General features: G+C 71.3%; 45 protein-coding genes (2 of these 45 running past the window's edge). 23 read left to right on the top strand and 22 right to left on the bottom strand.

The window, feature by feature from the left end; genetic code table 11:
- Positions 1 to 340, top strand: the 3' portion of a protein-coding gene (locus tag B0I28_RS15565) for an RNA polymerase sigma factor (protein WP_219926782.1). The gene continues 197 nt to the left of window position 1, outside the view; 340 of the gene's 537 nt are visible here — the last part of the coding sequence; its start codon lies beyond the left edge, outside the window; the stop codon is at positions 338 to 340.
- Complete coding sequence (locus B0I28_RS15560) at positions 333 to 1,034, top strand: zf-HC2 domain-containing protein (protein WP_106364745.1); 702 nt, start codon at positions 333 to 335, stop codon at positions 1,032 to 1,034. Before B0I28_RS15565 ends, B0I28_RS15560 begins: the two co-directional genes overlap by 8 nt.
- Positions 1,035 to 1,049: 15 nt before the next feature.
- Here B0I28_RS15560 and B0I28_RS15555 read toward each other — a convergent pair whose 3' ends face one another.
- Both B0I28_RS15555 and B0I28_RS15550 read right to left on the bottom strand, forming a co-directional pair.
- Positions 1,050 to 1,259 carry a hypothetical protein gene (locus B0I28_RS15555; protein ID WP_106364744.1) on the bottom strand — a complete coding sequence of 70 codons (210 nt, stop codon included), beginning with the start codon at positions 1,257 to 1,259 and terminating at the stop codon, positions 1,050 to 1,052.
- A gap of 72 nt (positions 1,260 to 1,331) precedes the next feature.
- On the bottom strand, positions 1,332 to 2,378 hold the full coding sequence (locus tag B0I28_RS15550) for a zinc-binding dehydrogenase (protein WP_106364743.1): 1,047 nt from the start codon (positions 2,376 to 2,378) through the stop codon (positions 1,332 to 1,334).
- A gap of 67 nt (positions 2,379 to 2,445) precedes the next feature.
- On the opposite strand from B0I28_RS15550, the gene B0I28_RS15545 reads away from it, so the two are divergent.
- The 5 genes from B0I28_RS15545 (at position 2,446) to B0I28_RS15525 (ending at position 6,135) form a co-directional block, all read left to right on the top strand.
- Positions 2,446 to 3,009 carry a TetR/AcrR family transcriptional regulator gene (locus B0I28_RS15545; RefSeq protein WP_106364742.1) on the top strand — a complete coding sequence of 188 codons (564 nt, stop codon included), beginning with the start codon at positions 2,446 to 2,448 and terminating at the stop codon, positions 3,007 to 3,009.
- A 218-nt stretch (positions 3,010 to 3,227) separates the two neighbouring features.
- Positions 3,228 to 3,590 carry a hypothetical protein gene (locus tag B0I28_RS15540; RefSeq protein WP_106364741.1) on the top strand — a complete coding sequence of 121 codons (363 nt, stop codon included), beginning with the start codon at positions 3,228 to 3,230 and terminating at the stop codon, positions 3,588 to 3,590.
- A gap of 75 nt (positions 3,591 to 3,665) precedes the next feature.
- On the top strand, positions 3,666 to 4,313 hold the full coding sequence (locus B0I28_RS15535; RefSeq protein ID WP_106364740.1) for an FMN-dependent NADH-azoreductase: 648 nt from the start codon (positions 3,666 to 3,668) through the stop codon (positions 4,311 to 4,313).
- A gap of 91 nt (positions 4,314 to 4,404) precedes the next feature.
- The gene (locus tag B0I28_RS15530; RefSeq protein ID WP_106364739.1) at positions 4,405 to 5,595 is read left to right on the top strand and encodes a M20 metallopeptidase family protein; all 1,191 of its coding nucleotides are present in this window, start codon (positions 4,405 to 4,407) and stop codon (positions 5,593 to 5,595) included.
- A gap of 87 nt (positions 5,596 to 5,682) precedes the next feature.
- A complete protein-coding gene (locus B0I28_RS15525) occupies positions 5,683 to 6,135 on the top strand; it encodes an iron chaperone (RefSeq protein ID WP_106364738.1) in 453 nt (150 codons plus the stop codon).
- Positions 6,136 to 6,189: 54 nt separating this feature from the next.
- Here the strand turns inward: B0I28_RS15525 and folE are convergent, their stop codons facing one another.
- The gene (folE, locus tag B0I28_RS15520) at positions 6,190 to 6,792 is read right to left on the bottom strand and encodes a GTP cyclohydrolase I (protein ID WP_106364737.1); all 603 of its coding nucleotides are present in this window, start codon (positions 6,790 to 6,792) and stop codon (positions 6,190 to 6,192) included.
- Between the two features lie 92 nt (positions 6,793 to 6,884).
- On the opposite strand from folE, the gene B0I28_RS15515 reads away from it, so the two are divergent.
- The 3 genes from B0I28_RS15515 to B0I28_RS15505 all read left to right on the top strand — a co-directional run bounded on the left by B0I28_RS15515 (position 6,885) and on the right by B0I28_RS15505 (position 10,160).
- A complete protein-coding gene (locus B0I28_RS15515) occupies positions 6,885 to 7,532 on the top strand; it encodes a helix-turn-helix transcriptional regulator (protein WP_106364736.1) in 648 nt (215 codons plus the stop codon).
- Positions 7,533 to 7,593: 61 nt separating this feature from the next.
- Complete coding sequence (locus B0I28_RS15510; protein WP_106364735.1) at positions 7,594 to 7,926, top strand: YnfA family protein; 333 nt, start codon at positions 7,594 to 7,596, stop codon at positions 7,924 to 7,926.
- 176 nt (positions 7,927 to 8,102) lie between these two features.
- Positions 8,103 to 10,160 (top strand): cellulase family glycosylhydrolase, encoded by a 2,058-nt coding sequence (locus tag B0I28_RS15505; protein WP_106364734.1) that lies wholly within the window; start codon positions 8,103 to 8,105, stop codon positions 10,158 to 10,160.
- 78 nt (positions 10,161 to 10,238) lie between these two features.
- Here the strand turns inward: B0I28_RS15505 and B0I28_RS15500 are convergent, their stop codons facing one another.
- The 4 genes from B0I28_RS15500 to B0I28_RS15485 all read right to left on the bottom strand — a co-directional run bounded on the left by B0I28_RS15500 (position 10,239) and on the right by B0I28_RS15485 (position 20,145).
- Complete coding sequence (locus B0I28_RS15500) at positions 10,239 to 12,278, bottom strand: right-handed parallel beta-helix repeat-containing protein (protein WP_181245805.1); 2,040 nt, start codon at positions 12,276 to 12,278, stop codon at positions 10,239 to 10,241.
- A gap of 78 nt (positions 12,279 to 12,356) precedes the next feature.
- On the bottom strand, positions 12,357 to 14,246 hold the full coding sequence (locus B0I28_RS15495; protein WP_106364732.1) for a glycoside hydrolase family 127 protein: 1,890 nt from the start codon (positions 14,244 to 14,246) through the stop codon (positions 12,357 to 12,359).
- Positions 14,247 to 14,393: 147 nt separating this feature from the next.
- Complete coding sequence (gene lacZ, locus B0I28_RS15490) at positions 14,394 to 18,143, bottom strand: beta-galactosidase, LacZ type (RefSeq protein ID WP_106364798.1); 3,750 nt, start codon at positions 18,141 to 18,143, stop codon at positions 14,394 to 14,396.
- Between the two features lie 205 nt (positions 18,144 to 18,348).
- Positions 18,349 to 20,145, bottom strand: a complete 1,797-nt coding sequence (locus B0I28_RS15485; RefSeq protein WP_106364731.1) for an RICIN domain-containing protein — start codon at positions 20,143 to 20,145, stop codon at positions 18,349 to 18,351.
- Between the two features lie 238 nt (positions 20,146 to 20,383).
- Between B0I28_RS15485 and B0I28_RS15480 the strand changes: the two genes are divergently transcribed.
- The 6 genes from B0I28_RS15480 (at position 20,384) to B0I28_RS15455 (ending at position 27,834) form a co-directional block, all read left to right on the top strand.
- Entirely contained in the window at positions 20,384 to 21,310 is a 927-nt protein-coding gene (locus B0I28_RS15480) for a carbohydrate ABC transporter permease (protein WP_219926780.1), read from the top strand.
- A gap of 11 nt (positions 21,311 to 21,321) precedes the next feature.
- Positions 21,322 to 22,137 (top strand): carbohydrate ABC transporter permease, encoded by an 816-nt coding sequence (locus tag B0I28_RS15475; protein ID WP_106364729.1) that lies wholly within the window; start codon positions 21,322 to 21,324, stop codon positions 22,135 to 22,137.
- 25 nt (positions 22,138 to 22,162) lie between these two features.
- Positions 22,163 to 23,476 (top strand): ABC transporter substrate-binding protein, encoded by a 1,314-nt coding sequence (locus tag B0I28_RS15470; protein WP_106364728.1) that lies wholly within the window; start codon positions 22,163 to 22,165, stop codon positions 23,474 to 23,476.
- 27 nt (positions 23,477 to 23,503) lie between these two features.
- Entirely contained in the window at positions 23,504 to 24,532 is a 1,029-nt protein-coding gene (locus B0I28_RS15465) for a LacI family DNA-binding transcriptional regulator (RefSeq protein WP_106364727.1), read from the top strand.
- Between the two features lie 100 nt (positions 24,533 to 24,632).
- Positions 24,633 to 26,711, top strand: coding sequence for an alpha-galactosidase (locus B0I28_RS15460; protein ID WP_106364726.1), 2,079 nt, complete (start codon positions 24,633 to 24,635; stop codon positions 26,709 to 26,711).
- 103 nt (positions 26,712 to 26,814) lie between these two features.
- The gene (locus B0I28_RS15455; protein ID WP_106364725.1) at positions 26,815 to 27,834 is read left to right on the top strand and encodes a hypothetical protein; all 1,020 of its coding nucleotides are present in this window, start codon (positions 26,815 to 26,817) and stop codon (positions 27,832 to 27,834) included.
- A gap of 37 nt (positions 27,835 to 27,871) precedes the next feature.
- On the opposite strand, the gene B0I28_RS15450 is transcribed toward B0I28_RS15455, so the two are convergent.
- From B0I28_RS15450 to B0I28_RS15425, 6 genes are all read right to left on the bottom strand, one after another.
- Positions 27,872 to 28,906: a DUF2332 domain-containing protein gene (locus tag B0I28_RS15450; RefSeq protein ID WP_106364797.1), complete on the bottom strand. Its 1,035-nt coding sequence runs from the start codon at positions 28,904 to 28,906 to the stop codon at positions 27,872 to 27,874.
- 31 nt (positions 28,907 to 28,937) lie between these two features.
- A complete protein-coding gene (locus B0I28_RS15445) occupies positions 28,938 to 29,585 on the bottom strand; it encodes a DUF6518 family protein (RefSeq protein ID WP_106364724.1) in 648 nt (215 codons plus the stop codon).
- 73 nt (positions 29,586 to 29,658) lie between these two features.
- The gene (locus B0I28_RS15440) at positions 29,659 to 30,909 is read right to left on the bottom strand and encodes a serine hydrolase domain-containing protein (protein ID WP_106364723.1); all 1,251 of its coding nucleotides are present in this window, start codon (positions 30,907 to 30,909) and stop codon (positions 29,659 to 29,661) included.
- Positions 30,910 to 31,033: 124 nt separating this feature from the next.
- A complete protein-coding gene (locus B0I28_RS15435) occupies positions 31,034 to 31,858 on the bottom strand; it encodes a carbohydrate ABC transporter permease (RefSeq protein WP_106364722.1) in 825 nt (274 codons plus the stop codon).
- Positions 31,855 to 32,817 carry a carbohydrate ABC transporter permease gene (locus B0I28_RS15430; RefSeq protein WP_106364721.1) on the bottom strand — a complete coding sequence of 321 codons (963 nt, stop codon included), beginning with the start codon at positions 32,815 to 32,817 and terminating at the stop codon, positions 31,855 to 31,857. Before B0I28_RS15430 ends, B0I28_RS15435 begins: the two co-directional genes overlap by 4 nt.
- Positions 32,818 to 34,173, bottom strand: coding sequence for an ABC transporter substrate-binding protein (locus B0I28_RS15425; protein WP_106364720.1), 1,356 nt, complete (start codon positions 34,171 to 34,173; stop codon positions 32,818 to 32,820).
- A gap of 136 nt (positions 34,174 to 34,309) precedes the next feature.
- On the opposite strand from B0I28_RS15425, the gene B0I28_RS15420 reads away from it, so the two are divergent.
- Together B0I28_RS15420 and B0I28_RS15415 are read left to right on the top strand one after the other, a co-directional pair.
- Complete coding sequence (locus B0I28_RS15420; protein ID WP_219926779.1) at positions 34,310 to 35,362, top strand: LacI family DNA-binding transcriptional regulator; 1,053 nt, start codon at positions 34,310 to 34,312, stop codon at positions 35,360 to 35,362.
- Between the two features lie 104 nt (positions 35,363 to 35,466).
- Positions 35,467 to 36,603 (top strand): epoxide hydrolase family protein, encoded by a 1,137-nt coding sequence (locus B0I28_RS15415; protein WP_106364719.1) that lies wholly within the window; start codon positions 35,467 to 35,469, stop codon positions 36,601 to 36,603.
- 76 nt (positions 36,604 to 36,679) lie between these two features.
- Here the strand turns inward: B0I28_RS15415 and fxsT are convergent, their stop codons facing one another.
- Together fxsT and B0I28_RS15405 are read right to left on the bottom strand one after the other, a co-directional pair.
- The gene (gene fxsT / locus B0I28_RS15410) at positions 36,680 to 38,908 is read right to left on the bottom strand and encodes an FxSxx-COOH system tetratricopeptide repeat protein (protein WP_181245804.1); all 2,229 of its coding nucleotides are present in this window, start codon (positions 38,906 to 38,908) and stop codon (positions 36,680 to 36,682) included.
- 229 nt (positions 38,909 to 39,137) lie between these two features.
- On the bottom strand, positions 39,138 to 40,343 hold the full coding sequence (locus B0I28_RS15405) for a glycosyltransferase family 4 protein (RefSeq protein WP_181245803.1): 1,206 nt from the start codon (positions 40,341 to 40,343) through the stop codon (positions 39,138 to 39,140).
- Between the two features lie 199 nt (positions 40,344 to 40,542).
- Here B0I28_RS15405 and B0I28_RS15400 point away from each other — a divergent pair, with 199 nt between their 5' ends.
- The 3 genes from B0I28_RS15400 (at position 40,543) to B0I28_RS15390 (ending at position 45,522) form a co-directional block, all read left to right on the top strand.
- Positions 40,543 to 44,166 carry an NACHT domain-containing protein gene (locus B0I28_RS15400; protein WP_181245802.1) on the top strand — a complete coding sequence of 1,208 codons (3,624 nt, stop codon included), beginning with the start codon at positions 40,543 to 40,545 and terminating at the stop codon, positions 44,164 to 44,166.
- A 405-nt stretch (positions 44,167 to 44,571) separates the two neighbouring features.
- Complete coding sequence (locus B0I28_RS15395; protein WP_106364716.1) at positions 44,572 to 44,901, top strand: hypothetical protein; 330 nt, start codon at positions 44,572 to 44,574, stop codon at positions 44,899 to 44,901.
- Between the two features lie 81 nt (positions 44,902 to 44,982).
- Positions 44,983 to 45,522 carry a dihydrofolate reductase family protein gene (locus tag B0I28_RS15390; RefSeq protein ID WP_181245801.1) on the top strand — a complete coding sequence of 180 codons (540 nt, stop codon included), beginning with the start codon at positions 44,983 to 44,985 and terminating at the stop codon, positions 45,520 to 45,522.
- Between the two features lie 88 nt (positions 45,523 to 45,610).
- Here the strand turns inward: B0I28_RS15390 and B0I28_RS15385 are convergent, their stop codons facing one another.
- The 5 genes from B0I28_RS15385 to B0I28_RS15365 are packed head-to-tail and all read right to left on the bottom strand — an operon-like array spanning position 45,611 to position 51,552.
- A complete protein-coding gene (locus tag B0I28_RS15385; protein ID WP_106364714.1) occupies positions 45,611 to 46,780 on the bottom strand; it encodes a glycoside hydrolase family 1 protein in 1,170 nt (389 codons plus the stop codon).
- Positions 46,777 to 47,658 carry a carbohydrate ABC transporter permease gene (locus B0I28_RS15380; protein WP_106364713.1) on the bottom strand — a complete coding sequence of 294 codons (882 nt, stop codon included), beginning with the start codon at positions 47,656 to 47,658 and terminating at the stop codon, positions 46,777 to 46,779. The genes B0I28_RS15385 and B0I28_RS15380 overlap by 4 nt, the downstream gene beginning before the upstream one ends.
- The gene (locus B0I28_RS15375; protein ID WP_146148120.1) at positions 47,655 to 48,578 is read right to left on the bottom strand and encodes a carbohydrate ABC transporter permease; all 924 of its coding nucleotides are present in this window, start codon (positions 48,576 to 48,578) and stop codon (positions 47,655 to 47,657) included. The genes B0I28_RS15380 and B0I28_RS15375 overlap by 4 nt, the downstream gene beginning before the upstream one ends.
- Positions 48,575 to 49,894, bottom strand: a complete 1,320-nt coding sequence (locus B0I28_RS15370; RefSeq protein ID WP_106364711.1) for an ABC transporter substrate-binding protein — start codon at positions 49,892 to 49,894, stop codon at positions 48,575 to 48,577. The genes B0I28_RS15375 and B0I28_RS15370 overlap by 4 nt, the downstream gene beginning before the upstream one ends.
- Positions 49,895 to 49,923: 29 nt before the next feature.
- Complete coding sequence (locus B0I28_RS15365) at positions 49,924 to 51,552, bottom strand: FAD-dependent oxidoreductase (protein WP_106364710.1); 1,629 nt, start codon at positions 51,550 to 51,552, stop codon at positions 49,924 to 49,926.
- A gap of 213 nt (positions 51,553 to 51,765) precedes the next feature.
- On the opposite strand from B0I28_RS15365, the gene B0I28_RS15360 reads away from it, so the two are divergent.
- On the top strand, positions 51,766 to 52,836 hold the full coding sequence (locus B0I28_RS15360) for a LacI family DNA-binding transcriptional regulator (RefSeq protein ID WP_106364709.1): 1,071 nt from the start codon (positions 51,766 to 51,768) through the stop codon (positions 52,834 to 52,836).
- 86 nt (positions 52,837 to 52,922) lie between these two features.
- On the opposite strand, the gene B0I28_RS15355 is transcribed toward B0I28_RS15360, so the two are convergent.
- Both B0I28_RS15355 and B0I28_RS15350 read right to left on the bottom strand, forming a co-directional pair.
- Positions 52,923 to 55,406 carry a right-handed parallel beta-helix repeat-containing protein gene (locus B0I28_RS15355; protein ID WP_146148119.1) on the bottom strand — a complete coding sequence of 828 codons (2,484 nt, stop codon included), beginning with the start codon at positions 55,404 to 55,406 and terminating at the stop codon, positions 52,923 to 52,925.
- Between the two features lie 33 nt (positions 55,407 to 55,439).
- Positions 55,440 to 56,474, bottom strand: a complete 1,035-nt coding sequence (locus B0I28_RS15350; protein ID WP_106364707.1) for a peptidyl-prolyl cis-trans isomerase — start codon at positions 56,472 to 56,474, stop codon at positions 55,440 to 55,442.
- Positions 56,475 to 56,737: 263 nt separating this feature from the next.
- On the opposite strand from B0I28_RS15350, the gene B0I28_RS15345 reads away from it, so the two are divergent.
- Positions 56,738 to 57,671, top strand: the 5' portion of a protein-coding gene (locus B0I28_RS15345; RefSeq protein ID WP_106364706.1) for a sulfotransferase family protein. 269 nt of this gene lie beyond the right edge of the window; the window shows 934 of its 1,203 coding nt (coding positions 1-934); its start codon is at positions 56,738 to 56,740; the stop codon falls past the right edge of the window.

The raw sequence follows: 57,671 nt of genomic DNA, 5'->3' as shown, positions 1-57,671 counted from the left end.
CCGGTCGGCCGCGTCGACGTGGCTGCTGACGATCACGCGGAACGTCGCGATCGACGTACTCCGGGTCCGCCGCGACCTGGCGACCGATCCGGTCGCCATGGCGCAGTGGCTGATCGCCCCCGGCAACGACGGCGACCGGGTCGACGACAGCCTCGGCGTCACCGACGCGCTCAGGGAGCTGCCGTCCGAGCAGGCCGTCGCCGTGCTCCTGTCCGTGCATTTCGGACTGACGGCCCGCGAGATCGGCGAGCACCAGGGCGTCCCGCTCGGGACGGCGAAGACCCGCATCCGGACCGGACTCCTGCGCCTGCGCGCACTGCTGGAGGTGCATCGTGACTGACCATGACGCCGCATGCGGCGAGCTGTCGGACGCGCTGGCGGAGTTCGCCACCGGTGCCGCCGGCGGCGCCGACCGCGCGCGGGTGCTGCGGCACACGGCCGGTTGCGGCGAGTGCCGCGAGACCTTGGCCGCGCTGTCGGCCGCCGCGGACGAGGTGCTGCTGATCGCGCCGGAGCGGCAGCCGCCCGCCGGGTTCGAGACCGCCGTGCTGGACCGCATCGCGGCACTGGACGCCGCGCCCGCGCCCGCGCGCCCGCACCGCAGGCTCGTGCGGGTGCTCGCCGCCGCGGCGGCGGCGCTGCTCGTCGGTGCCGCTGCGGCCCTGGGCGTCTGGCTGGCGACCGCGCCCGACCGCGAGCTCGCCGACTCCTACAGGGACACGCTCGACGTCGCCGACGGCCGCTACTTCACGGCCGCCCCGGTGCTCGACGCCGGCGGCGCGCAGGTCGGGCACGTCTTCGCCTACCAGGGCGACCCGTCATGGGTCTTCGCCGTCCTCGACGGCGCCCCCGAGGACGGCGCCTGGCAGGTCGTCGCGGCCACCGAGGACTGGACCGGCACCATCGCGACCTGCGACGCCGCAGATGGCTCCTGCGGCGCAGGGGCAACGATCGACGCCGACGTCTACCAGCTCCGCGAGGTCGAGCTGATCGCCCCGAACGGAACGGTCCTGACCGCGACCTTCGACCGTTGAGGGCCGCATTGCCCGTCAAGCCGAAGACGGGTCCGTCGGCGGTGCGGCGGCGCGGTTCGCCTCGCGCAGGAACGCCACCGCATCGGCGAGCGCTTCGTCGAAGGCCGCCAACTCGTCCCGTGCGGCCCAGACCTTGCGACCGCCCGCCTCCGAGGCGCTGAGGTACGCCCGCCAGGTGCGGGCCGCGGCGAGCACGTGCCGCTCGACGCCGAAGAGCTCCGACACGGGCTCCCGCGGGCTGCGAGGCGCCGGTTTCGGCCCGGCCGCGCCTCCAGATGCTCAGCGGCCGTTCGGCGCTCAGGGGTGGAGGACGATCTTGCCCACGTGGGTCCGCCGGGCGAGGGCCTCCTGGGCGGCCGCGGCCTGGTCCAGGGGGTAGGCGGCGGCGATGACCGGGCGGATGTCGCCGTTCGCGGCCATGTCCATGAGGAGGCGGAAATGCGCGGGCGTGTGCATGGACGAGCCGATCAGGCTGATGTTGTGGAGGTAGAGGCGGCGCACGTCGAAGTCGATGCCGTAGCCGCCGAGCGCGCCCGCCAGGACCCACCGGCCGCCCTCGCGCACCAGCGGCAGGCCGGTGCGCACGAGGTCCCCGGCGACGACGTCGAGGACGACGTCCACGCCGCCGGGCGCGGCGGCGCGGACCTGTTCGGGGAGGTCCGCGGCGCGGTCGAGGACGGCGTGCGCGCCCGCGTCGCGCACGGCGTCGAGCTTGGCGCCGCTGCTGATCGCCACCACCGTCGCACCGCGGGCGCGGGCGATCTGGACCAGCGCGATGCCGACCCCGCCGGACGCACCCGAGACGAGGGCGGTCTCGCCGCGTTTCAGGCCCGCCCGCTCGACCATGCCCAGCGCGGTGCCGTACGCCGTCGGGAGCGCGGCGAGCTGGTCGTCCGAGAGCGGGGACGACGTCATGTCGTGGACGCGGGCCGCGGGCGCGGTGACGAACTCGGCGTACCCGCCGTCGCGCTCGCTCCCCATGAGCCCCACGGGGTTCGCGTCGGGCCCGTCGCCGTCGTAGACCGCAGGGTCGACCACGACCCGGCGGCCGACGAGGTCCGGTGCCGCGCCCGGGCCGACCGCCGCGACCCGGCCCGCGACGTCGGCGCCCTGGATTCGCGGGAAGTCGACCGGCCCGCGCCAGCCCGACAGCGCGCCGGGGTCCCCCGGGCGGCCGTACGAGCCTTCTCGGGTCCACAGGTCGGTGTTGTTCAGCGCCACGGCGCCCACCCGCACCAGGACCTCGCCCGGCTGCGGGACCGGTACCGGGACCGCCGCGGGTTCGAGCACCTCCGGCCCGCCGTGGCCCGTGATCCGCACGGCCCGCATCGTCGGCTCCGCCATGTCCGCCTCCTAGGTATACTGATCGGTGAACCAGCCACGGTACACCGATCTGTGAAGGACGCGTCGGATGCCAGCTCAGCAGGCCGCGAGCCCCGCGCGCAGCCGCATCCTCGCGGCCGCCGAGACGCTGTTCTACGACCGCGGGATCACCGCGGTCGGCGTGGACCTCATCGCCGAGCACTCCGGCGTCACCAAGCGCACCCTGTACAACCAGTTCGGGTCGAAGGCCCGGCTCGTGGCGGCCTACCTCGCCGAACGCGACCGGCGCTGGCGCGACCTCGTGCGCGAGGCCGTCGACCGGTGCGAGGACCCCGCCGACGCGGTCACGGCCCCGTTCGACGCCTTGCGCACCTGGAACGCGGCCAGCCCCCGCGGCTGCGCCTTCATCAACGCCCTCGCCGAACTCCCCGACCCGGCCCACCCCGCCCACCGGGTCGCCGAGGACCAGAAGCGCTGGCTCCTCGGCCTGTTCCGCGACCTCGCCGCCGCGGCCGGATGCGCCGAGCCGGATGCGCTGGCGACGCGGCTGCTCGTCCTCCACGAAGGGACCCTCGCCACCGGGCCGCTGCCGTTCGACACGCTGCCCGACACCGTGGACCTGGCGCGGAGGCTGGTCCGAGCGGACGTGTGAGCCCGCGTCAGCGCTGCTGCTCGTACGCCGCGGCGACGGTCCCGCAGCGGACGGCGGCTGACCGCGTCCGTGATCAGCAAGTGCGCCGACGGCATCGACAGCTTGCGGATGTTGCCGCGGCATTGCCGTTCTCGCTGACGCCCGCGCAACGGGCGGTGCGGTGGACTTGAGCCGTCGGGCTGCATCCCTCCCCGACCGGAGCGACAGGACGGAACGTCATGCACACCTTCAAGAAGACCGCAATGTGGACGGGCATCGTGCTCACCGGCTTGTGCGGCATCGTGCTGCTCGGCGGCGGCAAGATCACCTCGGGCGCGCTGCTGATCGTCACCGCGTTCACCATGGCGCTGCTGGTCGGCCGCTCCCCAGTCCCCGCCTGGCTTCGCGTCGTCCTGATCTGCGCCGTCTTCGCCCTGGTCATCGCGAACATCTCCACCACCGAGATCCCCGATCCCTCGGACCCCATCGCGATGGGGTGCGGCGAGGAACTCGCCTTCGACTACGAGCCGAGCGGCTTCAAGTTCCTGGACCAGGTGGTCCGCATCTTCAACTCCTTCCTCGCCGAAGCCGCGCCGTCCTGACGACGGGCCGAGCAGGAGCCGGAGTCTTCGAGCGACGGCATCGGCCCCGGTCGGCCCCACGGCTACGCTGTCCCGATGCCCCGGCTCCTGCGCATCGACTCGTCCTATGAAGCGGACGGGTCCGTCTCACGCGACCTCACCGGCGTCTTCGCGGACGCCTGGCGCAGCCGCGGCGAGGCGTACGACGTCGTCGAACGCGACCTGCGGACCGACCCGGTGCCGCACCTCGCGCACGCCGGTCTGCACTGGTCCCCAGCACTTCGCGAGGAACCCGCGGAGGAGGAGTCGTACCGCGAGGCGGCCCGGACGCAGCAGGCGCTCGTCGACGAGCTGCTGAGCGCGGACGCGCTGCTGATCGGCGCGCCCATGTACAACTACGCGATGCCCTCGACGCTGAAGGCCTGGATCGACCAGGTCCACGTGCGGGGCCTCACGTCCGCGGACGACCGGGACACCCGGCCGCTGCGCGGCCGCAGCGCCGTCATCGTGGCCACGCGGGGCACCGTCCACGGGTCCGGGACCGTGAACGAGCACCGCGACCACGCGGTCCCGCCGCTCCGGCTGATCCTCGGCGAGGAGTTCGGCATGGAGGTCGCCGTCGTGACGGTCGACCGGACCCTCTCGACTTCCGTTGCGGCGCTGTCGCACGAGCGGCCGGCCTTCGCGGCCGATCGGCGCGCCGCCGCGGCTCGCCTGGCCGCGCTCGCGCGTTCGATCGGCTGAGCGGCCGGTCCGGCTCCTGTGCGGCCGTGGCAGTATTGCGTCTGCCATGAGCACTAGCCGACCGGCCAGTGGAGAGCGTTCAGGAGCGGACATGGATTTCCGGAGTCAGGCTGCCGCCATCGAGGACGAGCTCGTCGCGCTGCGCCGCGAGCTGCACCGGTACCCGGAGGTCGGGCTCGACCTGCCCGGGACGCAGGCGGCGGTGATCGCCGCGCTCGACGGGCTGCCGCTGGAGATCACCCTCGGCAAGGCCGCGACCTCGGTGACCGCGGTCCTGCGCGGCGGCGGGCCGGGCCCGGTCGTGCTGCTGCGCGGCGACATGGACGCGCTCCCCGTCGTCGAGGAGAACGACGCCGACTACATCTCCCAGCTCGTCGGCACCATGCACGCCTGCGGCCACGACCTCCACACCGCGGGCCTCGTCGGCGCCGCGAAACTGCTTGCGGCGCACCGGGACGAGCTGCACGGCGACGTCGTCTTCATGTTCCAGCCGGGCGAGGAGAGCGGCGACGGCGCCGGGCACATGATCGCCGAAGGCGTGCTCGACGCCGCGGGCCGCAGAGCGGACGCGGCGTACGGCCTCCACGTGATGTCGGACCGGCTGCCGCGCGGCGTGTTCACCACGAAGCCCGGACCGATGATGGCGGCGATCTCGGCGCTCACGGTGAAGGTGGTCGGCGCCGGCGGGCACGGCTCCCGCCCGCACACCGCGCTCGACCCGATCCCGGCCGCGGCCGAGATCGTGACGGCGCTCCAGACGCTCGTCACCCGCCGGTTCTCGGTGTTCGACCCGGTCGTGCTCACCGTGGGCACGTTCCACGCCGGGACCCGGCACAACATCATCCCCGACAGCGCGGTGTTCGAGGCCAGCGTCCGCACGTTCTCGGAGGAGGCGCTCGCGCGGGTGGAGCACGAGTCGGTGCGGCTCGCGGAGGGCATCGCCGCCGCGCACGGCCTCACCGCCGAAGTGCGGTTCGTGCGCGAGGACCCGGCCACGGTCAACGACCCCGCCGAGGCCGCGTTCGTCGCCGAGACGGTGCGCGACCTGTTCGGCGCGGAACGGTACGTCGAGATGACCGATCCCGTCACCGGTTCCGAGGACTTCTCGCGGGTGCTGGAGCAGGTGCCCGGCAGCTACCTGTTCCTCGGCGCGACCGTGAAGGACGACTTCCGCGAGGCCGCCTCGAACCACTCGCCCCGCGCCGCGTTCGACGACGCCGTCCTCGCCGACGGCGCCGCGCTCCTCGCCGAGCTCGCCTTCCGCAGGCTGGCGCGCGGCTGAACCGATCGATCAGGAATCGAGAAGCACGGCTCAGCTGGGAAAACTAGCATCGAGGGCGTCAGGGAAACGACATCGAAGGAGCCCGTGATGACCGCGAAGCAGACCGCCAAGACCTCCGTCGCCTTCACCGACGAGGAGCGTTCGGCGATGAAGGAGCACGCCGAGGAGCTGAAGAGGGAGCAGCGCCGCGGCAAGCGCGCGACGAAGGCCGACGGCACGGCCGACGTCCTCGCGAAGATCGCCGAGATGGAGGGCCCCGACCGCGTCCTCGCCGAGCGGATCCACGAGATCGTCACCGCCAACGCGCCCGATCTCACCCCCAAGACCTGGTACGGCATGCCCGCGTACGCCAGGGACGGCAAGGTCGTGTGCTTCTTCCAGAGCGCCCAGAAGTTCAAGGCCCGCTACGCCACCCTCGGCTTCAACGACTCTGCCGCCCTCGACGACGGCGACATGTGGCCGACCGCCTTCGCCCTCACCGACATCACCCCCGCCGTCGAGAAGCGGATCGCGGCCCTGGTCGCCCAGGCCGCAGGCTGACGGGCCGCTCGACTTCAGGCCGCGCGGCCCGGCCGCGCCCCGACGGACGCGCGGTCAGAAACCGGCGAGCGCCAGGAACTCCTGACGGGAGCTGGGATCGGTGCGGAGCGTGCCGAGCAGGGTCGAGGTCACCGTGCTCGAACCGGTCGCCAGCGCGCCGCGCAGCGTCATGCACGAGTGCTCGGCCTTGAGGACGACGCCGACCGCCTTGGCGCCCAACTGCGCCTGGAGCCAGTCCGCGGTCTGCTTCGTCAGACGCTCCTGCGTCTGCGGCCGGCACGCGAAGTGCTCCACGACGCGGGCGAGCTTGGAGAGGCCGAGGACCCGCTCACCGGGCAGGTAGCCCACGCAGGCGTGGCCGGTGAACGGCAGCAGGTGGTGCTCGCAGATCGACCGGAACGGGATGCCGCGGGCGAGCACGAGCTCGTCGTAGCCCTCCTCGTTGGGGAACGTGGTGAGGTTGAACGGGCGCGGCGTCAGCATCTCGGCCCAGGCCCGGGCCATCCGCCCGGGCGTGGCCCGCAGGTGCTCGGAGTCGTGGTCCATGCCGAGCGCCTTGAGGAAGGCGGCCGCGGCGGCCTCCGCCGCGACCAGGTCGGGCTCGACGGCCCCTTCCCGGTCGCGGAACTCCGGGCGGGGCGCTGCGGTCGTCGACATGCGGGTCTCCTTCTAAAGACAATCAGAATTGTTTTTAGTGTCGGCAGCCGACGCCTGTTTGTCAAGATTCATTGGTGGTAGAGTCCCGCCATATGAACCAGGCCCCCGACCAGGCGTGGCATCCCGAGGCGCTCGCGAACCCGGTGCGGCGCCGGGTCTTCGACTACGTCGCGGCGCAGACCGCCCCGGTCCGCCGGGACGAGGTGGCCGCCGCGGCCTCGATCAGCCGCACGCTCGCCGCGTACCACCTCGACCGGCTCGTCGACGCGGGCCTGCTCGCGGTCGGCTACGCCCGCCCCGAAGGCCGCGGGGGCCCCGGCGCCGGGCGGCCCGCCAAGCAGTACCGCCCCGCGCGGGAGGAAGTCTCGGTCTCGATCCCGCCCCGCGACTACGCGCTGCTCGCCGAGATCCTCGCCGACGCCGTCACCGCCTCTGATACCGAAGCCCTGCAACAGGTCCTGCACGCCGCCGCCGAACGCCGCGGCCGCGCCGTCGACGGTTCCGCCGGGCTCCTCGCGGCCCTGGCGGACTGCGGGTACGAGCCGCGGACCACCCAGGAGGAGGACATCGAGCTGGCCAACTGCCCGTTCCACCGGCTGGCCCGGCAGGAGGCCGCGCTGGTCTGCGGCCTGAACGTGCCCTATCTGCGCGGCGTCCTCGCCGCGGCCGCCGCCGATCCCGACCGCGTCGAACTCGCCCCGGGCCCCGGCCGCTGCTGCGTCCGCATCCGGCAGGGGTAGCACCGGCCCGACGGCGCGACGTACGCGTCCGCGGCGCGTCGGCCCTGGTAGGTTCGCGCGCATGGACACCGCCCGCTCGATCAGTCTGTTCCTGCTCGCCGCGCTCGCCGAGATCGGCGGCGCCTGGCTCGTCTGGCAGGGGCTGCGCGAGCACAAGGGGGTCCTGTGGATCGCCGCGGGCGTGGTCGCCCTGGGCGCCTACGGGTTCGTGGCCGCCTTCCAGCCCGACCCGAACTTCGGGCGCGTCCTCGCCGCGTACGGCGGGGTCTTCGTCGCCGGGTCCCTCGCCTGGGGCATGGTCGCCGACGGCTTCCGCCCCGACCGGTGGGACGTCATCGGCGCCGCCGTCTGCCTCGTCGGCGTCGCCGTCATCATGTACGCCCCGCGTACTTAATGAGCCCCGGCAACAAACTTGTGCACAGGTCCCGGGACATCGCTTTCCTTAGTTTCACTGGTTGACAAAGTCGACGGAATCCGCGTACGGTGCTTCGGCGGGCCTACATCTGCATATCTCGATGCCACCGACCCCTGGCCCCACACGATTTCCCCCTCCCGGCAAGGAGTCTCGACATGAGTCCAACCACTGTCCACCGGCGGCGACGGCGCCTCGGCGCGATCGCCACCGCCGCCGTCGCCGCGATGACCGCCGGCCTCTTCGGCGCGGTCAGCGCCCAGGCCGCCCAAGGCTGCGAAGTCGACTACGAGGTCACCGGCGAGTGGCCGGGCGGCTTCATCGCCGACGTCCAGGTCACCAACCTCGGCGACCCGGTCGACGGCTGGAGCCTCGAATGGGACTGGCCCGACGGCCAGCGCGTCACGAGCATGTGGAACGCGAAGCACACCGCCTCGGGCGAGACCGCCGAGGCCGAGAGCTACGGCTACAACGCGAAGATCGCCACCGGCGACTCCGCCTCGTTCGGGTTCACCGGCTCCTGGTCCGGCGAGAACACCGACCCGACCGGGTTCCGCCTCAACGGCCGCCTCTGCGACGGCACCACCGGCGAGCCCACCGAGACGCCCACCGGCGGCCCGCAGGAGTGGGACAACGCCACCGAGCAGGTCGCGGCCATGGAGCCGAGCACGAACATCGGCAACACGCTCGACGCGCTGGGCGGCGAGACCGCCTGGGGCAACCCGATGATCACCGAGGAACTGCTCCAGACGTACAAGGCCGAGGGCTACAACTCGATCCGCCTGCCCGTCACCTGGGACGAGTTCACCGGCCCCGCACCGGATTACACGATCGCGCCCGAGCGCATGGAGCGGGTCGCGCAGGTCGTGGACTGGGCCTTGGAGAACGACCTCCAGGTCATGATCAACCTCCACCACGACTCGTGGATGTGGCTCGACGAGCTGCCGAACGACCACGACAACGTGATGGCGAAGTTCGAGGCGATGTGGACGCAGATCGCCGAGCGCTTCAAGGACTACCCCGACGGGCTCTCGTTCGAGAGCAACAACGAACCGCAGTTCGTCGGCAAGGAGGGCGACGCGGGCGACCCGTACAACGAGGAGCTCAACCGCGCCTTCTACGACATCGTGCGGGGCTCGGGCGGGAACAACGCCGATCGCCTCCTGGTCCTGCCGACGCTGAACACCAACGCCGCGCAGGAGCGGCTCGACCCGGTCAAGGCCATGATCGACAGCCTGGACGACGACATGGTCGCCGCGACGATCCACTACTACGGGTTCTGGCCGTTCTCGGTGAACGTCGCCGGGTTCCCGACCTACGAGGCGCAGTCCCAGGCGGACCTCGCGGGCTCCTTCCAGCGGACGCACGACACCTTCACGGCGAACGGCATCCCGGTCATCGTGGGCGAGTGGGCGATCCTGAACTACGGCTACACCGGCCCCGAGGTGGTCGAGTACGGGGAGATGCTGAAGTTCTTCGAGGACTTGCAGTTCCAGGCCCGTCAGTACCACTTCACGACGATGATCTGGGACGCCGGGCAGTTCCTCAACCGCAACACCCTCCAGTGGCGCGACCAGTACCTCTTCGACCGGATCTCGTCCAGCTGGACGACCCGTTCGGGTTCGACCTCGTTCGACCGGATCTACCTGGAGAAGGCCGGGACCATCGGCGACGTGTCGCAGACGCTGAACCGCAACGGCCTCGAATTCGAGGGCCTGTGGGACGGGGACGCGCAGCTCGTCGAGGGCACCGACTACACGCTCTCGGGCGACACGCTCACCGTCAAGGCCGCGACGCTCACCCGCCTCGCCGGGGACCGCGCCTACGGCACGAACGCGACGATCGAGGCCCGCTTCTCCGCGGGCGTCCCGTGGCGCATCAACATCGTCTCCTTCGACCAGCCCGTCCTCTCGGACGCGACCGGGACGACCTCGCTCGTCATCCCGACCCAGTTCAAGGGCGACCACATCGAGCAGATGGAGGCTCACTACGCGGACGGCTCCAACGCCGGCCCCGCCTCCTGGACGCCGTACCAGGAGTCCAACGTGAGCTGGCTGCCGAACTACAGCGGCGGCACGATCACCGTTCCGGAGGCGTTCGTGAACGCGATCAGGGACGGCGAACCCGTCACGATCACCTACCACTTCTGGGGAGGCGACTCGGTCGACTACACCGTCGTCAAGAACGGCGGCACGGTGACCGGGACGGCCTCGTAGCGGCCGCACCGCTTCCTCTCCATCAGGACGCCCGCCGGGCCGGAGCCGCCGCTCCGGCCCGGCGGGCGCGGTTCGCGTTCAGCTCCGGCGGTCCGGGCCCGGCGCGGTGAGGATCAGGGTGCCGGGAGCCGACGCCGCGAACGGGCCGGGCACGGCCTCGTCGCGCGGGCGGCCGGTGAAGTCCTCACTCAGGTCCAGATCGGATCCGTCGGGGTGGGTGTAGCCCATTTCGGCCTGGTAGCTGATCCCGAGGCGCTCGGTCGTCACGGCGGCCACGGCGGCGAGGGCCGCGGGCTCGATGATCTCGATGCGGACGGTGCCCGCGGCGGCGTCGTGGACTTCCACGCGCACCGGCGCGGTCTTGACCACGAGCGGGGAGGGCTCCGCGCGGAACGGCTCGGCGCCGTCCGCGTACAGGTTGCCCTCGATCCGGACCGGGAGGCGCGGACCGGCCAGCGCGCTCCCGCGCTCGTTCGGGTACTCCCCCGGCGTCGGGTACGCGTCGTACTGCGAGGTCCCCACCGGGGTCGGCACGAAGGCGGCCTGGCCGGGCACGCCGTCGATGTCGATCGCGCCGGACCAGAAGCTCGCGAGGACCGGTTCGGACCCGGTCTCCGGCTCGGCGCGGCCGCCGCCGTCGCCGTCGCCGTCGCCGTCGCCGACGAAGACGTTGTTGAAGAACCGGTCGTCGCCGCCGAGGATGTTCGAGACGCCGTAGACGGCCGTGGAGTGCGGGAGGTGGTACGGGGTGTACCGCTGGTGCTCGGTGCAGTTCGCGATGCGGCCCGCGAAGTAGTTGTGCACGTAGGCGCCGCCGGTGGCCATGTCCTTGACCGACCACGGCGAGAGGAACAGGTTCGAGTCCACGAGGTACGGGCCGTGGCAGACCTCGACCATGAAGTCCTCGGCGGTGGAGGCGTAGAAGGTGTTGCGCCGCACCAGGGTCCCCTGGGCCTGCCAGTCGAGCCACAGGGCCCGGTGCGTGTGGTGGATGGTGTTGCCGCTGATCACGGTGTCGATGGCGGCGTGCAGCTTGATCCCGGCCACCTCGGCGCCGTGCCACTGCCGTTTCACGTGGATGCGGGAGATGTGGTTGTCGGCGATGGTCGAGAACGCCGCGCCGAGGTGCCCGACGACGCCCGCCTGCTCGCAGTCGCGGATCGTGTTGCGGCGCACCGTGTGCGAGCCGACGTGGTCCCGGTGCCACGGCTGCGGCTCCCCGGCGTCGGGGCCGCGCAGGGCGAGCGCCCGCTGGATCACCTCGCGTTCGCGCTGCGTGCCGCCTTTGTCGCCCCGCTCTCCCGCCGTCCACTCGTTCTGCCCCGTGCTCGCCTCCTTGCCGAGGGAGACGCCGACGTTCTTCGAGTCGGTGATCGTGTTGTCCTCGATCACCCAGCCCTTGGACCAGTGCGGGCCGATGAGGCCCTCCTGCAGCGCGGTCGGCGGCGCCCACTGCGTGGCGGCCTTGGTCAGGGTGAGGCCGCGCACCGTGATGTAGTCGATTCCCGTTGCGGCGGGCCAGAAGACGAACTTGCGGGCGTTGATCTCGATCTCGTGCGCGGCCGGGTCGGCGCCGCCGAAGTTCGCCCAGATCGTCGTGGTGTCCTCGCCCGCCTCGCAGTACCACGTGAGCAGGGAGCCCGCCTGGTCGAACGAATCCTCGGTCGCCGCGGGGCGCTCCACGCCGGCCAGGGTGAGCGACTCGTACATGGACTTGCCGTCGAGGTACACCTCGCCGGTGTGCCAGGTGTTGACCTGGTCGAAGAACCAGTCGCCGCCGATGCGCTCGACGTACGGGTGGTGCTCCCCGAACAGGGTGTTCGGCACCGTCGTCACCCAGGCCGAGCCGGCGTGCGGGCGCCAGTCGGCGACCACCTCGGCGCCGGAGATCGTGACCGGCTCGTAGCGGCCGTCGGCGCCGAGCGCGGCCTGGTAGGTGATCGGCGCGGCGGCCGTTCCGCCGCGCGGCGGATTCACCCACTCCCGGTACACGCCTTCGTGAACGATGACCGTGTCCCCGGGTTGCGCCAGCGCTGCGGCCGCGCCGATGGTGAGCAGGGGCGCCGCGGCGGTGCCTTCGGCGGTATCGGACCCGGACTTCGCAACATGCAGTTCCACGCCGCACACCTTAGCCGCCGCCCTCAGCCGAGCCCCCACCCAGCCCATCGACCGCGCTCGATCACTGACGCCGACTGGTCATGCGATCGGATTCCAGACCCTCATGGCGGCCGGTCCTCTCGTGTCGCGGAGTCGGAAAGGCACCAGTGCTATCTCGGCGGGCCCACCGCTCCCCGCATCGGCGTCCGGACCGTACGGCCACTCGCCGGGGCGGTCGCCGAGGAGCCCTTGGACGACGATTCGGCCGACGCGCTCGGACAGGGGCGCTCGGTCGTCGACGGCGAGGTCCGCCAGGTCGGCGCCGTCTGGGAGGTCGATGCTCTCGACGCACCACACTTCGGGCCCGCGTTCGACCGCGGCGCAGCCGTGCAGGCCGTCGATGCGCCGATGCGGATAGGTCCAGCGCGGTTCGATCGGCAAGTGGAGGCGGATCTCGTCGCCGGGCGCGAAGTCTGCGGTGACGCCGGCGAACGAACCGGGCACGGCGGAGCGGGCGATGCCGTCGGGACCGGTGATCGTGGCGCCTTCGGCCCAATGCGGCACCCGGAGCGACACGGTCCGCGCGCCGCCGTCGTTGGCGTCGATTCGCGCCGCGATCGCGCCATTGTCGGGGTAGTTCGTCTCGACGGTGAGCGCGAGGCGGGCACCGTCGACATCGGTGTCGATGGTGCAGGGCGTGAACTGGTGGATCTGCACGCCGTGCTCGCTGGTGGTGGCGACGTACGCGGCGAACTGGGCGAACGTGCGGGCGAGGTTGGTCGGGCAGCAGGAGACCTCGAACCAGTGGCCCCGTCGGCCTCCGGCGCTCAGGTGCGGGAGCGCCCCTTCGGTCGGCGGTTCGGGGTCGGCGGTGCGCTGGTGGAGCGGGTTGGCGTAGAAGAACGACTTCCCGTCGGGGGCGACCGCGCCGGAGAGCACGTTCCAGGCGATCCGCTCGATCATGTCCCCGTGATGCGGCTCCCCGGTGGCGAGGGTCAGGCGCCAGGCGGTCATGATCGCCGCGATCGCGGCGCACGACTCCGAGTACGCCTCATCCGGGTTGAGCGCGAAGTCGCGGCCGAACGCCTCGTCGGCGTACTGCGAGCCCATGCCTCCGGTCAGGTGCGTGCGGCGCGCGACCGTCCGGTCCCACTGGCGGCGCAGCGATTCGAGCAGCTCGGCGTCGCCGGTCTCGACGGCCACGTCGATCGCGCCGCAGGTGAGATAGAGCGCGCGAACCGCATGACCGCGCAGCACCTCGGCGTCGCGGACCGTGACATCGTCCTGATAGTAGAAGCCGTTCTCCTTCAACGTCTTCTGGCCGTGGCGCTCGATGAACAGCCGCGCCTGCTCCAGATAACGCGCCTCGCCGGTGGCGCGGGAGAACTCGGCCAAGGCCACTTCGATCTCGGCGTGCCCGCAGATCCGCTCGATCCCCCCGGGCCCGAACGTGTCGCACACATGGTCGGCGGCCCGCCGCGCGATCCGAGTGAACTCGTCCTCGCCGTGGTTGCGAAAGCGCGCGACGGCGGCCTGGATCAGGTGGCCGAAGCAGTACAGCTCGTGGCCCCATTCCAGGTCCGAGTACCGGGGCCCCTGACCCGGGCTGCCGAACGCGGTGTTCAGGTAGCCGTCCTCATGCTGGGCCGCGCCGATGCGGGCGGTCAGCTTCTGGAACTCCTCCTCCAAACCGGGGTCGCCGGTCCGGCCGATCTCCCACGCCATCGCCTCGGCCAGCTTGTAGACCTCCGAGTCGGAGAACTGGAAGCCGGTCCGCTTGAACTCCTTCCCCTCTGCGGCGCGGTCGAAGTTGGCGGTCCATTCGAGTGCTTCGAGCCAGTGCAGGCAGTGGCGGATCGTCGCCGCCGCGTTCACCGCCTGCCGCTCGAACCAGTGGCCGCCGGTGATGCGCACTTCGTCCGTCCCCAGGGGTCGGAGGGCTCCGGTGGAAGGTACGACGGGTGTGCTCAAGCGGTGCGTTCCAGTCATGGCCGGGCTTCCTTTCGAGGAGTCACGCCGACGGCGCCGGCGGTGATCAGGCTGATCGTCGCCGTGTCGAGGCTAGGCGCGGACCACGGGGCTCGGAAGGTCCAGGTTCACCGTCTGCTGGTCGTTTTTCACTGTCGGACGAGCGGATCAGGTGCGTTGGAGGTTGAAGCGCTGGTTGGCGGCGCCGGTGTAGGTCCATTGGGAGATGCGGGCGCCGTCGGCGGTGGACTGGCTCCAGACGTCCATGGCAAGGCCGCTGGCGCGGTTGACGAGGCTGACGGTGCCGCCGCCGTGGTCGGTCACCTGCCACTGCTGGGTGGTCGCGCTGGAGGAGGGCTGCTGGGTGATGTCCGCTCCGGTGCCGGTCCCCGCGACTTGGAGGACCAGGCCGGAGTGGCGGGCGCGGATGCGCCAGTAGCCGCTTCCGGCGTCGACGAAGTCGAACTGCTGGTTGGCGCCGTTGTTGGGCGTCCACTGCACGAGTGCGGCCCCGGCGGCGGCGGAGGCGCCGGTGATGTCGGCGGCCTTGCCGCTGTGCTGTGGCGACAGGCGGTAGTACACGCCAGGCTGCACCGGCCCGCTGACGCCGCCGGTCTCGGTGGGGCGGCGGGAGAGCGCCGTCGCCTGGTCGACGGCGGGCAGCGGCCTGAGCCGGTAGGTGTAGGTGTAGTCGCGGTTGGCGAACAGCTTGTACTGGTCGAGCGGCTGCGCGCCCCAGCTGTTGTCGCCGCCGACGCCCGTCTGCCGGTGGTTCAGGCGCAGCACCACTTCCTGGCGCGGGGTGAGCTGGTAGTCGTGGCGGGCGCTCCCGGAGAGGTCTTCCGGCGTGAAGTGGGAGGCGTTGACTTCGAGCAGCGGTTCGCCGGCGGCGAGGAGGCCGCGGCCGCTGCCGTCGACGAGGGCGACCCAGCGGACGTCGGTCTTGTTGCCGTTCTCCTGCGGGCGGATGTAGCCCGTCCACTGCTCTGCCACGGTGGAGGAGTAGACGCCGACGTCGGTCCCGGTGTGCCGGTCCCAGTGGTTCTCCTCCGGCCCGCGGCCGTAGTAGTGCATCCGCTCCAGCGAAGCGGGCAGGAACAGCATCGTGCCGACCTCGGGGATGTAGGGCAGGCTCGACGCTCCGGGATGGAGCGTGAAGTCCACTTTGATCTCACCGTTGCCGTAGACGGTGTACGTCGTCGTGTACGTGGACTGCGTGCTCGTCGGCAGGGTGCCCCGCACGGTGATCTGGCGGGATCGGTCGGAGGGCCGGGCGACGGTGACGCCGGTGACCGTCCTGTTGCGTCCCGCGGTCCGCCAGGTGCCGTTGCGGCTCGGGTGGCCGTTGCCGCGGTCGTTGTCGGTGGGCGCGCGCCAGAAGTTCGGGACGGGGCCGGAGTCGACCAGCCGCATGCCCATCGCCTCGTACGCGGTGATCTCCCCGGTGGTCTTGGAGACGGTGACGCTGAAGCCGTCGCCGGCGACGGTGATCCGGTCGCTCGCTTCGGTGTCCGCGAGCGTCGGCACCTCCGTGATCGGGACGGGGACGACGGGCGGGCTGTCGAAGTCGACCGCGAGCTGCTGGGCTGCCACTTCGTGTCCGGCGTCGGCCCAGGCGGTCGCGGCCTTGAGGGTGAACGAGAGTTCGAGGAAGTACTCCGCGCCGGGCGCGGGTGAGGCGGGGCGCTGGACCGGCACGCGGATCGCCTTGCTCGTGAGCGGGGCGATGTCGAGCTGCGCGGCGGTGAGGCTGCCGCTCTGCACCGTCTCGCCGTCGGCGACCAGCGCCCATTTGCCGTCGAACTCGTTCGCGTTGGTGAAGGCGAACTCGTTGGTGATCCGCACGTCCCCCGCGGCGAGGTCGGTGCCCGCGGTCGTGTTGAGCGCCTGGTAGACCCGCTTGACCTCGGCGGCCTTGCCCGCGGGCTTCCGCTCGGCGGAGACGATGCCGTTGGCGCAGAAGTTGCCGTCGTTGGGGCTGTCGCCCCAGTCGCCGCCGTAGGCGAGGTACGTGGCCCCACCGCCGAGGGGGATCGGCCAGCGCAGGCCCTGGTCGGTGAAGTCCCAGATGTACCCGCCTTGCAGGACGGGGTACTGGCGGATGACGTCCCAGTACTCCTTGAAGCCGCCGTTGGAGTTGCCCATCGCGTGCGAGTACTCGACGAGGATGTACGGCCGGGTGTCGCCGGTGTCGAGGGCGCGGTCGCGGATGCCCGCAGCGGTGTTGTACATCTGCGAGCGGATGTCGCTGACGGCGGGCCGGTTGTCGCCTTCGTACTGGACGATGCGGGTCGGGTCGGCGGCCTTGATCCAGTCGCGCATGGCGACGAAGTTGGAGCCGCCGCCGGCTTCGTTGCCCAAGGACCACATGACGACCGAGGGGTGGTTCTTGTCGCGGTGGACCATCTGGGCGGCCCGGTCGACGACGGCGGCGGTCCAGGCGGCGTTCGAGGCGGGGTAGTCGTCGCGGACGCCGTGGGTTTCGAGGTTGGCCTCGTCCATGACGTACATGCCGTACTCGTCGGCGAGGTCGTACCAGTCGGGGTGGTTGGGGTAGTGGGAGGTGCGCATCGCGTTGATGTTGAGCCGCTTCATGACCGCGATGTCGCGGATCATGTCCTCGCGGGTGAGCGCGGCGGCGTGGTCGGGGTCCATCTCGTGGCGGTTGACGCCGCGCAGGGAGACCGGTCTGCCGTTGATGCGCATGAGGCCGTCGCGGATGGCGAACTCGCGGAAGCCGACGCGCGCGGAGACGGTCTGGGTGACGGCGCCGGAGGGGTCGCGCAGGCGCAGGACGGCGGTGTAGAGGTTGGGGTGCTCGGCGGACCAGAGCCGCGGGCCCTGAACGGCTTTGGCGCCCTTGCCGGTCGCGTCCTGTCCCGGTTGGACGGAGCCGATGGCGACCTGGGTCTGGAGCGGTGCGGACCAGACGGCCTGGCCGCCCGCGTCGTAGAGCTGGGTCTCGACCGTGTAGGTCGCGGTCTGCTGCGCGCCGCGGTTGCGGACGGCGACCGCGACGGCGAGGTCGGCGTTGGTGTAGTTGTCCCGCAGCGGGGTGTCGATCTTGAAGTCGCGCAGGTGCACCGCGGGGAGCGAGTAGAGGAAGACGGGCCGGAAGACGCCGGAGAGGCGGATCATGTCCTGGTCTTCGAGCCAGTCGCCGTCGGGGAAGCGGTAGACCTCGACGGCGATCTGGTTGGCGCCGGAGTGCACGTGGTCGGTGATGTCGAATTCGGACGGCGTGTACGAGCCTTCGCGGTAGCCGACCTTGGTGCCGTTGACCCACAGGTAGAAGCCGGACTTGACGCCTTCGAAGTGGAGGTGGACGCGCCGTCCCTGCCAGGCGGACGGCAGGTCGAAGGAGCGGCGGTACTGGCCCACGGGGTTGAACCGGGTGGGCGCGTAGGGCGGCTGGGCGTTCTCGTTCTGGCCGTTGGCGCCCCACCAGGGGTAGGTGAAGTTGAGGTAGATGGGGAAGTCGTAGCCCTCGGGCTGCCAGTTGGCGGGCACCGGCATGGTGTCCCAGCCGCTGTCGTCGAGGTCGGTCCGGTAGAAGTCGAGGTCGCGGTCGGCGGGGCGGTCGGCGTGCTGGAACCGCCAGTCGCCGTCGAGGCCGAGGCGGTAGGGCGAGTCGGTGCGGTCGGCCGCGAGGGCCTGGGCGAGGTCGGCGTAGGGCGTGAACGTGGCGTGGGCGGGCTCGGCGCCGACCTGGAAGATCCCGATGTTGTTGTTCCACTCGGGATAGCCGTTGGGCGGGTCGGTCCAGGCGGCCGCGTCGAGGCCGTCGGCGTCCGTCTCCTGCTGGGCCGCTGCCGGTTCGGCCGCGAGCGGGAGGGAGGCGCTCCCGAGCGCGGCGAGGCCGCCGCCGATGACGGTGCGGCGGCGCGCGCGGCCGCCGGGTTCGGTGGACGCTGCCATGTCGTTCCTCCGGGGGGTGGCCGCGAGCGCGGCGGCGAACATTGTCAACAGTCTATAAAGGTTGGATCTATCAAGTCAAGTATGTCTATATTTCACCATAAGGATCGGCTTCGGCGGCGCCGCGCCCGGGAAATCATCGGATCAACCCCGAGGCGGCGCCGGCGGAAGCGGCCCGGCCCAAGCCGGGGCCGGGCCGCTCACCGGCCTACGTCAGGGTCCAGCGCTGGTTGGCGCCGCCGTGGCAGGTCCACAGCACCACTTTCGAGCCGTTCGCGGTCGCCGCGCCCGACACGTCGAGGCACAGTCCGGACTGGACCGATCTGACGGTCCCGTCGCTCCCGAGGGTCCACTGCTGGTTCGTCCCGCCGTGGCAGGGCCAGATGATCGCCTGCGTTCCCGGGCTGGTCCGGTTCTCGTAGGCGTCGAGGCAGCGGCGCGAGTCGCCGCTGTAGACGCTGAGCTGGCCGCCCGAGTAGGTCCACTGCTGGTTGGACGCGGAGTGGCAGTCCCAGATCTGCACCTGCGTGCCCGCGGTAGCAGTGCTGTTCGGCACGTCGAGGCAGCGCCCGGAGGCGGTGCCGCGCAGCTGCCCGGCGTCGCTGCCGGTGCCGTCGGCCGGCGTCAGGTACACCGCGAAGGCATCGCCGGAGTTCTGGAAGGTCAGCGGGACCGAGACCGAGCCGCTGGAGGCGCTCACGTCCTGGCTGTACACCACCAGCGGCGACCCCAGCGGGGCCTGCTCGGGGATGCGCTGGACGGTGACGTGGACGCTGCCGCCGCCGGTCAGCCACGGCACGGCCGACAGCCCGGTGACGTTGACGTTCGCCGACCCGGTGTAGCCGTTGATGTTCCCGATGACGGCGACCGCCCGCCCGTTCGCCTGGTCCTTCGCGGCCGAGATCGCGGTCCCGCCGACCTGCCCGGAGGTCTGCACGAGGGTGCCGGTCATGTCGGCGTAGGCGCGCATCACCCAGTAGTTCCCGGTCGGCTGCCAGGTGCCGCCGGACTGGGTGAGCAGGCCGGTGAGGTTGGGCGTCAGGCAGCAGACCCAGTTGCCGCGCATCGCGTTGTCGTAGTCCGACTGCGCGAACCGCGCCAGGTACCAGGCGGTGACGTTGGCGGTCTGCATGTTCTGCGGCTGGTACTCGTTGGCCGACAGGGGCAGCGGGGCGATCCCGTTGGCCGAGAGCGCGGCGAGTGTGTCGTCGCCGACCTCGACGGGGTCGTCGATGTTCCCGAGCGTGTGGTTGGTGATCATGTCGGGGAGGGTCCCGGCGTCCCTGGTGTGCCGGAGCCAGGTGTTCCACTGGTCGGGGCGGCGGTCGGGGGTGTACGCGAAGGAGGGGCCGACGATGACGGCGTCGGGGTCGGTGGCGCGGATCTCCTGGACCGCGCTGTCCCACATCTGGAAGTACTGGGTGCCGTTGACGGGGCGCTCCCAGAAGATCGAGATGTCGGGCTCGTTCCAGATGTCGTAGGCGATCGGGAGCCCGGTGTCGCGCAGCTCGGCGACGACGGTGCGGACGAAGGTGCGCCAGTTCGAGCAGTCCCCGTTGTCGCACGGGTACAGCGTGCCCGCGCCCTGGCCGCCGTAGGCGCCGTACATGTCGCTGAGGATCGCCTGGTACTGCGCGTTGTACGGGTCGGCGGTGAACCGCTCGGCCTGAGCGGTGATCGAGTCGAGGATCGTCTGCGTGGCGCTCCCGTACCGGTAGCCGTCCTCGATCCAGCCGCGGGTCATGTGGCCGCCGGCGCGGAAGGCGTTCATGCGCAGCGGTTCCAGGAGCGCGTCGGAGGGCTGGGAGCCGTCCCCGGTCACGCCGTAGAGGAACCCGAGCCCGACCCCGTTCGAGGGGCCGGCGTCGGCGGCGAGGTTGACCTGGAGGGAGGTCTGCGCCTGGCCCGCGCTCGGCGCGAGGATCTGGAAACCGAAGGTCAGGGCGAGCGCGAGCACGCTGAGGAGTGCGGCTCGACCTCGTTTTGTGAGCGTTCTCAATGCCATTGGAGCTCCATGGTCGTCGATGGTCGGAGGAGTGGCCGGACGCGACCGATGCCGGGTTGACCTGTCGGTTCGTTCGGACCTGCGGAGTCGGGGCCGTCAACGGGGATCACGAGGGCCCGTACCCGGAAGAATAGATGGCAATCGATGCCTGGTCAAGGCGGCCTTGACGCGTCCGTTTGTGAGCCCTAACATTCAATCTTGTCACTTCGTTGATGTAATCCGCAGAGGGGAGGCGCCAGTGGCGGACCGCCGGACCGACACCGCCGCACCGCCTGTGAGCGCTCGCAGGAGGCGCCGCGGCGGCGCCGCGACCGCCTACGCGCTGCTCGCGCCGAGCCTCGTGGGCTTCGTCGTCTTCCTGGTCCTGCCGATCCTCGCGGTGCTCATCCTGAGCCTCTTCGAATGGAACTTCCTCACCGACCCCGAGTTCGTGGGCCTCCGGAACTACCGCGACCTCGCCGGGGACGACCGCGCGCTCCAGTCCATCGGCAACACGTTCTACTACGTGCTGCTCAACATCCCCGCCCAGACCGTCCTCGCCCTGCTCCTCGCCTTGGCGCTGAACTCGAAGATCAAGGGCCGCAACGCCTTCCGCGTCGTCTACGTCCTGCCGTGGATGGCCATGCCCGTCGCGCTCGGCGTCATCTGGCGCTGGGTCTTCGACCCCGTCAACGGCGGCCTCAACCGCTTCCTCGGCCTCTTCGGCGTCGACGGCGCCTCCTGGCTCAACGACACCGCCTGGGCCATGCCGGTCGTCGCCTCGGTGAACGTCTGGCAGTACACCGGCTACACCATGCTGTTCTTCCTCGCAGGGCTCCAGGCGATCCCCGCCCAGCTCTACGAGGCGGCCGACGTCGACGGCGCCTCGCGGACCCACCGGTTCTTCGCGATCACCCTGCCGCTGCTGCGCCCCGCCATGCTGTTCGTCCTCGTCACCAGCGTCATCGGCTCGTTCCAGGTCTTCGACACCATCCACGTCATGACCGCGGGCGGCCCCGCCGGATCCACCGCCACCCTGAACTACCAGATCTACCTGGAGTCCTTCACCCAGCGCAGCGCCGGATACGGCTCCATGCTCGCCGTGGTCCTGTTCGCGGTCATCGCCGCGATCACCCTGCTCCAGGTGCTCCTGTTCCGCAAACGCACCGTCTACGACTTCAGTTAGGAGGCGCCACCGTGAAGCGAATCCTCCTCTACGCCGTGCTGACCGCGGGCGCCGTCGTCTCCGTCGGCCCCTACCTGCTCACCGCGAGCGCCGCGTTCAAGTCCGGGCAGGAGATCCTCACCTCCGACCCCTGGCTGCCGCCGCGCAACCCGGTCCTCGCGAACTTCGCCGAGGTCTGGAGCCGCTACGACTTCGCGCTGTTCGCCGCGAACTCACTTCTCGTCGCCGTCGCCGTGACCGCCTGCCAGCTCGTCGTCGCCACCCTCGCCGCCTACGCCTTCGCCCGGCTGCGCTTCCCCGGCCGCGACGCCCTGTTCTGGGCCTACATCGGGACGATGATGGTGCCGCAGATCGTGACCCTCGTGCCCACCTTCGTGATCGTGCGCGAGCTCGGGCTCGTCGACACCCACGTCGGGCTGATCCTGCCGTTCGTGTTCGGGTTCCTCATGCCCTACAGCGTGTTCCTGCTGCGCCAGTACTTCAAGACCATCCCCGAATCGATCGAGCAGGCCGCCCGCATCGACGGCGCCGGCACCGGCACGGTCCTGTGGCGCGTCGTCGTGCCCATGTCCCGGCCCGTCCTCGGCACGCTCGCGATCGTCGCCTTCGTCAACACCTGGAACAACCTGCTCTGGCCGCTCATCATCACCCACTCCGAGGCCACCCGCGTCATCACCCGCGGCATCGCCCAGATGCAGGGCCAGTTCAACCAGCAGTACCACCTCGTCCTCGCCGCCTCGGCGATGGCGCTCCTCCCGCTGGTCGCCGTCTTCCTGGCGTTCCAGCGCCACATCGTCCGCTCGATCGCCTTGAGCGGCATGAAGTGAACCCCTCCCGAAAGGAGACGTCCGCATGACCCGGCTTCGCACCGCGGCCGCGCTCGCCCTCGCCGCACCGCTGGCCCTCGCCGCCTGCGGCGGCGGGGACGACGGCGCCGTCACCCTCCGCTACGCCTTCTGGGACGACCCGCAGCGCCCCGCGCTGGAGGCGATGATCGACGCCTTCAACGAGGACCACCCCGACATCCGGATCGAACTCGAACAGACCCCCTGGGACGAGTACTGGCCCGGCCTCGACAGCCAGTTCGCGGGCGAGTCCGCGCCCGACGTGTTCTGGAACCACGTCTCCCGCTTCCCCGCCTACGCCTCCTCGGGCGTCCTGCTGCCGCTCACCGACCGCATCGAGGAGGACGGCCTCGACGCCTCGGTCTACCCCGAGGACCTCTACGCCTCCTGGCAGTTCGAAGGCGACCAGTACGGCCTCCCCAAGGACTGGGACTCCATCGCGATGGTCTACCGCCTCGACGCGCTCGAAGCCGCCGGCATCGACCCGTCCGAACTCGACGGCCTCGAATGGAACCCCGACGACGGCGGCACCTACGTCGAGTTCCTGCAGAAGCTCACCGTCGACGCGGACGGCGACAACGCCCTCTCGCCCGACTTCGACCCCGGGAACGTGGTCCAGTACGGCACCGCGATGGCCTCCTCCACCGGCCAGACCGACTGGTGGAACTACGCCGTCCAGAACGGCTGCGACCTCCAGACCGAGCCGTGGGGCGACTACGCCATCGACGCGCCCGAATGCGTCGAGGCCATCGAGTTCACCGCCGACCTCTACAACCGCTGGGGGGTCGCCGTCCCGGCGGAGGTCACCAACCAGCCCAACGGAAGCCTCGCCTCCGAGCAGGTCACCGCGGGCGCGGCCGCGACGGCCCTCGACGGCTCCTGGACCCTCGGCGTCTACCGCGACGGCCTCGAACCGGGCACCTGGGCGGTCGCCGACAACCCCTCCGGCCCCGCCGGCTCCGGCACCGTCATCAACGGCCTGTCCAACGCGGTCTACGCCGGGACCGAGCACCCCGACGAGGCCTGGGAGTTCGTGAAGTTCCTCGGTTCCGAACAGGCCCAGGCCATCGCCGCCGACCTGGGGTCCGTCTGGCCCGGGGTCGCCGACCTCAACGGCCGGTTCGCCGACTACTGGGCCGGGCAGGGCGTCGACGTCTCCGGCTTCCAGACCGCCGCCGAGGGCACCACCACCGGGTACCCGCTCTCGCTCGACGACGCCGCGTTCTCCACCGCCGCGCTCGACGAGTTCAATCAGGTCTGGCTGGGCGACAAGGACGCGCAGGCCGCGGCCGACGCGGTCGTCGCCATCGCCAACGAATAGCAGCCCCGAACCCAGGAAGCGAGCCGCATGAGCACGGACAGGCCCCGACGCGTCAACATCGTCGACGTCGCCAGGCACGCGGGCGTGTCGCACCAGACCGTCTCCCGCGTCATCAACGACTCCCCGCTGGTGGCGGCGGCGACGCGCCGGAAAGTCCAGGCGGCCATCGAGGAACTGGGGTTCCGGCCCAACCGGCTCGCCCGCGCCCTCGCGGGCGGCACCGCCAGGGAGGTGACCGTGCTGACCACCGACACCTCCCTCTACGGCGCTTCGGAGACCCTGAGCGGCATCGAGGACGCCGCCCGCGCCGCCGGGCACACCGTGTCCGTCTCGGTGATGAACCCCGACCAGCCCTACGCCGACGCCGACGTGCTGGCCCGACTCCCGCACCTCGGCTCCCCCGCGATCGTCATCGCGCACGACGCGACCACGACCCGCGCCATGCGCGCCCTGCGCGCCGCCCAGCCCTCGACCACCGTCGCCACCGGCGGCGGCGACCTGGCCGACGAGACCGAGGCCGCCGACTGGCTGGTCGCCCTCGACGACCGGGCCGTCGCCGCCCGCGCCACCCGCCACCTCCTCGACCTCGGGCACGCGACCGTCCACTATCTCGCGATCCCGTCGAAGGCCCCGCGCCGCCTCGGCTGGGAGCAGGCGCTCCGCGACGCGGGCCGGCCCGTGCCGCCCCCCGCCGCGTGCGACTGGTCCACCGCCTCGGCCTATCACGCCGCCATCGGACTCCTGGAGGACCCGGACGTGACCGCGATCCTCTGCGGGAACGACGACCTCGCCGTCGGCGCGGTCCGCGCCGCGCACATCGCCGGGCGCGCCGTCCCCGGCGACCTGAGCGTCGTCGGCTTCGACGACTGCCCGTACGCCGCGTTCCAGGTCCCCGCGCTCACCACCGTGGGCCTCGACTTCCGCGGCCTCGGACGGGGCGCCTTCGAGCTGCTGCGCTCCAAACTCGACGGCGCCCCGCGGCCCCGGCCGACCTGGCGGCAGCCCGAGCTCATCGTCCGCGAGACCTCCGCTCCGCCCCGGAACAGGACGGAGTGAGGACCGGCGGCCACGCTCCTCCCCCGCCCGCGACCGACCCCGCCGCGACGCCGCGCACCGCGGCGGCGCGGCGTTCCGCCACCACCCGAAAGGCCCGACCATGCCGCACGCCGACGACCGGACCTGGCTCCTCGACACCCCCAACACCACCTACGTCCTGGCCCTCGACGACGACGACCGGCTCCACGGGCTCCACTGGGGCAGGCGCCTCACCCGCGAGCAGGCCGCCGACCTGCCCGGCCTCCACGCCCCCCGCGCCAGGCCGGTGTTCGACGGCCTCGACGCCCGGCTCGACCTCAACCCCGCCGCCGCATTCCGCTACGGGCAGACCGGCCTGCAAGTGCGCTTCGCCGACGGCACAACCGAACTCGAACTCCGGTTCACCGGCGCCCACCGCGACGGCGACGAGCTCGCCCTGGGGTTCGAGGACCGCCACTACCCGCTCGACGTGCGCACCGTGTACCGGACCTTCCCCGACACCGACGTGATCGAGCGGCGGGTCGTGCTCCGCAACCGCGGGGACGACCCGGTGGAGATCGTCCGCGCCGACTCCGCCACCTGGGTCCTGCCGCGCCTCGACGACTACCGCCTCAGCCAGCTCCACGGCTCCTGGGGCGCCGAGTTCCAGCTCACCAGGACCCGCCTGCCCTACGGCGAGACGCTCATCGGCTCCCGGCGCGGCATCACCGGCCACCAGTCGAACCCGTGGCTGGCGCTCGACGACGGCACCGCGGGCGAATACTCCGGCCGCGTCTGGTCGGTCGCGCTGGCCTGGAGCGGCACCTGGCGCATGACCGCCGAGCGCAGCACCGACGACCGCGTCTCGGTCTCGACCGGCTTCGGGCACGACCCGGTCGCGTTCGCGCTCGCCCCGGGCGAGACCCTGGAGACCCCCGCCTCGGCGGGCCTGTGCACCGACGGCGGGTTCTCCGCGGGCGCCGCCGCCTGGCACGACTACGTCCGCGGCCACGTGCTCGCCCACCCCGGCGAGGTCCGCCCCGTCCTCTACAACTCCTGGGAGGCCACCGGATTCGACGTGTCCGCCGGATCCCAGATGAAGCTCGCCGAACGCGCCGCCGCCCTCGGCTGCGAGCTGTTCGTCATGGACGACGGCTGGTTCGGCGCGCGCGTCGACGACCGGGCCGGACTCGGCGACTGGACCCCGAACCCCGACCGGTTCCCCGACGGCCTCGCCCCGCTCATCGACCACGTCCACGGCCTCGGCATGGGCTTCGGGATCTGGGTGGAGCCCGAGATGGTCAACCCCGACTCCGACCTCTACCGGGCCCACCCGGACTGGGTCTACCACCGCCCGCACCGGCGGCGCTCCGAGACGCGCCAGCAGCTCGTGCTCAACTTCGCCCGCGACGACGTGCGCGAGTGGGCCCACGGGTGGCTCGACCGGCTCCTGCGCGACCACGGCGTCGACTTCGTCAAGTGGGACATGAACCGGCCCTTCACCGAGGCCGGCTGGCCCGGCGCCGAGCACGGCGACCGCCTCTGGATCGAGCACACCCGCGGGTACTACGCCGTCCTCGACCGGCTCCGCGCCGACCATCCGCGCGTGCGCATCGAGACGTGCGCCTCCGGCGGCGGCCGCGCCGACCTCGGCGTCCTCGCCCGGACCGACCAGGTCTGGACCTCCGACAACACCGACGCGATCGACCGCATCGCGATCCAGGAGGGCTTCGCCCAGCTCTACCCCGCGCAGGTCATGGGCGCCTGGGTCACCGACTCCCCGAACCCCTTCACCCGCCGCGCCGCCACGCTCGACCTGCGCTTCCACATCGCCATGACGGGCGCGCTCGCCGTCGGCGGCGACCTGCGCCGCTGGACCGAGCGCGACCTGTCGCGCGCGGAGGCGCTGGTGGCCGAGTACAAGCGGGTGCGCGAGACCGTCCAACTCGGACGCCGGTACCCGCTGCGCGCGGGGACCGTGCAAGGCGTCCAGTTCAACCGCGGCGCCGACACGGCCGTCGTCGCCTGGCGGCTCGAACGCCGCTTCGGCTACCCGGACCCGCTCCTGCCGCTGCACGGCCTCGACCACGGCGCCCGCTACCGCGACGAGGCGACCGGCCGCGTCCGCCACGGCGCCGTCCTCGCCGAGCACGGCCTCGACCTCGGCCTGAGCGAAGCCGACCCGGCCAGCACCGTGATCCGCTTGCGCCGCATCGACTGAGCGGGGGTCTGCCGCCGTTCCGCCGGTCGATCGCCTCGACGGCTCCGCCCGACCGCACCAGAATGGGGCTCGCAACCACTTCCCGCAGCCCCAGGAGCCGCACGTGACCGCGTTCGACCGCCGCCAGTTCCACCGAACCGTCCTCGCCGTCCCCGCCGCCGCCCTGGCCGGCGCCGGCCTGGGCGCGCTCGCCACCGCCGCGGCCGCGGCCGCCCCCGCCGACTGGGACGCGCACTTCCTTGTGGGCCAGGCGAACGGCGAACTCAGGCACCGGAGGCGGCGCGGCGACGGCTCGATGGGGCCGACCTGGGACGACGTCCCCACCGCCGCCGGCACCCTCTACCGCGTCTCCTGCACCGGCCTGGGCCCGGATCTCCACGTCGTCGCCGCGCTCAACAGCGGCACCCCCGACCACGCGGTCCGGCACGGCGCCGACGGCTCGTGGACCGAGTTCACGCCGATCCCCTCGCAGGCGGGCCCCGCCACCGGCGCCGTCCACGTCGCGGCCGCCGCGCTCAACAGCGAACTGCACGTCTTCGGCGCCTCCGAAGGCGGCACCGCCCTCCAGCACACCGTCCGCGCCGCGGACGGCACCTGGCTCCCCCGCTGGTCGACGCTCCGCACCTTCGCGACCATCTCTCAGATCGCCACGACCCGCGTCGGCACCACCATCGACACCGCCGTCGTGTCGGGCGGCGTCCTGCGCCACGCCATCCGCAGATCGGACGGCACCTGGACCGGCTGGGGCAACATCGAGACCTCGGCGGGCGACATCGGCTACGTCAATCGCGTCGCGCTGGCGGGCATCGGCTCGCAGCTCCACGTCGTCGCGCTGAACGGCTCCGGCGAGGTCTACCACGCCGTCCGCCGGGCCGACGCCACGTGGCAGCAGTTCAGGCGGGCCACGGTGCTCAGCCAGTACCGCCCCTTCGACGTCGCCGCCGCCAACGTCGGCGGCGAGATGCAAGTCGGAATCGTCAACCTCGACGCCGACGGAGGCCAGTCCGTCAAGCACACGATCCGCCGCGCCGACGGCTCATGGCAGACGGTCGCGACCGTCTCCTCCTCCAACCTCACCGCCCCGGGCACGATCTCCATGGGCGCCACACCGATCGGACGGTAGCCCGCACGGCGCCGAGCCGGTCCCCGGGCGCTCTCGCTCAACTGCGGGAGTGATCGCTCGGTAAACGGCCTTCCGGGCTGAGACCGCGGTACGTGTGGCCGTGCGGCCCGGTCAATGCCACCGGTTCCCCGTCGACGGCGAGGACGAACGACCCGCCGGCGTCCGCGTCGGCGGGCAGTCGGCTTGCGATGTCGGGGAACACGTGGGCGCCCTCGTTGCTGATCCACGTGCAGTCCAGATCCGCGACGGTGCCGCGGAACCGGGCGCGGTCGGCGGCGGACAGGTATACGAGGACCGCGGAGTGGAACACGACAAGGGTCGCATCCGCAGGCGCGTCCGCGGCGGCGTCGGCCAGCGCCTCGTTGAGGTCGCCGGTGCGGATCGGCGCCGGTGCCGCGGCGGCGATGCGGGCGGCGGCCGCGATGCGCTCGCGCCGGTCGTCCTGCCCGGGCCACACCAGCGTCTCCAGCCAGGACCGGGTGTCCGGGTCGGTCGCGTCGAGCGGGTTGCGGTCGATCCCGGCGCGCCAGACCACGTCCGGGAGCCGGGACGGTGCGGGCGTGCCGGACAGGGCGCATTCGAGGACCACCGGGCTCGGGCCGGAGTCGGGGTCGAGCGCGGCCGGAGCGTCGCCGGTGTACCGGTAGGAGTACCGGTCGGGGTGGAGGCACAGCCCCGCTGAAGCGCCGACCTCCAGGAGGGCCACGGGTCCCTCGATCCGGGACAGGACCGGGAGCAGCGTCGCGCAGCGGGCGGCCTCGTTGGTCTGGGTCGCCCGCGCCATGACGATCGGCCGCACCGATTCCCAGTGCGCCAGCAGCCATTCGCGCCAGGGCCGGTACGGGCCGACCGGGGCCCCGGCGCGGCGGGAGGCCGCGAAGACCAGGTTCGGCTGGCGCTTCGCGACCGGCAGCGCGGCGATGAGCGCCCGGACCGGCTCGTCGGCGGCGACGCCGTCGGCCCAGTCCTCGTAGACGGGCGAGACGCCGGCCGCCTCGTGTGCCGCGAAGCGGGCGTAGGTGCGCGCGACCTGGTCGATTTCGTTGTCGGCGTCCAGGATCGGATCGAACATGCGCGCCATGCTACGCGTGCCAGGGCGCTGCTCAGCCGCCGTAGCCCGCCATCGCGAACCCTGCGAAGCCCACGGCCGCAAGCGGTACCGCGAGCGCCGACGCCGCTGCGCGGTGCCGCCACGACCGGCCCAGCAGCGCGATCAGGACCAGTCCGATCACCACCATGATGGCCGCCGTCGCGAGGTCGTCGGCCCGGTACTGCGCCTCCGTGCCCGGCAGCCGCCGCAGCAGCATCCCGGCCTCCGCGAAGAACACCGCCCCCAGTGCGGCGAGCCCCGCGAGCGCGCGCCAGCGCGTGTCCGATCGCGACCAGGCTCCGAACGTCCCGAACACGGTCCCGGCCAGCACGCCGAACGCCATCCACACCAGCGACGTCGGCGCCCACAGGTTGGCGAGGTCGTCGTGCTGGATGAGCGTCGCGGCCAGGTAGTAGGCCTCGACCGCCACTACCAGCAGCACCACGCCTGCGGCGGCCGGCCGCCAGCGGCCGGCGCGCACCCACGCGCCGACGGCGAACGCGCCGACCGCCCAGACCGCGCTCGAATTCGCGAGGTTGGCCCAGGGGTACGGGAGTTCGCGCTGCGCGATCAGGTCCACCGCCCCGAGCGCGACGCCTCCGGCGACGGCGACCGCCAGGATCAGTGGAAGCGGGCGCGGGGTTCGGGACTCTTCGGGCATGGGCGGAAGTATGCCATGGGGGTCGAGCCGCCCTCACCCGGGGGATACCCGGTATGCCCGCCCGGTCGGCGCGCTACTTGAGGAGCGTCGGCGCTTCGAGCACGAGGTCGGCGATCAGCGCTTGGACCCGCTGGTCGGCGCCGGTCGGCATCGGGCCCGCGTCGGCGCCGCAGAGTCCGGCGATGAGGAGGGAGCCGAGCGCCCAGTTCAGCTCGTCGGGGTCGGCGGCGGCGTGGCGGTCGTCGATGTTCCAGGTGAACGTGGCCTGCGTGTCGCCGTCGACGGAGTGGAACGAGTACGTCTGGTGCCCCAGGCCGCCGCCGGTGTGGCCGACGAAGACCTCGTCCGGGTCGCCGGGGCAGCCCGGGTTGAGGCCGACCAGGCCCAGCCCGTAGTACATGCCCTCGCCGCCGCCGACGAAGTCGGTCATCTGGGCGAGTCCCGCGCCGTCCAGGAGCGTGCCGTCGAGGAGGGCGTCGTAGAAGTCGTTGACGTCCTCCATAGTGGAGATCACTCCGCCGGCCGCCCACAGCTGGTCGCTGGAGAGCCGCGAGGTGTCGAAGTACGGGTCGTCGGGTTCGCCGGTCGTCATGTACGGCACCGGGTTCGCGCCCCGGATGCCCGCGGTGCCGTCCTTCGGCAGGTAGGTGTCGTCCAGGTCGGCCGGTTCGAAGACGCGCTCGTCGAGGACCTCGCGCAGCTCCCTGCCCGTGAGGTGCTCGACGAGCAGTCCCAGGGCCATGTAGCCGGTGTTCGAGTAGGAGAAGTCGGTGCCCGGTTCGAACAGCAGCGGGTCGGCGGTGCTCATCGCGATGAGTTCCTCTGGCGCGTAGTCGTTCCGGTAGTTCGCGTACACGTCGCTCATGTCGTTCTCGGCGAGCGAGGGGTAGAGGTGGAGGAAGTAGTCGCGCAGGCCGCCGGTGTGCTGCATGACCTGGCGGATGGTCGGCTCGCTTTCGTACGGGAGGAGCCCCGGCAGGTAGTCGCCGAGCGTCGCGTCGAGGTCGACCTCGCCTTCGGACTGGAGCTGGAGGAGCACCGCCGCGACCATCGACTTGGTGAGGCTGGCGATCCGGACCCGGTCGTCCTCGTCGACGGCGCCGCCGGATCCGTCGATCTTCCTGGGCCCCATGGCTTCGGACCAGACGTCGTCGCCGAGGCGCACCTCGGCGGTGATGGAGTGGTCCGCCGCGTCGTAGAGCTGCTGGAGCTTCCGGTCGAGCAGCGCCTCGTCGAGGGAGCCGGAGGGCGCCGCACTGGCGGAGGCGGGGAGGGCGATGAGGCTGAGCGCGAGGGCGCCCGCAATGGAGAGTGGTTTGCGCATGCCGCAACCGTATTGGCGCGCATTGTCCCGTACACCCGCAGAACGAACGAATTTCGCGTCGTACGACAGGCGGACGCCCGCGACGACCGCTCCCCCGGAAGACGGAGGGCCGCCGCGGGGACGGTCATCCCTTCAGCGACCCTTGGAGCAGGGCCGAGACGAACTTGCGCTGGAAGACCAGGAACACGATCAGCGTCGGCGTCAGGATCAGCAGCGATCCGGCGCACAGCAGCGGGATGTCCGTGCCGTACCGGCCTTGGAAGGCGCCCAGGGCACCCGCCATGGTCCGCTGGGCCGGGTCGGCCACGAGGACGATCGCGAGGAGGAACTGGTTCCACGTCCACAGGAACAGCAGGATGGCGAGCGACGAGATCGCCGGGACCGACAGCGGGATGTGGATGCGCCAGAACAGGTGCCACGTGGTGGCCCCGTCGACGCGCGCCGCTTCCGACAGCTCCTTCGGGATCGTCGCGAAGTTCGCGCGCATCCAGATGACCGCGAACGGCATGAACAGGCCGATCAGCGGCAGGATGATCGCCCACCGGGTGTTCAGGATCCCGAGGTCGCGGATCTGGAAGTACAGCGGCGTGATGATCCCTTCGAAGGGGAGCGTCAGGCCGAGGATGAACACGACGAACAGGGCCCGGGCGCCGGGCGGCCTGAGGTGCCCGAGGCCGAACCCGGCGAGGGTCGCCAGGAGCACCGCGGCGGGGACGACGCCCAGTTCGATGAGGACGCTGGAGCCGAGCAGGCGGAACATGTCCGCCGACTGGAAGGCGAGGGCGAAGTTCTCCCAGTGCGGGGCCTCCGGCCATTCGATGCCCCGCGGGTAGCTGCCCGGTTCGTGCAGGGCGGTGACGAAGATGCTGGCGAAGGGCAGCACCGTGACCAGCATCAGGACGACGAGGATGACGCGTCCGATGATCTTCTCCCGACGGGACACGATCATGACTCGCTCCCCCGCAGGAGGCGCTGGAGCGGCAGGACGACGGCGATCACCAGCGCCATCAGGACGATGCTGAACGCGGAGGCCGTGCCGATCTCGCGCTCGAAGAAGGCGAGGTAGAAGATCTGGAGGCCCGGCACGAGGGTGCTGTCGCCCGGTCCGCCCTGCGTGGCGACGTAGATGATGTCGAAGCTGGCGAGCGCGGAGATGACGGTGACCGTGACGCACACGGCGATCTCCTGGCGCACACCGGGAAGCGTGATCGAGAAGAACTCGCGCACGGGCCCCGCCCCGTCGATGCGCGCCGCCTCGTAGAGCGACGCGTCGATCCTCGTCATGCCCGCGAGGATGAGCACCAGGCACAGGCCCGTCTGCACCCACGCGCCGATGACCCCCACCGCAGGGAGGGCGGTGTCGAAGTCCCCCAGCCACGCCCGGGTGACGGCGTCCAGTCCCGCGGCCCGCAGGACCTGGTTGACGAGGCCGTCGCTCGACAGCTGCCAGCTCCAGATGATGCCGGCGGCGACCAGCGGGATCACCTGCGGGATGAACAGCACGGTCCGCGCGGCGGCCGCCAGCCGGCTCGCGGCGATGGACCTGATGAGGTTGGCGGCGAAGAGCGCGATCCCGACGGGGACGATGCTGAAGTACAGGATGAGTTCGAACGCGTTCAGGATCGCGCCCACGAGCTTGGGCTCGCTCAGCACCGCGACGTAGTTGTCGAAGCCCGCCCAGGTCGCCGTCGTGACGCCGTTCCAGTCGTAGAACGAGTACTGCGCCGAGGCGACGATGGGCCGGAGCACGAAGAACGCGTAGAAGAGGGCGGCCGGGGCGACCAGCGCGTAGGCGAGCAGGTGGCCGCCCGCGCGACGGCGCCGGGCGCGCCGGCCCGGAGCGGGCGGGCGCGAACGGGCGGCGCCGCCGAGTCCGGGCGTCGGCGCGGTGGACGCGGGCGTGGGCATCTAGTCTCCGACCTGCGATTCGTAGTCGGCCTGCACCGATTCGAGCAGGCCCGCGGGCGTCTGCTCTCCTGCGACCAGCTTCTGGAGGTTGGGGGTCCAGCTCTGGGCGTAGATCGCACCGGTGGCGTTGGCGATGAAGTCCATCGCCCCGTCCGCTTCGCTGATGGCCGCGCCCGCTGCGAGCGTCGCGGCGGTGACGGAGCCTTCGGCGACCTCGGGCATGACGCCGTCGGCGGGGCCCATCGGGTGCGAGCCGCCGGTCTCGACCTCGATGGTCCGCGCTTCCTCATCGGTCGCCGCCCAGTTCAGGAAGAACGCGGCGCACTCGGCGTGCTCGGCGGTGGCGGCGATCCCGTAGGTGGCCGGAGCGGACATGGCGCCGATCGCGCCGCCCGCCTCGATCGGGGGCATCAGGAAGAAGCCGGCGCCGCCGGGCATCTGCGCGTCGAGGTTGCCCGACTCCCAGTCCCCGTTGAACATGAACAGCGACTCGCCGTCGATGAACCGGCTCATCATCTGCGCGTAGTCGATCGAGTTGACGTCGTCCGCGAAGTAGCCTTCGTCGATCCACCCGGCGAGGTGCTCGGCGGCGGCGAGGTTCTCTGGCGTGTCGATGTCGGCGCCGGGCTTCTGGTAGATCCAGTCGTTGACGGCGGCCGTGTCGCCGTACGAGGCCATGAGCGCTTGGAGCGGGAAGGCGAGGCCCCCGGTGGCGCCGCCGTTGAACTGCGAGACGGGCGTGATGCCGGCGTCGCGGGCGGCGGCGAGGTAGCCGTCGAGCTCCGCGAGGGTCGCCGGGGGCTCGGTCATCCCGATCTGCGCCGCGAGCTCCTTGTTGTAGAACACGCCGGTCATCGAGTAGCCGAGGCCCATCGCGTAGAGCGGGCCGTCGCCGCGGCTCCCGTCCTCGTCGACGCGCATCTGCTCAAGCTGCGAGGCGGGCCATGCGTCCCAGCCGAACGCCTCCGCGTACGGGTCGAGGTCGAGGAGGAGCCCGTCGGAGGCGAGTTCGGACATCTGCGGCAGCCGCATGAGGTCCGGCGGGGAGTCCTGAAGGGTTCGCGGCGCGTTCTGCGTGATGACGGCGAACTGGTCTTCGCGGATGTCGAAGGTGACGTTCGGGTACTGGCGCGTGAACTCCTCGGCGAGCGCCCCGGGGAGGGGGAATCCGGTCTCGAAGTACGCGTCGAGCACGACCGCGTCCTCGCCGCAGGTCGGGTCGCCGGTCAGCCGGGTCGAGGCGTCGTCGGCGCCGTCGCTCCCGGGAGGGGCGCAGGCGGCGAGGGCGACGGCGGCCGAGAAGGCGACGCCCGAGACGGCCAGGGCGCGCCGACGGGTCTTCCTGATGCGAGACATCGTTGTCCCCTTTCATCCAGAGGGATCGGCGGAGGGCGCCGCCGTCGAGCTAAACCGAGTTAGCAACGCCTATACTGCGAGACGGAGCTGTGTTTTGTCAACTCCCCGGAGACCCCGGCGTACGGAAGGACCTCACGTGCACCAGAAGCGAGTCACCCTCGCCGACGTCGCCAAGGCCGCGGGCGTGTCCCGCACGACGGCATCGCTGGTCCTGTCGGACCGCGGCGACGAGCTGCGGATCTCCGAACCCGTCCAGCAGCGGGTGCGCCAGGTCGCCGCCGAGCTGGCGTACCGCCCCAACGCGGCGTCGCAGGTCCTCCGGACCGGCCTCAGCCGCACCTTCGGCTTCATCTCCGACACGGTGGCGACGTCGCAGCTCGCGGGCGACATGATCAAGGGCGCGCTCGAAGGCGCGCGCCGGCACGACCACATGCTCTTCATCGGCGAGTCCGAAGGGTCCGAGGACGAACAGGCCCGCCTCATCCAAGCCATGGTGGACCGGCAGGTCGACGGGATCGTCATCGCCTCCATGTTCACCCGCGAGCGACCCGTCCCCAGTGGAGTCGGCCGCCCCCTCGTGTTCCTCAACACCGTCCCCGCCGAGCCCCGGGCCCAGGTCCCCGTCGTCATACCCGACGAGATCGGCGCGGGCCGCGCCGCCGCGCGCGCGCTCCTCGACGCCGGCCACCGCAAGATCCACCTCATCGGCGCCGGCCCCACGCTCGACGACGTGCCGCCGCTGACCATCGCTGGGCGGGAGCGCCTGGAGGGCATCCTCCAGGAACTCGGCGGCGCCGGACTCGAACCCGCGAGCGGCCGGCGGTGCGGCATCTGGCTGCCCGAGGACGGCTGGCGGGCGACCGCGGCGCTCCTGCGGTCGGGGGTCGCCGACGGGGCGATCCTCTGCTTCAACGACCGCCTGGCCCTCGGCGCGTACCAGGCGATCCAGGAAGCCGGATTCCGCGTGCCCCAAGACTTCTCGGTGGTCTCCTTCGACGACCACCAGCTCGCGGGCTGGCTCCGGCCCGGCCTCACCACGGTCGCCCTCCCCCACTACGAGCTCGGACGGAGGGCCATCGATGCCCTGCTCGCCCCCGCGGCGGCCGCGGCCGGGGTCGAGCGCGTCCCGATGCCCCTCCGAGCCCGCGGCTCGATCGCCGCACCCGGAGCGGCCGCCGACGCTCACTGACCGCTGCAGGCCTTCGAGCACCTGCGCGGCATGGAGAATGGAACCGAGACCGCGTTCGGGGAACGCCGAATCCGCTTGCCGAGGCCCGGAGGAGAGCACCGCCAATGGAATCGATCGCCGCATTCCGCATCGACGTCCCGCAGGCCGCGCTCGACGACCTGCACGACCGCCTGCGCCTGACGCGCTGGCCCGCCGCCAGCCCCGAACCGGGCTGGGCGAGCGGCGTCCCGGTCCTGCACCTGCGCCGCCTCGCCGACCACTGGCTCCACGACTACGACTGGCGGACCCACGAAGCGTCCCTGAACGCGTTCCCCCAGGGCCTCACCGAGATCGACGGCCAGCGCATCCACTTCCTGCACGTGCGCTCGCCCGAGCCCGACGCGCTCCCGCTCGTGATCACCCACGGCTGGCCCGGATCGGTCGTCGAGTTCACGAAGATCCTCGGCCCGCTCACCGACCCGCGCGCACACGGCGGCGACCCCGCCGACGCGTTCCACGTCGTAGCCCCGTCCCTGCCCGGGTTCGCGTTCTCCACCCCGCTGTCCGCGCCCGACTGGGACCACGCCCGCATCGCCCGCGCCTGGCTCGCGCTCATGGACCGGCTCGGCTACGACCGGTTCGGCGCGCACGGCGGCGACACCGGCTCGAAGGTCTCCCCGGCCCTCGGGCGCCTCGCCCCCGACCGGGTCGTCGGCGTCCACATCAACGGCGGCCTCGAACTCCCGCCGCCGGACGACCCCGGCCTCGCGTCGCTCGCGGCCGACGAGCGCGCCCGGCTCGAATCGGTGCGGGACCTGGTGCGCCACGGCACCGGGTACGCGGACCTCCAGTCCACGAAGCCGCAGACGATCGCCTACGCGCTCAACGACTCCCCCGTCGGGCAGCTCGCGTGGGCCGTCGACAAGTTCCACGACTGGACCGACCCGGCGGCCCGGCTGCCCGAGCACGCCGTCGACGTCGACCAGCTGCTCACGAACGTCACCCTGTACTGGCTCACCGGCACCGGCGCGACCTCGGCGCACCAGTACCGGGCCGTCCGCGACGAGCCCGCGGCCCCGCGCTCGGACGTGCCCACCGGCGTCGCCGTCTTCCCGACCGACCCGGCGGTTCGCGGGCTCCTCGAACGCTCGCACCGGATCGTCCACTGGTCCGAGTTCGACCGCGGCGGGCACTTCGCGGCCATGGAGGCCCCCGACCTCCTCGTGCAGGACCTGCGCGAGTTCTACCGTCCCCTCCGCTGAGCCGCGGCGCCGTTGACGAAGCTGGACTCGTCCGGGGCCGGGAACGTCGCCACCGGGGCGATCTCACCCGAACGGCTCAGCGATCGCGCAGGAAAGCGTCGACCGCCGCCGCGGGTTCCTCTCCCGCGCTGAGGGAGTCAAGGTCCTTCTGGGTCGACCGGACAGTGGGGTGGTCGTCGCCGAGGACGCGGCGGCGGTCCTCGATGAGCGCTTCCAATGTGGCTTGAGCGGCGTCCCGGTCGCCGGCCTGCTTCTGGAGGCGACCGATGTTGTGGCGGGACTTGAAGGTGTAGGGGTGCTCGGGGCCCAGCACCTCGATCTGGACCGGGACGAGTCCGGCCAGCGCGGTCCAGGCCCGGCGCGGTTCACCGCATTCGCCGTACCAGCAGGCGAGGCTGGCGCGGGCGCGGAGTGTTCTGGCGTGCGACGGGCCGTGGACCGCCGCGATGTCGGGCACCAGCCGCTCCAGCATGGCGACGGCTTCGGTCCGCCGCCCGGACCTGCCCGTCCAGGTGGCGAGGTGGTAGCGGGCGTTGAGGGTGCCGGGGTGGCGGGCGCCGAAGACGCGGGTCCAGTCGGCGAGCAGGTGCTCGTATCCGTTGACGGCTGCCGCGAGGTCGCCGGTGCGCCCAAGCCAGCGGGCGAGGCTGGAGCGGACGGCCAAGGTGCTCGGATCGTCCGGACCGAGCTTGGCGCGGTACTCCGCTTCCAGCCTCCGGAGCACGTCGATCACGTACGCCCGGTCCCCGGCCCGGCCGCGCCACCGCGCGAGCCCGAAGCGGGCCTCCAGGGTGCCGGGATGGTCCGGCCCGAGGAGGCCGCGTTGTTCCGCAACCACTGCTTCGAGGGCGCGGGCGGCGCCGTGTTCGTCGCCGGATTCGCCGGCGCGCAGTGCCAGGCTGATGCGGATTTCAAACGTGAGCGGGTGCGTCGGCCCGAGGGCTGCACTGCATGACGGCAGCAGCCCGGCCAGTGTTCTGAACGCTCCTACGATGTCTCCGGACTCCTTCTGCCAGTGGGCAGTCCGCGCCCGTACCCTCATGACGTCCGCGTGCGCGCCGCCGAGGACCACTGTGGCGGCGTCGCCGAGCCATTCGAAGTAGGCCCGGGCCTGTTCGGTGCGGCCGTGGTCGCCGAGGCTGTCGCCGGCCCGGAAGAGCAGTTCGTGGACGCCGTCGCCGAGCAGTTCCGGTTCCGCGCTGCGCCACAGGTAGGCGACGTTCGAGCGCAGCATCGCAGTGAACGCGGAGTTGCGTTCGGGAACAGGCCAGGCTTGGAGGAGGCCATCCGCCGCGGCTAGGGCGGCCTCGGCCCGCTCGCTCGCAGGGGTCTCGTCGTAGACCGCACGTTGGACCAGGGCGTGGACGCGGATCACGTCGCCGTCGTACTCGATGAGGCTCATCTGTCGCAGCCGCCCGAGCAGGCGCCGTGCCGTCATCAAATCCGCTATGGATGAATGTACGGCGGCGACCGGGATTCCGTTGGGGTCGAGGAGGCTCAACACCCGCAGGAGTTTCGTGGCGGAGCCGGTCGGCCGCGACGAGTCGGCGAGTCCGATCGACAGCGACCACGCCGCGGCGACCGCCCGGTCGTGGCCGTCGGGCAGCGATTCGGGTCGCAGGTGCGCCAGCGCGATCGAGCGGTCGGCGAGCAGGCCGCGGTATTCGCCGCAGGTCATACCCGGCTGGTCGAGGACGAACGCGGCGGCCTGCGCGAGCGCCAGCGGGAGGTGACCGAGATCCGCGGCCAGGTCGCCGGCGCCGACAAGGCGCGCAGCGTCGCCGCCAAGGCGCTCGCGGAGGAACGCGAGGCTCTCGGACTCGGTGAACAGGTCGGCGGTGGCGCGGTCGCGTCCGGCCCCGTCGAGCGCAGCGTCGCGGCGGCGGGTGGTGACGACGACGCGCCCGTCCGGGTTCGGCGGAGGCCAGAGTCCATTGAGGTCGACCGGATCTTGCAGGTCGTCGAGGACCACGAGCCAGCGGCGCCCGAGGGGCCGGTCGAGCCAGGCGTGGAACTTGGCGGCGTTCGCCTCGATCTCGTCCGTGACGGCCTCCCCGACCTCGGCCGCGGCCTGCGCGTAGGCCGCGATGACCGCGTCGCGGGAGGCCGCGTTCACCCAGACGAGGAGGTCGACCGCGCCGCTGCGCCATTGACGGCGGGCGTAGGCCGCGGCGGCCTGGGTCTTCCCGGCGCCGCCCATGCCGGAGAGGATCAGGCAGTTCGCCTTGCCGCCCATGGTTTCCGAGAGCCGTTCGTCGAGCCGTCGATGCTGCCGGGCCGCCACCAGCTCCGGCACGGTGCCCACGCGGATCGGCGCCGAATCGGAGCACTTGTCACCGGACGCTAAACGGAACTCGCTGACATGTCCAATCTGGACGATATCGCGGACCTTGCCGTGGAACTCGTTCTCGAAGGCGGTCGCGGCAGGTCGCGGTCGTGCTCCATCGGGCTGCATGGGGTTCCTCCGAGTCGCGTCGGCCCTCCAATGCTACTGCCGCGGACCGGTGCCGCGCTCTCCTCGACCGCCTGTTGCGTCACAGGGAGAGGAGGTCCTCGGCGGCGCTCTTCCAAGTCCACTTCGCAGCGAGTTCGCGCTTCAGCCAATCGGCCCTCCTGAACGCGGCGTCCCGGTCTTCGAGCACAGCGGCGATCCGGTGGCCCCACCGGTCGGCGTCCTCGGTCGGGTCGGACGTCACCGGGACGACCGGACCTGTCGCTCCTGCGGGATAGACCACCCCGCTCAGCGATTGGCCCAGTCCGCTCTGGCCGCTGAGGAGGACCGGGGTGCCGGCTGTGATCCCCTCCAGGCCGACCAGGCCGTAGCCCTCGGCCGACGAGGGCATGAGGAGCAGGCTCGCCCGCAGCAGGTCGTGCCGCAGCGCGGACTGGTCGGTGGTGAAGGGCCGCACCGTCACCTGCATGGCCGCATCCCCGAGTTCGATGATGAGGCGTTCACGCAATGCCGCGCTCTCGCCGGGCGGGGCACCGCGCACGAGCAGTTCGATCTTCGGGGCGGCGGGGCCGCGCAGCCGCATGGCGTGGGCGAGTGCCTGCGCGGCGAGTCCGACCCCCTTGATCTCGTAGTCCTCGATCCTGCCCATGAGCAGCACTTGGTCCGGTCCGCCCGGTGGCGGGGTCCGCACGACGTCGAGATCAGTGTGGTCGAACCCGGGGTCCAGCCGCACGGGTTCGGGGACGCCGTCGTGCACTGACAGGTCGCGGCGCATCCGGGCATGAAGGCGCGGGCCCACCGCCACGGTCCGGTGCGCGCTGACGGCGAGGTCGAGTTCGAGCTCCGTGCGCGCCTGCGCCCGCACCCCGGCGTCGTCGGTCCGGCCTTCCTTCCACCATTCGATCTCGTCCGGGGCGACATGGACGACCTGAAGCCGCTTGGCCTCGCCGAAAAAGTCCTGGGTGAGGCCCAGCGCCTCGGGTCCGGTCACTCGGCCGTGCCCGATGACCAGGTCCGGCCGCCAGCCGTGGGGCAGCACCGGCTTGCGGAGCATGGCCTGCTGCGCGGTGCCTCCGGGAACCGGCCGGGCCTCGATCAGGATGACATCGTGCGCTGCGGCGTCCTCGTAGTCCTCCCGGCGCACCTCGGGCATCAGGCAGACGACGGACGCGCCCGCTGCGGCGAGGGCGATGCTCAGCGACCGGTTCATCGTGGCCAGGCCCCCGTGCGCGGAGCGCCACTCCTGCGCCACGATGAAGACCCGGACCGGACGGATTCCCGTCGCCAAGCTCGCAGTCTGCGAGTTCGATCGAGCGTTCATGCTGCCAGCATCCAGGTTTTCCGGTGGTATCCACATTATCCTCGATCGTCCGCACAGGTCCGGACAGCGCCGCGCGGGTCTCTACCATAGAAGGCGATCATCGTCAGCGAAACGACAATGTCCGGCCCGGACATCCGGCCCGGACATCCGCGCCCCCGGAGGTCCGATGGCCGAGAACCCCCCGGATGCTGAGCAGCGCGCGTTCAGGACGGCGATCGGCGAGGCCCTGGCCCGCATCGACCACGGCGAGCGTGGTGCCGCGGATCTGAGCGGCGTCTCCAGGGGCACGTGGTCGGACACGAAGAAGGGCAAGACCGTGCCCAAGCCGCCGACCTGGCAGAAGATGAAAGCATTGCTCCGGTCCAACCAGGTCCGGATGCCCGGAACCGACTGGGACGCCCTGTACTGGGCGGCCCGGAGCGAGAAGGACAAGCTTCTGAAGCAGCCCGGGCAGAAGCCGGCTCCCAGTCCCGGGCGGCACTTCCTTGGCGGACTGGACTCCATCCAGTCCTTCGCCCTTCCGATCGTCGACCGGCTCGGCCTGGTGCGGGACAAGGTCCCGGACTGGGACGAGGGCACCGGCCGCATCGTCTTCGCGATCGGTGAAGGGGGCCTCGGCAAGAGCATCCTCCTCAAGCAGGCGGCCGAGAAGCTGGCAGAACCCCGGAGGCCAGGCGGCGGAGTCGTCGTGGCCGTAGCATGCGGCCGCATCGGCTCCACCGAAGACCTGACCGAGGTGCAAGGGGCGGACGCGGCCTTCGCCCGCGCCGCCGCCGTTCCCGAGCCGGAGTCGGGCATCGTCAAGGCCCTGGAGCGCCTCCGCGACAAGCACGGCTCGGTGCATCTCCTCATCGACACCTTGGACGTGGTCGCCACCGAGCACACCGCCCACGCGCTCCGCGAGCTGCTCCGCCGGTGCGCCCGGCACGCCCGACTCTTCGCGACCTGCCGCAAGCGCGAGTACAGCGAGCTGTTCACACCGGACCCCGGCGCCCCCTGGAACGACGGCGAACCGCCCGCCCTCATCACGATGCCGGACCTCTCCGAGGACGAGATCGTGGAATGGGCCGAGCGGTACGTCTCGGAACTCGACCTGCCCCTCCCGCAACGGGAACGCTTCATCGGTTCGCTGTCGGACCCGGCCAGGGCCCGCACGATCAAGCGGATCTGCGCGGTCCCCCTCCGGCTCGCGATGACATGCCGCCTCTTCTCCGACAAGGGCCGCCTACCGGCCGACCTCACCATCACCGGTCTCTATGAGGCCTACTGGATTCAGCGGATCGCCCGCGACCGTCACAACATGAGGACATCGCGCTCGAAGCGGCAGGAAGGAGCCGCCTTCGCGCTCGCCGAACTCGTGCTCGACCTGAACCCTGATCGCCTGACGCTGGCCGTCGCACTCGACGGCTGGGACGCCAGCATAGGGGCGCTGGTCAGCGACGGCGTAGTGCTCGACCGCGGCGGACGCTACGAGTTCTTCCACCAGACCTTCGCCGAGTTCGCGATCGCGGTCCTCCTCGCCCAGCGGGCCGAGGACGCGAGACTCGTCCTCCTGCGTTCCGAACTCGACGACGCGAGCTCTCGCATGTGGCCGATCGCGCTCCACCTGATGCTGTTGCAGGAGACTCCGGAGAGCCGCCACGAGGAGCTGCTGCAGTACGTCCCGATCGACTCGCCTCTCGGGTCGCAGTACCACCTGCTGTCGGCCTCCACACGCGGCGTCCCGGAGCGCCTCGAAGCGGTCTTCGCGCAGATCGCCAGACGAGACGACGTGCTGATGCGGTCCATGGCGGGGCTCCTCGGAGACGCGCACCCGGATTGCGCCGAAGCGGCCCTGACCATCTGCATTTGGTTCCTCACCAGCCACAGTGATCGGTACCTCATCGACATCTCCCGCGCGATCGGTGCACTGCTCCTCCATCTGCCCCCCGAGCAGCAGCGCGACCGGTTGGCGACGACGCTCGATCTCATCGAGGACATCCGTCCCGGGATCCCTATGGACACGTGGGTGAACGTGCCGTACTACCTCGTCGAATACCTTTGCAAGGTCGAAATGGACTCGGCCCTGTTCAGTCTCCTCTGCAAGCGCTACGAACAGCTCGGCCCGCGGGGACAACGCGAGCTGCTCACGGCCGCATTGAAAAGCCGGGCAGCCGAGCCGAGTCGTATCGCGGTGCTGGCCGAACCGATGCTCTCGGCGAGTCCTCCCGACATCGGGTCCGCGGAGGGGGTCGAGCTGCTCCGCTGGTGCATGGACGACCCCGGCGTCCGCCAGAAATTCGGCTGGGGCGACTGGACCGTTCTCCTGGAGACCGAACTGCCCGACCCCTGGGACGCGATGCAGATCCGGCTGGTCCGCGAACTCTGCCGAGACGACGGAATCAGAGACGAACTCATGTCACTGGTGCTCTCGGACGCACCGGTCTCCTTTCCGAAACGCTGGACCAACACGGCGAAGTTCGTCGCCGACGACTTTCCTTCGGAGGTCGGCACGGCACTGGGAGGCATCCCCGGGGACGCCGGCCGCAGCGCCATCGGGAAGGCGCTGGCGCTCGCCAAGCATGTCAGCGGCGTTCTGCCGAAGCAGGACAGGCTGGCGCTCATCGAAGCGTTCATACCGCACACCAGCGCTGATCCCAGGCAGGTCTGGACCGCGCTGATCCAGCTCGCGGGAGCGGACGTCGACCTCCACGAGGAGCTGCTGGACTCGTTCTACAGGGCCGACCGGGAGATGCATCCGCTGCAAAGCGGCGAGAAGCCGAACGGCGATTGGACCGCCGTCCGGCTCAGTCCGATCGGAAGCTGGCTGCGAACCGCACCGGTGGAGTTCCTGTTCCGGCAACGGGAACGGTTCCGAACAATGCTCCCCGCCGCCGGAGGCGACGAGATGCTGCGGCGTGCCCGGTTCGAAGGCAGGATCGCACACCTGGACCAGCAGGCGCGCGCCTGGCTCTCGGACCAGATCATGAAGGGCACCAACGCCTCCGCCGCGCTGCGCGGCCTGGAGGAAGCCGATCGGACGGAGCAGGAACCGGACACCGCGACCACCGCATGGCGTTGCGCTCTGCTCCGAACCCCGCACACCGATGTCGCGATCAAGCTGGCGAACTTTCTCGCCGACCCCGACGCCACTCCAGGAACCCTCCTGTCAGGTCTTACGCTCGACACAGATGGCTCCGAGACTCCTCTCAGCGACCTCCTCACCGCGGCCGCCACCGGCCGGCTGAAGGCCGCACTCGACTCGGGTGAGCACACGAACCTCGTCAAAGCGCTCCTGTCCTTGGTGTTCCGCATCGACGAATCGCATCCGCTCGATCCTGAACTCGTCAAGGAGATCGTGACGGGCACGGCCGCTCCCGTCATACGGCTGAACGCCGAGCCGCGCCCCTTCTGGCCCGGTGAATCGGCGTCGGAGGCATCCACGAGCTTCGCCCGCTGGTCGACCTCGGTCAGGAAGATCGGTCTGATTCGACTGCCTTTCGAGGACATACGACCGACCGTGGAGTCCGTGCTCACCGGATGGGACTGCGCCGGGCTCGGGACGCCGAACCGGCGAAGGACCGCGAGCCTGATCCGCTCCGTCCTGGACCGGTCCCCCAATTTCGCGGCCTGGCTGGAGAAGCGTTTGTGGCCGGCCGCGACGTCGGCGACCAAACACGCCATCGCCGAGGCGATCGTCATCCATGAACGCGCGGTTCCGGGAAACCGCGCGCTGCGCCTGTCCCAGCGTGAGGACTGCCCGCACGACGTCAGGATGTTCATCCACAAGAAGCTGGAGACGCAGACCTGAAGGAACCCGACGGCGCCCGATACGGATTGACCAACAACTACGACGGCGAACCGCACTCGCCAACATGGGACCGGCTGACCGCCCTGATCGGACAACGGCTTCGCGCCGCCGGCCTCGACATCCCCCGACAATGAAGACCAGGAGCGGAGTTCGTGGACATCGTGGTGTCCTGGAAAACCACCGGACGCATGGGAAGTCTCACCCGACAAGGCGATCGCGCCGCCTCGCGGCACTTCGTACCGAGTGACGCGTCGTTATCATCAAGGGGCTGCCGGGGTCGCGGCCACGGCGGCGCTGTCCCGATCCGGAAGGTTGACGGCCGTGCTTGAATCCCTCCGTAGCCTGCGGCTGCGCGAACCCGTCGCGAACCTCCCGCCGACCTCAACACAAAGGTGACGTGTCGTCTTGTTCGAATCGACCCGCGTGACAGCGGAGGAGGTCGTCCGACGCATCGGCGACGGCATCCCCGCCATCGCCGAACGGAAGGTCGACCGGATCTTCACGGAGATCCCGGTGTACGCGGCCGGCGCCGTCGTGACCCGCGAGGTGGCCGTGCAGCACTGTACGGCCAACACCGTCAGCGCCTTCGACCAGCTGACCACCTGCCGGATCGACCTGTCCTCGCCGGCCAAGACCGGCCGCCAGCGCGTGCCTGGAACCAGCTTCCTCCGCAGTCCTGGAACTGACGCCCCGTACGTGCACGGCCCGAGACCGCAGGACCGTGACCTGCGGTGACCCACGGCCCCGTGAATTTCCGCCGCAGCGATGAATTCCGCCGCCGGCGCCGGTCTCACAGGTATGGATGCGAACTCAGTGGTGCTCCGGCACAGTCTGTCCCTCGACGGCTACGGCGCGGTGGCGCCCGGCGTGCCGGAGGACGTCCTCGTCGAGTACGACGAGGACGAGGAATTCATCGCCTACATGGGCGACCTGCTCGGCCGGGCCGGTGTGCACGCGATGGGCTCGAAGACGTACGGGGACATGGCGGGCTACTGGCCGTACCGGACCGGGCCCGAGGCGGACGCGATGAACCGGATCCCGAAGGTCGTCTTCTCCCGCCGGCCGATCGAGACCCCGTGGGACGCCACGACCGTCTGCTCCGGCGACCTGGCCGCCGAGATCGGCGATCTGAAGGAGCGGGGGGCCGGTCCGATCATGGTGCACGGCGGTGTCCGGTTCGCACAGGCGGTGGTCGCGGCCGACCTCGTCGACGAGTACCACCTGATGGTCGGGCCGGTCGCGTACGGCGCCGGTGGTCCGCTGTTCACCGCGTTCACCAGGCTGAAGCTGGTCGACGTGAGGTCCTTCCCGCGCGGCAATGTGGCGCTGATCTACGTCCGTCCCGACGCCGGGTGACCGCGCCGCCGCGGTCGGCGTTTTCTGCACCTACTACCTCTCCTCGCTGCTGCCGCTGTCGTGACGATGGCGCCGAGCCGTCGCCGGGTCAGGCCGCGTCCGGGACCGCTCCGGTGCGGGCGACCCGGCCGAGCCATTGCAAGGACGGCTTCGGTCGGCGCTCGAAGGTGTCGCGGTCCCAGGCGACGAGGCCGAACGTGGGGTCGTAGCTGCCCCATTCGTAGTTGTCGAGCAGGGACCAGTAGAGGTATCCGCGCACGTCGACACCGTCGTCCATGGCGGCTTTGACGCTCGCGAGGGCGTCGCGGGTGTGGTCGATGCGGCGGTCGTCGTCGCGGGTGGCGAAGCCGTTCTCGGTGACCAGGAGCGGGGTGCCCTTGCCGCGTTCCCAGCAGTGGCGCAGTTCTTCGCCGATGGACTGGGGCCAGTACTCCCAGCCGAGGAGGTTCGTCTCGGTGCCTTCGGCGAGCGGGACGGGCCCGTCGGGGCCGATGATGTTGCGGGAGTAGTTCTGGACGCCGATGACATCGTCGCCGACGGCGGCGTCGATGAAGAAGTCCTCGCGCGCATAGGCGTAGTCGCGCATCGCGTCCTCGGCGCCGGGGAGCGCTTGGAAGGCCTGGCCGCCGATGGTCCAGCCGGAGCGAACGTGTCCGGGTCCTGAGAGGACCTCGCGGGCGGCGCGGTGCGCGGCGGCGAGCGTCTCGGCCACGTGCATGTCGGGTTCGGGACGCTTCGCGAGGTGCATCTCGGCGGCCTCGAAGTCGCGGTGGGTCGCGATCATGTTGGGTTCGTTGATGGTGAAGACCCAGGTGACGTCGTCGAGCACGGGCAGGGTCGCTTCGGTGTAGCGGGCGAAGCGCTCGGCGGCGTCCGAAGCGCGCCAGGCGCCTTCGCGGGTGAACCAGATCGGGTTGGTGACGTGGTGGAGGGTGACCACGGGTTCGATGCCGCGGTCGCGGCAGGCGTCGACCATGCGGCGGTAGTGGTCGAGCTGGGCGCGGGAGTGGACGCCCGGCTCGGGTTCGATGCGGGCCCATTCGATGGAGAACCGGTAGGCGCCGAGGCCGGCGTCGGCGACGAGCGCGATGTCCTCGCCGTAGCGGTGGTAGGAGTCGGCGGCGTCGCCGCTGGGTTCGGGCAGGTCGGTGTCGGGCCGGTGCTCGCGCCGCCACCAGTCGGTGTTGGTGTTCGAGCCCTCGACCTGGTGGGCGGCGGTGGCGGTGCCCCAGATGAAGTCCGCGGGGAAACGGGTCATCCTTTGGTGCCTCCTTCGGCGAGTCCCGAGATGAACGAGCGCTGGTTGAGCAGGAAGACGGCGAGCACCGGAAGGGTGATGAGGATGGCCCCGGCCATGAGCGGTCCGTATTGGACGTTGCCGGTGGCGTTGAACTGGACGAGGGCGAGTTGCACCGTGTAGTGCTCCTGGGAGGTCGTGGTCACCAGCGGCCACAGGAAGTCGTCCCAGGTGCCGGTGAAGGAGAAGATCGCGACGACCGCGATGAGCGGACGCGCGAGCGGCAGGTAGACGCGCCAGTAGATGCGCCACTCCCCCGCGCCGTCGAGGCGGGCGGCCTCGGCGAGTTCGGAGCCCATGCCCGCGAAGTACTGGCGGGAGAGGAACACGTTCATCGCGCCGACCAGGTGCGGGATGGTGACGACCGCGAGGGTGTCGAGCAGGCCGGTGCCGCCCGATCCGAAGAGGTCGTTGCCGCCGGCGAGCGGGAACGTCTTCGCCATGAGGAACAGCGGGATGAGGGTGACCGACACCGGGATCGCGGTGGTGGCGACGATGACCAGGAGGACGACGCCGGAGCCGGGGAACTTCAGCCGCGCGAAGGCGTACCCCGCGAGGGGCGCGACGAGGCAGTTCGCGGCGACGCACACGAGTGCGACGACGAGCGAGTTGCCCAGGGCGCGAAGCAGGTCGATCTGGGTGAGCGCTGCTTCGAAGTTCGCGGTGGTCGGGTTGTCGGGGATGAGGCTGATCGACCCGAAGGCCTGCTCGGCGGGGGTGAACGCGATGGAGGCCATCCACGCGAACGGGACGAGCACGAGGATCGCGGCGACGGCGATGAGTGCGATGCGGGTGGCGGCGGCCATGCGGCGGCCCCCGTCGATCGTGCGGGCCGTCATCGCTGCCTCCCCAGGATGCCGCGTACCGAGACCAGGGAGAACCCGGCGATGAAGGCGAACAGGACGAACGCCATGGCCGAGGAGGAGCCGAACTGGTTGTACTGGAACGCGGAGGTGTAGATCAGGTAGTTCACGGTGGTGGTCGAGCCGAGGGGGCCGCCCTGGGTGAGGACGTAGATCTCGGCGAAGCTCTGGGCGAGGTAGATGATGTCCATGGCGACGACGAACACCAGGATCGGGCGCAGGCCGGGGACGGTGACGTACCGGAACCGCTGCCAGGGGCCCGCGCCGTCGACCCGCGCGGCCTCGTAGAGCTCGCGCGGGATCGACTGGAGCCCGGCGAGGATGAGGACCATGTTGGAGCCCAGGGCTTTCCACACGCGCATGGCCGCGGCGGCGGCCAGCGCGGTGGACTCGTCGTGGAGCAGGTCCTGCGCGGGCAGGCCCGCCAGGCCGAGCAGTTCGTTGAGCAGCCCGTGCTGGGAGTAGATCCACAGCCAGACCATGGACACGGCGGTGAGCGAGACGATGTTCGGGATGTAGAGGGCGGCGCGGACGGCGCCGACGCCGCGGAAGGGCCGGTCGACCAGGAGTGCGAGCGCGGTCGCGAGGACCACGGTGGCGGGCAGGACCATCAGGACGAACAGGCCGGTGACGCCGAGGGCCTTGCCGAACTGCGGCTGCGTGAACAGGTCGGCGTAGTTGCGCAGGCCGACCCATTCGGGCAGTCCCCGGTGGAGGGGGTTGTACTCGGTGAAGCTGATCCCGAGGCCGTAGACGACCGGGACGAGGCTGAAGACCAGGATGAACGCCGTGGCGGGGGCGACCATGGCGAGGCCGGTCAGCTGGAGGCGGGTCCACCGCCGGCGCCTGGTTCGGGGCGCCGGCGGGCGGAGCGTGCTGGGCGGTGCCGTCGTCACCGGCTGCTCTCCAGGACGTCGTCGACGGCGGCGGCCATGTCCGCGAGGACCTCGTCGGTGGGGGCCTTCTGGTTGAGGGCTTCTTCGAGGTGGGCGTCCATGGTGTCGCGGGCCTGGACCCAGCCGGGGACGTTCGGGTTGGGCACGAAGTAGGGCGCGGCGTCGAGGAACGCGGGGAGCACCGGCGACTCGGCGACGTACCCGGAGTCGGCCGCGGAGGCGCGCACGGGGATGCCGCCGAAGGAGGCGACGTACTCCTGGTTGACGTCGGCGCCGGTCATGTACTCGATGAACTGCCAGGCGAGGTCTTTCACGTGGGAGTCGGCGTTGATCATCAGGCCGGGTCCGGCGCCGCCGAACGCGGCGGGCGTGTCGCTGTCCTCGAAGCGCAGCGGCTGCATGATGCCGAGGTCGAGGTCGGGTGCTTCGGCCGCGAGCTTGGAGATGGCGTTGGCCGACAGGAGCGTGATCGAGGCGGTGTCGGTCACCAGCGGCTGCTGCGCGGTCGGGTTGGCGGAGTAGGTGACGCCGAGCCCGGTCGCGACGGCGTCGTCGCCGTTGAAGAGGTCCACGTAGTAGTCGAGGGCTTCTCGGCCTTCGGGGGTGTCGAAGGCGGCGGTGAGGTCGGCGGTGTCGACCAGTTCGCCGCCGGCGCCGGCGATGAGGGTCGCGAAGGACTGCTGGCGTCCGATGGGGTCGGTCGCCAGGAGCAGGCCGGAGCGGGTGATCGCGCCGTCGCCGTCGCGAACGGTGAGCTGCGCTGCGGCATCCCGGACGGCTTCCCAGGTGGTGGGCGGGCTGTCGGGGTCGAGTCCGGCTGCGGCGAAGTCGGACCGGTCGTAGGCGAGCGCCCAGCCCTGCATCTGGAGCGGGACGAGATACTGCTCGCCGTCGACCTGGCCGCCGGGAAGCGCGGTGGCGAGATCGTCGAGGTCGGCCTGGTCGAGGCCGTCGACGTAGTCCTGGAGGGGTTCGAGGCGGTCGTTGGCGACGAAGTCGGCGACGGCGGCGGGGCCGTGCCCGAACACGTCGGGGGCGGTCCCGGCCGCGAACGCGGCGGTGAGCTTGTTGCTGAGGTCGGCGTAGTCGACGTAGGTGACCTCGACCTCGGCTCCGGTCTGCTCCTCGAAGGCCGGGACGAGCGTGTCCTCGACGAGCGCGGACTCGGCCGGATCGGTGCCGGGGAACCAGACGGTGAGCTGGTTGGAGCCGGTCTGCTCGGCGGTGCCGCCGCCCATGCCGCAGGCGGCGAGGGCCGCGGTGAGGGCGATCGCGGCGGTGCCGACGGCGATACGCCGGTGGTGTGAGACTGCCATTGTCTCGCTCCTTCGTGCTAGGGGTTGCTCTAGTTTCGGATGGTTCGGGCGTATTCGGGCCAGGACAGGTGGAATCCAAGCCGGTCGGTGAGGCGTCGCTGCAGGTCGGCCAGCCGGGTCGGGTCGTTGCGGATGCCGCGCGGGGTGGCGGCGGTGTCGAGGGCGAAGGCGGCGGTCGCGCCGGCGGCTTCGCCGATGTTCCATTCGACCGGGTGGAGCCGGTAGCAGCCGTTCGTGATGTGCGTGGTGCCGATGTTCTTGGCGCCGGCGAGAAGGTTCTCGACGCGGCGCGGGATGAGGGCCCCGAGCGGGATCTGGAACGGGTAGCTGGAGACGTCCACATAGGTGCGCGGATTGCCGTCCCGGCCGGTGGACGGGTGCAGGTCGATCCGGTAGGAGCCGGTGCCGACGGTGTCGGCGAAGGGCTCGGCGCCGTCGGGCAGCCCGGCCGCCTCGCGGGCCTCGACGCCGACGTGCTGTTCGAGCACGCGCGTCTCGGCCAGGAGCCGGCGGGATTCGCGGATGTAGGGGCGCATGGCGAAGCCGTCGCGGGTGCCGGTGATGTCGGGGCGCGGCCGCAGTCCGGGGTAGCCGGTGCCGCCGTCGAGGGTGGGGGCCTCGGTCTGCATCCAGTACAGGAACGAGCGGGCCTGCTCCTTCGCCGCGCGTTCGGCGGCGAGCCTCATGTCGGTGTCGACGCCCAGGAGCGGGCCGAGGAAGTAGTCGATCTGCGGCCAGTTGACGACGGTGACGTCGGAGCCGTAGCGCCCGTCGGGGTAGTGGCCGACCGAGAAGACGCGGCGGAAGTTCCACCGGTCGCGGGCGCGGGCGCCGCGAGGGGAGGCGGCGGTGGCGAACAGGCCCTCGGTGCGGGTCTCCAGGGTCGTGGGGAGGACATCGGTCCAGCTGAACAGCTCGCCGGGCCAGAACTCGGGGACGTAGGACCGCCAGAACGGGTAGCCCTCCGGCTTGTCGATGGTGTGGTCCTCGCCGGGGCGGTAGTCCATGGCGAAGCACCAGGAGACGGCCTGCTGGTCGAGCGGGGCGGCGTCGCCGTCGACGGCGTGCAGCTCGCCGGTGTCCGACCGGGACTCGGCGCCGATGATGTGCTCAACGCCGGCGAGGTCGAGCAGGTCGCCCAGTTCGGTGGCGTCGATGAAGTACGGGGCCGAGACGACCGAGTACTCGCCCGCCTCGCGGTCGATGACCGTCACCGACAGGAGGCGGTCGCCCTCGGTCTCGGCTGACGCCGGGAAGTGGTCGGTGAGGACGGTGAGGCGTCCGTCGATCCGGTGGGGCGCCAGCATCTCGTCGAGGACGGCCAGGGAGACGCGGGGCTCGTGGGTGAGCTCGCTGACGCCGCCGACGCCGGGGTTGAGCCGGCCGTCGGCGAGCGATTCGGGCCGCAGCGGGTAGTTGCGCCGGTAGTAGTCGCGGACGCGGTCGCGGTACTGGGCGTAGGACCGGGTGCGGCCGACGGACTCGATCCACGGGTGCTCGTCGGGGGGCACGAGCTGGTTCGTCGACTGGCCGCCGAGCCACGGCGACTCCTCGGTGAGGACGACGCGCTTGCCCGCGGCGAGGGCGGCGAGGGCCGCTGCGACCCCTCCGAGCCCGCCGCCGATGACGGCGACGTCTGCCTGGTATTCGTTCAACATTGCTCCTTAGCGGTGATGCCGACCATGATAATAGCGCATTACGTATTGCGCTACAAGCGGCTGTCGTATCGTTGCCGCGCAGCTCCGGCGGGTCGCCGCCGGGTGCGGAGAAATCGATGCGCCGCAAGGTAATGCGCACAGGGTGATGCGAGTTGCTAGGCTCGCGAGGAGCCCGGACCGAGGGCGAAGCGGACGAACGAGCAGGGAGCGGGCATGGCAACCACGGCGAAAGGCAGCGGGCGGCGGAAGGTCACGCAGGCCGATGTCGCCAAGCACGCCGGCGTCTCCCCTGCGATCGTCTCGGCGGTCCTCAACAATCGCCAGTACGGCAACATCCGCATCTCGGACCGCACCAGGCAGCGGGTCCTCGATGCCGTCCGCGAACTCGACTACTCCCCCAACCTCGCCGCGCGCAACCTCGCCGGCGGGTCGAACCGACTCATCGGGGTCTTCTCCTGGCAGCGACTGTTCCCGCTGGTCCAGGAGGACTTCTTCTACGAGTTCCTGGTCGGCGTCGAGGAGGCCTCGGAACAGGCCGGGTACAACCTGCTCATGCTCACGGCCGCCAAGAACGCGGCCGGGGAGCGCTCGGTGTTCCCCGGCGGCGCCAACGGCCTCCAACTGGCCGACGGCGGGATACTGCTGGGCTGGGGCGAGAAGCACGACGAGATCCGCCGGCTCGACACCGAGCGCTACCCGTTCGTGTTCATCGGCGAGCGCGACATCGCCGACGTGCCGATGTCCTTCGTGGCCGCCGACTACCGGGGCGCCGTGGCCGGCATCGTCGACCGCCTCGCCGGACTCGGGCACCGCCGCATCGGGATGGTGGAGGACACCGGAGCCGAGGAGCCGGTGCCGGGCCGCAGAGCCGGGTTCGCCGAAGGCGCCGCCCGCAACGGGATCGATCCCGCCGTGGCCGCGCTCGGCGACGGCCCGACCGGCTCCGAGCGGCTGGAGGGGCCCGGCGCCGCCGTCGACTGGATGACCGAACGCGGCCTGACGGCCCTGGTGGTGGAGAAGTCCCTGGACGCGGTCGCGATCCGCGAGGCGGCCGCCGGGCGGGCCCTGGCGGCGCCGCGGGACTACTCGCTCGTCGGGCTGAGCGGGACACCCGAGCTGCCGGGGGTCGCCGAGATCAGCGAGCTGTCGATCCCGCGCCGCGAGATGGGCCGCAAGTCGGTCGACCTGCTGGTGCAGCTGCTGGCAGACCCGGACGCGGCGCCGGTGCGGGCCCGCCTGGAATGCGGTCTGCGCGAGGCGGAGACGATCGGCGCCGCGAGGTAGAAGGCCGGGTGCGGCGGTCCGCGGACGCACCGGCGGCCGACCGCCGGGGAAGCACGGCGGCCCCGCCGAGGCGGGGCCGCCGTTCGCTAGCAGTGGTTCGGATTGCCTCTGCCACAGTGGTTTCCATGGCCGTTCCCGCCCCGGTCCCGCTCCGCGCTCCACGCGCCGCGGGTCGGGGGCACGCCCGGGACGACCGGGTTCCCCCAGTAGTCGCGGCCGCCGTTCGGGGCCAGGCCGCCGATGACGGTGCCGTCGGCGGTCTCGACGATCACGCCGGTCCCGATGGCGGGAGAGCCCTCTTGCAGCGCGTACCCGTCGAGCGACGGCCGCTCGTAGGAGCCGCCGACGGGCGTGTTCGTGGTGCCGGTGCCCGGCGCGGCGAGCAGCGGGTCCTCGGTGGACTTGTTCGGATCCGCGGGCTCGCCCGCGGAGTGGACGCCGTAGATCGTGTTGGAGTCGAACACGACCCCCTGCATCGACAGTCCCTGGTCCTGGAAGTTCCACGGACCGGCGCTGTCGAGGTGGAACACGTTGTTGTAGAACGACGCCGAGGTCGGATAGGTGTCGTTCCAGGCCCAGAAGTCCACCGGTCGGGCGTTGATGCCCGGGCCCTGGTAGACGGTGTTGTTGTAGATCAGGGCGCCGTCCGAGTAGCCGGAGAACATGAACGAGCGGGCGCGGTCGTTCTGGCTGATGTTGTAGCGCACCACCGCGTCCTGGGAGCGGACGCCGCCGCCGGGCGATTCCGGGTCGCTGCCCTGGCCCGGCGAGCAGAACAGGATGAACCCGCCGTCGTTGTCGTGCGAGTAGTTGTACTGGTAGATCGTGCCGGTCTGGCCGTAGTCGACGTCGTAGCCCTGGCCGTCATGGGTGGTGTGGCCGCCGAACGCCTCGTTGAACTGGAAGACCGTGTCGTCGGCGTTCCAGGCCCAGATGCCGGCGCTGGCGCCGCCGCTGCGGAGGTTGAAGCCGTCCACGGTGTTCCGCTCGACCAGGGCCCCCTGGGTGACCTGCGGGAGGATGCCGTCCCCGGCGACATCGGCGACGTAGTTGTCGCGGATGACGACGTCGGTGCTCGGATACCAGGGCGACAGTCCCTTCTCGACGGCGTCGGCGAGGTCGCCGAGGTGGTCGATGTCGGGGCGCAGGTTCTGCCGGGAGTTGGTGACGATGCCCTGCCGGTTCGTGTCGTGCACGTAGTTGCCCTCGACGAGGAGGCCGTCGTAGTTGGAGGGCACGGCCGCGTCGGGTGACTTGAGCATGACGGTGAAGACGATGCCGGCGCCGCCCCAGTAGGTCTTGGCGGCCTTGTCGCCGAGGACGTGGTGGACCTCGTTGTCGAGCACCTGTATCCCCGAGAGCGTCCCGGCGTTGTCGTTCATGACCATGATGCCGCTGCGCAGCTTCGCGTCGCCGTTCAGGTCGGTCCAGCCTGCCGCGTGGTTGGCGACCTCTAGGTCCCGGATCGTCCAGTGCTCCTGGTCGGCGAGGTAGACGGTGGTGTAGAACTCCTGGGTGTAGGGCTCCAGGTGGCTGTCCTCGCCCTTGACGAGGTTGTAGGTGTCCATCTCGACGCTCGCGTCCTGGGCGTTGAGGTACGGGCGGTCCTCGCCGCCGTACTTGCCGAGGGTGATCGGGGCGCCTTCCTCACCGGAGCCGCGGGGGTGGAGCACGGTGCCCTCCCAGGAGTCCCCGGCCTTGAGGAGGATCTCGTCGCCGGCGGCGAACGTGCTGGCATTGAGCTTTTCGAGGCTCTCCCAGGGGGTCTCGGGACTCAGGCCGTCATTGCCGTCGTCCCCTTCGGAGCTGGAGACGTAGTAGGCGGTGTCGCCCGGGGAGGCGATCCCGTCCGGCGGCGGCGGATCGAAGGCCCGGACCGCGTCCTCCAGCGCCGCGGCCGCGGCGGCCACGTCGGCATCGGGCAGCCCGAAGTCCCAGTACGCGGCGTCCGCCTCCGCGAGCGCGGTCTGGAGCGAGTCCCAGGCGGCGGAGCCGTCGTCGGGGATCGTCGCGGCCTCCAGGGAGAGGTCCTGGATGTCGGAGCGGGCCCCGGAGAGCTCGTAGAGGCGCACGTCGTCGAGGTGGCCTGAGCCGGTGCCGGCGTTCTGCGCGAGGAGCCCGACCTGGGTGCGGCCGTCGCCGGTGGTGAAGGGGATGCCGAAGCGGGTCCACTCGGCCGACTCGGCGTAGGACTTCTCGGCCTCGACGACGCCGGGGTGGGACGCGTCGAAGTACCGGAGCCCCACGAAGAAGGACTCGGCGTCGTCGCTGCGGTAGCGGCCGGTGGCGAGGTAGTCCTGGCCGGAGGCGAGCCCCTGGACGGTCTGGGCGAGGCTGGCGCCCGCCGGGAGGACGGCGTGGTGCGCGCCTTCGAAGGACCCGGTGGCGGCGACGGTCGCACCGCCCGCGGGCCAGGGCGTCCACGACGCGGTGGTGCCGGTTTCGAAGCCGCCGTTGAGGACGAGGTTCGCGGGCGCGGCGGGCGCCGGGGCGGCGAGGGCCGCGACGGCGGTCGCCGCCGCGGCGGCGGTCACGAGCGCCCGGCGGATCGCCGGTCGTATGGGTCTCACTGGTTCTCCTTGGTGCGGTTGTCGGTCGGGTGGTCAGCCGAGGAGCGGCAGGACCGCGTCCGCCGTCTCGATCCCGGCGTCGGCGACGAGGCCGTCGAGGTGCAGCTCGAAGGCCTCGTCCTGGAAGCGGAGGACGAGTTCCGGCCGGACCTCGTCGAGGGGCAGGAAACCGCCGTCGTCGCGGCGCTCGCAGTGGAGGACCAGGAGCCCGCCGGCGAGGTCGTCGGTGACGAGGGCGGTCTCACCGACGGCGAGCGCGTCGGCGGCGATGAAGAGGGAGCTCTGGTATTTCGACAGGTCGTAGGCGTTCGCGTCGTCGATCGCGAGCGGATGGGCGTCGAGCAGCGCCGCATCGGCGGCATGGTCGGCGGCGACCTCGGCCCACGGCTCGCCCGCCGCGGTGCGGGCGAGGACGTCGTCGGCGGCGGCGGACCCGGCCGCGGAGGTCTCGAAGCGCAGGACCTGGAGGCCGATGGCGTCCTGGCCGCGCGCGTACTCGTCCTTGCTGCGCTCGTAGAAGTCCGCGAGCTCGTCCTCGGTGGGGCCGAGGGCGCCTTCGGCCGCGAGCGCGTTGAGCAGTGCGTCCCGGACGGAGCTCTCGGTGTAGGCCAGGTACGTCTCGGCGTCGTGCTCGGCGACCCCGTAGACCGCCCGGCCCTCGGCGATGGCGGCTTCGCGTTCGCCGTTGCCGCATGCGAGGCCGCGGAGGAGGTCGCCGTACTCGACCGCCGACGTGAGGCCGCGCTCGAAGGCCTCGACCTGCGCGGCCTTGAAGCGTATGAGGGCGTCCAGGGCCGTGCGCGCCTCGGCTTCGGTGCCGATCGGGAAGGCGTTCGCGTCGGCGTAGGCGGCGAGTTCGGCCGCGGTGACCGGGTGCCCGTCGACGGACGCGACCGCCGCCGACTCGTCCGGCGCGGCGTCGGCGCAGCCGCCCGGCGTCGGCTCGGGCGCGGCGGGCGGCTCGGCCTCGGGGCTGCAGGCCGCGAGGGCCAGGGCGGCCGCGAAGACGCAGCCGATGGTGATGAACGCCCTGGTGAAGGGGCGCGCCTCATTGCGCACGACGTCCACTGCCCGCTCCTTCGCGACTGGTTCCGTCCTTCGACGAGGATTGATAGTATCGCATTAGTTAATGCGCTATGCAAGCCTGCTGCGCTGCACGCCCCGTCGGCGACGACGGCGGACCGGAGGGATCGGGAGGCCCGTCTGCGCCCGGTCGGGGCGGCTCGGCGCGGCCCGCAGCCGCCTCCGTGACCGGACCTTCCGGTAGGAACCGGCACCGGCGGACATAGGATGCTGAGCAATCCGCCCCTCCCCGAAGGGAACCGATCCCCATGGCCCGCCGCACCACACCCGCACTCGCCCTGACCAACGCGCTCATGGCACCGGTGGCGCGCTCGCGCCGCGACCCCGACGCCGCATGGGACAAGGCGGTGGCCGCCGCGCAGCGCGAAGCCGGCGTCGAAGCCGACAAGTCCGATCAGGACTGGATCGAGGAGTTCCGGTTCCTGCTCGGATGCGTCGCCGATGTCCCCGGGCTCACGCCCATCGGCTGGATCAGCAGCCTCAACGACGCCCGGCAGCGCCTCGTGACCCGCCTGCGCGTGCGAAGGCTGCACCAGGAGCACCCCGGGATCGGCGCCGAGCCGATCGAGCGGCCCGTCTTCGTCGTGGGCCTGCCCCGCACCGCCACGACCCTCGCCCACCGCATCCTCGCCGCCGCACCCGCCCACCGCGGACCGCTGCGCTGGGAGATGGCCCACCCCGACCTGCCGGTCGCGCCCGAGGTCGAGCGCCAGCGCGTCAAGCTCGCCGAGAAGGCCAAGGTGGTCACCAAGTGGGCCCCCGACTTCGACATCGTCCACCCGGTCGAGGCGACCAAGGCCGAGGAGAGCATCCTCCTGCTCCCCCAGGGCATGTACCACGTCCTGTACCACTCGCCGATGCCGAAGTACCAGCGCTGGCTCGGCGAACGCGACGCCGCGCCGGACTACCGGTACCTCAAGGAGGTCCTCCAGGTCCTCCAGCACGGGCGCGAGCGCCGCCGCTGGATCCTGAAGAACCCCTTGGACCTCGGGGAGATGGCTACGATCAAGCAGGTGTTCCCCGACGCGGTGTTCGTGTGGACCCACCGGGACCCGATCACGGTCATGGGCTCGCTGTGCTCCCTCATCGACCTGTCGTACTCGCTGTTCCTCAAGCAGATCGACCGGCCCGCCATCGGCAGGCTGGCGCTGGAGGTCATGTCCGAGACCGTCGAGCGCGGCC

This window comes from Glycomyces artemisiae (assembly GCF_003002955.1).
In the GTDB taxonomy this organism is placed as follows: Bacteria; Actinomycetota; Actinomycetes; order Mycobacteriales; family Micromonosporaceae; genus Glycomyces; species Glycomyces artemisiae.
The sequence above is the reverse complement of the archived record's forward strand: the minus strand, read 5'-3'. Positions and strand labels throughout refer to the sequence as shown.

What these genes read in the sequence shown, in the direction of transcription:
- B0I28_RS15415 (WP_106364719.1), top strand. Translation starts at nt 35,467, where the DNA reads ATGGAATCGATCGCCGCATTCCGCATCGACGTCCCGCAGGCCGCGCTC.
- B0I28_RS15360 (WP_106364709.1), top strand. Translation starts at nt 51,766, where the DNA reads ATGGCAACCACGGCGAAAGGCAGCGGGCGGCGGAAGGTCACGCAGGCC.
- B0I28_RS15485 (WP_106364731.1), bottom strand. Translation starts at nt 20,145, where the DNA reads ATGGCATTGAGAACGCTCACAAAACGAGGTCGAGCCGCACTCCTCAGC.
- B0I28_RS15510 (WP_106364735.1), top strand. Translation starts at nt 7,594, where the DNA reads ATGGACACCGCCCGCTCGATCAGTCTGTTCCTGCTCGCCGCGCTCGCC.
- B0I28_RS15385 (WP_106364714.1), bottom strand. Translation starts at nt 46,780, where the DNA reads ATGACCCGTTTCCCCGCGGACTTCATCTGGGGCACCGCCACCGCCGCC.
- B0I28_RS15400 (WP_181245802.1), top strand. Translation starts at nt 40,543, where the DNA reads ATGGCCGAGAACCCCCCGGATGCTGAGCAGCGCGCGTTCAGGACGGCG.
- B0I28_RS15540 (WP_106364741.1), top strand. Translation starts at nt 3,228, where the DNA reads ATGCACACCTTCAAGAAGACCGCAATGTGGACGGGCATCGTGCTCACC.
- B0I28_RS15535 (WP_106364740.1), top strand. Translation starts at nt 3,666, where the DNA reads ATGCCCCGGCTCCTGCGCATCGACTCGTCCTATGAAGCGGACGGGTCC.
- B0I28_RS15440 (WP_106364723.1), bottom strand. Translation starts at nt 30,909, where the DNA reads ATGCGCAAACCACTCTCCATTGCGGGCGCCCTCGCGCTCAGCCTCATC.
- folE (WP_106364737.1), bottom strand. Translation starts at nt 6,792, where the DNA reads ATGTCGACGACCGCAGCGCCCCGCCCGGAGTTCCGCGACCGGGAAGGG.
- B0I28_RS15460 (WP_106364726.1), top strand. Translation starts at nt 24,633, where the DNA reads ATGCCGCACGCCGACGACCGGACCTGGCTCCTCGACACCCCCAACACC.
- B0I28_RS15495 (WP_106364732.1), bottom strand. Translation starts at nt 14,246, where the DNA reads ATGACTGGAACGCACCGCTTGAGCACACCCGTCGTACCTTCCACCGGA.
- B0I28_RS15545 (WP_106364742.1), top strand. Translation starts at nt 2,446, where the DNA reads ATGCCAGCTCAGCAGGCCGCGAGCCCCGCGCGCAGCCGCATCCTCGCG.
- B0I28_RS15370 (WP_106364711.1), bottom strand. Translation starts at nt 49,894, where the DNA reads ATGGCAGTCTCACACCACCGGCGTATCGCCGTCGGCACCGCCGCGATC.
- lacZ (WP_106364798.1), bottom strand. Translation starts at nt 18,143, where the DNA reads ATGGCAGCGTCCACCGAACCCGGCGGCCGCGCGCGCCGCCGCACCGTC.
- B0I28_RS15365 (WP_106364710.1), bottom strand. Translation starts at nt 51,552, where the DNA reads ATGTTGAACGAATACCAGGCAGACGTCGCCGTCATCGGCGGCGGGCTC.
- B0I28_RS15515 (WP_106364736.1), top strand. Translation starts at nt 6,885, where the DNA reads ATGAACCAGGCCCCCGACCAGGCGTGGCATCCCGAGGCGCTCGCGAAC.
- B0I28_RS15530 (WP_106364739.1), top strand. Translation starts at nt 4,405, where the DNA reads ATGGATTTCCGGAGTCAGGCTGCCGCCATCGAGGACGAGCTCGTCGCG.
- B0I28_RS15505 (WP_106364734.1), top strand. Translation starts at nt 8,103, where the DNA reads ATGAGTCCAACCACTGTCCACCGGCGGCGACGGCGCCTCGGCGCGATC.
- B0I28_RS15445 (WP_106364724.1), bottom strand. Translation starts at nt 29,585, where the DNA reads ATGCCCGAAGAGTCCCGAACCCCGCGCCCGCTTCCACTGATCCTGGCG.
- B0I28_RS15430 (WP_106364721.1), bottom strand. Translation starts at nt 32,817, where the DNA reads ATGCCCACGCCCGCGTCCACCGCGCCGACGCCCGGACTCGGCGGCGCC.
- B0I28_RS15435 (WP_106364722.1), bottom strand. Translation starts at nt 31,858, where the DNA reads ATGATCGTGTCCCGTCGGGAGAAGATCATCGGACGCGTCATCCTCGTC.
- B0I28_RS15465 (WP_106364727.1), top strand. Translation starts at nt 23,504, where the DNA reads ATGAGCACGGACAGGCCCCGACGCGTCAACATCGTCGACGTCGCCAGG.
- B0I28_RS15525 (WP_106364738.1), top strand. Translation starts at nt 5,683, where the DNA reads ATGACCGCGAAGCAGACCGCCAAGACCTCCGTCGCCTTCACCGACGAG.
- B0I28_RS15450 (WP_106364797.1), bottom strand. Translation starts at nt 28,906, where the DNA reads ATGTTCGATCCGATCCTGGACGCCGACAACGAAATCGACCAGGTCGCG.
- B0I28_RS15470 (WP_106364728.1), top strand. Translation starts at nt 22,163, where the DNA reads ATGACCCGGCTTCGCACCGCGGCCGCGCTCGCCCTCGCCGCACCGCTG.
- B0I28_RS15550 (WP_106364743.1), bottom strand. Translation starts at nt 2,378, where the DNA reads ATGGCGGAGCCGACGATGCGGGCCGTGCGGATCACGGGCCACGGCGGG.
- B0I28_RS15425 (WP_106364720.1), bottom strand. Translation starts at nt 34,173, where the DNA reads ATGTCTCGCATCAGGAAGACCCGTCGGCGCGCCCTGGCCGTCTCGGGC.
- B0I28_RS15380 (WP_106364713.1), bottom strand. Translation starts at nt 47,658, where the DNA reads ATGACGGCCCGCACGATCGACGGGGGCCGCCGCATGGCCGCCGCCACC.